The sequence below is a fragment of the Streptomyces sp. NPDC034103 genome (assembly GCF_055575395.1).
In genome coordinates this window covers 114200-169342 of sequence record NZ_JBVISS010000009.1, presented here as the reverse complement: position 1 = coordinate 169342, position 55143 = coordinate 114200, and the positions used below count along the sequence as shown (strand labels likewise).

Sequence of the window (55143 nt, the reverse complement as noted above, 5' to 3'; positions counted from 1 at the left end):
GCGGACGTCGTGGGCGTGGGGCTCGGCTTCGCGTCGTCCGTGGCGGACGCCGAGCCCGAGGACGTCGTGGCGGCCGTGGAAGTCGCGGGCGCGCTCGACGACGACGCCGGCGTCCCCACCGCCTCCCCGGAACCTCCCCCGGATCCGCCCACCGTCTCGTACACCAGCCACCCGAGCAGCGCGCCCGGCACCAGTGCGGCGACCGCGACGGTCAGGGGACGGCGCCGGGAGCGGCGGGGCTGGGGAGGATCGAAGTCCGGGCCTACGTACGACACGACAGCCACCCTAGGGCCTGTCGTCGGTTTCCCGCCTGCCGTGCGACGTCTGGCACGCGCCCTCGCCGCGTTGCCGGACCGCCCACGTGACTCCGCCACGCGGACGGCCCGGCGCCTTGCGATCGCACGCACCAGACGCCGCGCGCCCCGCCCTCCGGGCGAACGACGGGAAACTGACGACAGGACCTGGCGGCGAAGCCGGGGTACAGCAGGGCCACTGCCGCCGAGCGGGTTCCGTTCGAACGGACCTCAGACCCCCGCACCCGTCCGCCGCAGCACCCGCAGCGTGTCCGTGGCGGAGACCTCCGTGAACGCCCCCGACCTCAGCGCCCGCAGATAGACCCGGTATGGGGCCTGCCCGGTGAACTCGTCCTTCGGGTCCGGGTGGACGTCGTGGATGAGCAGCAGCCCGCCCTCCGCCACATGGGGCGCCCAGCCCTCGTAGTCGGCGTTCGCGTGCTCGTCCGTGTGGCCGCCGTCGATGAAGACCAGGCCCAGGGGGGTGCCCCAGACCTTCGCCACCTGCGGGGAGCGCCCGACGAGGGCGACGATGTGGTCCTCCAGGCCGGCGCGGTGCAGCGTCCTGCGGAACGTCGGCAGCGTGTCCATCCGCCCGAGCTCCAGGTCCACCGTCTCGGGGTCGTGGTACTCCCAGCCGGGCTGCTGCTCCTCGCTGCCGCGGTGGTGGTCGACGGTCAGGGCGGTCACCCCGGCCGCGCGGGCCGCGTCGGCGAGGAGGATCGCCGAGCGCCCGCAGTACGTACCGACTTCGAGGAGCGGGAGCCCGAGGCGCCCGGCCTCGACCGCCGCCGCGTACAGGGCGAGCCCCTCGTCCATGGGCATGAACCCCTTCGCGGCCTCGAACGCGGCGAGGATCTCGGGCTGGGGGGCCACGGTCATGGGGTCCCTTTCGGTCGTACGAGGATGTGGGCGCCCCATGGTGCACCACACCCCCCGTCACGTGGAGGACAGGGGGTGCGGTGGCGGCGGGTCAGGCGGTCACCGTCTCGCCTGGCAGGGAGAGGTCCAGGTCGACGGCGGTGTCATCGCCCGCGTGCGAGGCGGCCGAGGCGAGCGGCCCGTGGCCGGAGGCCTTCGCGGCGAGCACGTACGAGCCCTGCGCGGGAACGGCGAGCGCGTATCCGCCGTCCTCGTCGGACAGCGTCGCCCCCGCCTGGCGGCCGCGGCGGTCGATGAGCGTGACCTTGGCGCGCGGCACCGGCGTGCCGGAGGCGTCCAGGACACGGCCGCGGAAGCCGCGCAGTACTTCCTCGGCGCGCTCCAGGTTGGCGTCCTCCTCGCTGCTCGCCCGCAGCTGGGGGGCGCGGTTCGGCTTCGGCAGGAACAGGGCCATCAGCAGGCCGATCGCCACCGCGCCGGTTGCGATGAGGAAGGAGACGCGGAAGCCGTGCATGGTCGGGATCTCGACGCCGTTCACGGTGTCCGCGGTATTGGCCAGCACCATGCCGATGACGGCGCTCGACACCGACGTACCGATGGAACGCATCAGCGTGTTCAGGCCGTTCGCGGCGCCCGTCTCCGAGGCCGGGACCGCGCCGACGATCAGGGCGGGGAGCGAGGAGTAGGCGAGGCCGATGCCGGCGCCGAGGACGACGGCGATGACCAGGCTCTGCCAGGCGGCGCTCATCAGGCCGAGGCCCGCGCCGTAGCCGATCGCGATGATCAGCATGCCGAGGATGAGGGTGGACTTGGGGCCGTACTTCGCGGACAGGCGGGCGTAGACGGGTGCCGTGAACATCATCGTCAGGCCGAGCGGGGCGACCAGCAGGCCCGCCACGACCATCGACTGACCGAGGCCGTAGCCGGTGGCCTTCGGGAGCTGGAGCAGCTGCGGAAGGACCAGCGAGACGACGTAGAAGCTGACCCCGACCATGATCGACGCCAGGTTGGTGAAGAGCACGGCGGGGCGGGCCGTGGTGCGCAGGTCCACGAGGGGGGCCTTGGCGCGCAGCTCGAAGACGCCCCACAGGAGCAGCACGAGGGCCGACGCGGCGAACAGGCCGAGCGTGGTGCCCGAGGTCCAGCCCCAGTCGCTGCCCTTGGTGATGGGCAGCAGGAACAGGACCAGTCCGGTGGAGAGACCGAGCGCGCCGAGCACGTCGAAGGAGCCCTCGGCGCGCATGGGGGATTCCGGTACGACGAGGAGGGTGAGGACGATCGAGAGCACGCCGAGGCCGGCGGCGCCGTAGAAGAGGGCGTGCCAGTCGGCGTGCTGGGCGATCAGGGCGGCCAGAGGCAGGGCGAGACCGCCGCCGACGCCGATCGAGGAGCTCATCAGGGCCATCGACGAGCCGAGCTTCTCGCGGGGCAGCATGTCGCGCATCAGGCCGATGCCGAGCGGGATCGCGCCCATCGCGAAGCCCTGGAGGGTACGGCCGACGATCATCAGGATCAGATCGCTGGTGACCGCGCTGACCAGCGCGCCGACCACCATCACCGCGAGGCTCGCGATCAGCATCCGGCGCTTGCCGTACAGGTCGCCGAGACGGCCCATGATCGGCGTGGCCACGGCGCCCGACAGGAGGGTGGAGGTCAAAACCCAGGTGGCGTTGCTGGGGGCGGTGTCCAGGAGCTGCGGCAGGTCCTTGATGACCGGGACGAGCAGGGTCTGCATCACCGCGACGACGATGCCCGCGAAGGCGAGCACCGGGACGACGGCGCTGCTGCTCGCGCGGGTGGGCTGGTCGGTCGGGGTAGGTCTCATGTGCGTAAGGAACTCGGTGTGCCGGGGCAACTATTCCGATGTTTTGCGCAGCTAACGATTTCTTTATCTTCTCTTGACGTAGACCTCTCCTAGGCCCCTCCTACGCCTCTCCTACGCCCCTCCTACGACCCGGTACGGCCCTCCCGCGCCGGCCGCAGGCGCTTTCGCGGCCCCCGTGCGGCCTCGGTCCTACGCCCATATCCCGATGCCAGGAGCGTCCGGCGGTTGAGAGCATGACATCCATGCCCGCAGCCGCCGAAGTCTCCGCCCCCGCCCGCCGCCGCGCCACGCCGCCCGCCTGGGTGCTCGTCGCGCTCGCGTGCGCCGGGCAGTTCCTCGTCGTGCTCGACGTCTCCGTCGTCAACGTGGCACTGCCCTCGATCCGGGCCGACCTCGGCCTCGACGAGCAGGGCCTGCAATGGGTCGTCAACGCGTACGCGATCGCCTTCGCCGGATTCATGCTGCTCGGCGGGCGGGCCGGTGACCTCTACGGCCGCAAGCGGATGTTCCTGGTCGGGCTCGGCCTGTTCACCCTGGCCTCGCTGGCCGGCGGACTGGCCCAGGACGGCTGGCAGCTGCTGCTCGCACGGGCCGTGCAGGGCCTCGGCGCGGCGGTGCTGGCACCCTCGACGCTGACCATCGTCACCTCCGCCGTCCCCGAAGGACCCGCACGCGCGCGTGCCATCGCCACCTGGACCGCGGTCGGCGGCGGTGGCGGCGCGGCCGGCGGACTCGTCGGCGGCGCGCTGGTCGACGTGTGGTCCTGGCGCTGGACGCTGCTCATCAACGTGCCGGTCGGCGCCCTCCTGCTGCTCGGGTCCCTGCGGTGGCTGACCGAGAGCCGGGCCGGTGACGGGCGCCGCCTCGACCTGCCCGGCGCCGTACTGGTGACAGCGGGGCTGGCCACCCTGGCCTACGGCATCTCCCAGTCCGAGGCCGGGGGCTGGACCTCGCCGGCGACGGTGCTCGCGCTGCTGCTCGGCGCCGTGCTGGTCGCCGCGTTCCTGCTGGTCGAGGCGCGTACGGCGGCGCCGCTGATGCCCCTGGGACTGCTGCGGCTGCGGCCGGTGGCCTCGGCGAACGTGGCCATGTTCCTGTCCGGCTCGGCCATGTTCTGCATGTGGTTCTTCATGACGCTGTACGCCCAGAACGTGCTCGGCTACTCGCCCCTGGAGGCCGGGATCGCGCTGGTGCCGAGCTCCCTCGCCGTGATCCTGGGCTCGAAGGTGGCGCCGCGGCTGATGCGGGCCCTGGACGCGCGGCTGGTGGCGATGCTCGGGACCGGCGTGGCGGCGGCGGGCTTCGGCTGGCAGTCGACGCTGACCGTGGACGGCGGGTACGTGGTGGCGGTCATGTGCCCCGGGATCCTGATGATGCTGGGCGCGGGCCTGGCGACCACACCGCTGGCCGCGCTCGCCACCTCGGGGGCGGCGCCGGGGGAGGCCGGACTGGTGTCGGGCCTGGTCAACACCTCGCGCACGATGGGCGGCTCGCTGGGGCTCGCGGTGATGTCGACCATCGCGGCGGCACGGACGGCGGGAAGCACGAGCCCGGAGGCGCTGACGGAGGGGTACGCCCTGGTGTTCCGGACCGGGACCGGCGTACTGGTCGCCGGGTTGCTGCTGATGCTGGTGTGGCTGCCGCGAGGGGTTACCGCGAAGGCGTAGGCCGTCGGTCTCGGTCCCCGGCAGGAGGAACTTCCACGAAGTCGTCGAACCGAGGCAACGGTCCGGGCGGTCCATGGACTCCTTCAGACATCTAAGAAAGGCTCCCCGGTGGACTGGTTCGTGTGCCGGGCACCGCAGGGGACGGAGTACGAGGGGGCGAGCGTGACGGCGGTGAGCTAGGGCGGAGGGGTGGCGGGCGCCGGGCCGAACGAGGGTGCCTACAGCCACCCCTGGTGCCGGGCCTCCCGCAGTGCTTCCGTGCGGTTGCGGGTGCCGGTCTTGCCGATGGCGGAGGAGAGGTAGTTGCGGACGGTGGACTCGGAGAGGTGCAGGGCGGACGCGATGTCGGCGACCGTCGCGCCGTCCGCCGAGGCGCTCAGTACGTCGCACTCCCGGGCGGTGAGCGGGTTGGGGCCGGCGCTGAGGGCGGCCGCGGCCAGGGCGGGGTCGATGACCGTCTCCCCGATCAGGACCCGGCGGATCGAGGAGGCCAGTTCCTCGACCGGGCCGTCCTTGACCAGGAAGCCCGCGGCACCGGCCTCCATGGCCCGGCGGAGGTAGCCGGGGCGGCCGAAGGTGGTCAGGATCAGCACCCGGCAGTCGGGTGCCTGGTCGCGGAGGTCGGCGGCGGCGTCGAGGCCGCTCCTGCCGGGCAGTTCGATGTCGAGGAGCGCGACGTCCGGACGGTGGATCAGCGCCGCGTCCACGATCGCGTCGCCGGTTCCCACCTGGGCCACGACCTCGATGTCCGCCTCCATCCCCAGCAGCAGCGCGAGCGCGCCCCGCATCATCCCCTGGTCCTCGGCGAGCAGGACCCTGATGGACTTGGCGGGCCGGTGGTCCCGGGGCATCTCGTTCACGGGCCAAGGGTAGGGCGCGGGGACGGGGTGCGCCCGGAGCGGCGCCGGGCTTGGTGCGGGCGGCCCCTGCGGGGTCGGTGCCGTCCCGGTGTCGCGCGGGGACTGCGCAGGTACCTTGCCTCAAGTGATGACAGCCGACGACGTGTTGAGCGTCCTCGCCCTGCTGCGGCGGGCGGACGTGGAGGTCTGGGTCGGGGGTGGCTGGGGGATCGACGCGCTGGTCGGTGAGCGGACCCGGGACCACCGGGACCTGGACCTGATGCACCGGCGGGAGCAGGAGCCCACGGTGGTCGCCGCGCTCGCCGGGGCCGGGTTCGCGGAGAGCCTCGACCAGCGGCCCGTGCGGTTCGTGGTCAGCGCCCCGGACGGGAGGGAGATCGACCTGCACCCGCTCGTGTTCGGCGCGGACGGCTCCGCGGAACAGGCCTCGCCCGACCCGGGGAAGCCCTTCCGCTACCCCGCGTCGGCCTTCACGACCGGCACGATCGGGAGGACACCCGTGCCCTGCCTCTCCGCCGAGCAGCAGGTGTACTTCCACCAGGGCTACGACCCCACGGAACGCGACCGCCACGACATGGCGCAGCTGCGCCGGGTCTTCGGGATCGCGACCCACTTCTGACACGCACACCGCGGCTCGTCCCCGGGGTTGACCGGCTGGCTTCGGCCTCCGGTGGCGGGCTTGGTGTGGCCATCGGGATTGCGGCTCCGTACACGTGGAGGCCCGCGCCCGCCGTCCCGTCGCCGACCCCGGCCGTACCGCGCCAACCCCGGGCCGTCCGCACCAACCCCCCTCGCCGTCCCGTCGCCGCCCCCGCGGCCCCGTCAATGGCCTCCGCCACCCCACCGGCCCACCGCCACCTCGTCCTCCGCCTCCACCTCCGCCGGCAGCTCGGCCGTCACCACGAACCCCCGCCTCGGCCCCGTCCCCGGTCCCGCCTCCAACCGTCCCCCCGCCGCCGCGAGCCGTTCCGCGAGCCCCTTCAGACCCGTGCCCGGCGTCCCCGCCTTACCCGTGACTACCGCACCCGCACCCGCACCCGCATCCGCGCCCGCCGCTCCCGCCTCCTCCCGCGTGCCCGCCCCGCCGGTACACCCCCGTCCGTCGTCCTCGATCCGCAGCCGCACCCCTTCCGCCGTCCGCTCGACGGAGATCTCGCAGTGAGAAGCCCCGCTGTGCCGCACCGCGTTGGTCACCGCCTCCCGTACCACCCAGCTCAGCAGCGTCTCGGTCTGGGCGGTGAGCGGGGGCCCGGAGTGCCGTACGACGGGCTCGATGGCCGCGGCCTCCAGGGCCGAGCACGCCCGCTCCAGCTCGGTGCCGAGGCTGCCGTCGCGGTACCCGGTCACCGCCTCCCGGATCTCCGTCAGCGCCTGGCGGCCGACGGACTCGATGTCGGTGACCTGGGCGAGGGCCGCGTCCATGTCGCGCGGGGCGAGTCGGCGGGCGGCCTCGGACTTCACCACGATCACCGACAGGGTGTGGCCGAGCAGGTCGTGCAGATCGCGGGAGAAGCGCATGCGCTCCTCCTCGACCGCGCGCCGGGCCAGTTCCTCGCGGGCGGCCCGCAGTTCGCGTACCGCCTCGGAGAGGGAGAGGATCGCCGCGGTCACCATCGTGGACAGGAACGTGCCGTAGCCGATGCTCACCGCGTCCCAGCCCTCCCGGACCGCGGAGACGGCCACGGCGAGCCCGGTCAGGCCGAGTCCGACCCGGCCGAGCCACGGCCCCCGGGTCACCGCGCCCGCGGCGAGACCGAGCAGGGGGAAGAAGAACAGCCAGTTGCCGCCGTAGCCGATCGCGAGGCCGCAGGTGACCAGGCCCATCAGGACCAACGCCACCCGGGTCGAGCGGGCCTCGCGCTTCTCCTTCACGAAGGCACGGAAGACCACGTAGATGTAGAGGGAGTTGAAGGTGAGCAGCCCCAGGCCGCCCAGCCAGGGCTGTGCGGTGCCGGCCTGGAAGAGGTGGGAGAAGGCGCCCATGCCCATCAGCAGCCAGGGCAGCAGCGAGAAGCCGGTGGGCGGCGGACCCGGGTCCTCGGTCGCCCTGCCGCCCCGGCGCGCGGTGCGCTGGCCGGCCTCGAACCGCTCGCTGCCCGGCCTCCGGCCCGCCCGTGCCGCCCGCCAGGCCTCAGTGCGGCACGACCACGACCCGTTCCCGTTCCCCTGTGTCATGTCTCCCACGCTACGAACCCGTCCACCTGCGCGGCAGAGGCGCTTGTACGGAAACCGGCGGTACAGATGTCACGGGCTCCTGAGCGCCACCGAGTATCTGACATGCCGTCAGCAGACTTCACAACTGCCGGGAGCTGGGCTATACAGGGGTCGCCGTACTGGAACGCGTTCTAGAACGAGCGCGTAGGCGCGGCCCTGTGAACGACCTCGGTGCGGCCGACGGTGCGGACGGCCGTACCGAGGTCTCCGAACCGCGAGCGAGCCCCGGGAGTCCCATGCCCATCGATGCCGCGAAGGCCGTAGCCGCCGAACCCCGGACCGGCGAGATTTCCTGGAACTCCAAGGACGTGCAGCTCTACCACCTCGGCATCGGAGCGGGCGTCCCGGCGACGGACCCGGACGAACTGCGCTACACCCTCGAGTCACGCCTGCACGTCCTGCCGAGCTTCGCCACCGTCGCCGGCTCCGGCTCACCCGGCGTGATCAGCGGCCTGTCCATGCCCGGCGTCGAGGTCGACCTCGCCAAGGTCCTGCACGGCGGCCAGTCGCTCACCGTCCACCGCCCCCTCCCGGTCGAGGGCACCGCGACCGCCACCGGCCGGATCGCCGCCGTGCACGACAAGGGCAAGGCCGCCGTCCTCGTCATGCGCACCGAAGTCGCCGACGCCGAGGGCCCGTTGTGGACCAACGACGCCCAGATCTTCGTACGCGGGGAAGGCGGGTGGGGCGGCGACCGCGGGCCGTCCGGACGGCTGGAACCGCCCGCGGGGGAGCCCGACCGGGTCGTCGAGCGGCGGCTGCGTGAGGACCAGGCGCTGCTCTACCGCCTCTCCGGCGACTGGAACCCGCTGCACGCCGACCCCGAGTTCGCCAAGGTCGCCGGGTTCGAGCGACCCATCCTGCACGGGCTGTGCACCTATGGCATCGCGCTCAAGGCGGTCGTCGACACGCTGCTGGGCGGCGACGTGACCCGGGTGCGGTCCTACGACACCCGGTTCGCCGGGGTCGTGTACCCGGGGGAGACCCTGCGCATCCGGATGTGGTCCGGCGCGGAGTCCGTCCGGGTCGCCGTGAGCGCCGTCGAGCGGGACGACGCGCCCGTGCTCGCCGACACCGTCGTCCGACACACCTGAGTCCACCGCCGTCGAGGCGCCGTCGAGGGGAGCCGCACCATGCGCGCAGCCGTACTGCACGAGATCGGCCAGGACAAGCTGGAGGTCCTCGACGACGTCGAGGCGGTGGGGTTCGGTCCCGGGCGGGTGAGGATACGGGTACGGGCCGCGGGGCTGTGCCACTCCGACCTGTCCGGGATGAGCGGGGTGCTGCCGCAGCCGGCACCCTTCGTGCCCGGCCACGAGGGCGCGGGCGAGATCCTCGACGTCGGGGAGGGCGTCGGCCATCTCAAGCCCGGCGACCGGGTCGTCGTCTGCTGGCTGCCCGCCTGCGGCGCCTGTCCCGCCTGTAGGCGGGGGCAGACCGAGCTGTGTCTGGCCGGGTTCATGAACGCCGGCACCCCCAACTTCAAGCGCCCCGCCGGAGACGTCTTCGGCATGGCAGGCACCGGCACCTTCACCGAGGAGGTCGTCGTCGACGCCGGCTGCGCGGTACCGATCCCCGACGACGTGCCCTTCGACATCGCCGCGCTGATCGGCTGTGGGGTGACCACCGGGCTCGGCGCCGCCCTCAACACCGCCGACGTGGCCGCCGGTTCGTCGGTCGCCGTCATCGGCTGCGGCGGCGTCGGCATCTCCGCGATCCAGGGCGCCCGGCTCAAGGGCGCGGCGGAGATCGTCGCCGTCGACCCGGTCCCCTCCCGCCGCGAGGCCGCCCTCACGTTCGGTGCCACCAGGGCCGTCTCCCCCGAGGAGCTGGCCGACGCCAAGCAGCAGGTCACCGCGGGCGAGGGCTTCGACTACGTCTTCGAGGTGGTCGGGAAATCGGCCACCGCCCGGGCGGCGTACGACAACACGCGGCGCGGCGGCACCCTGGTCGTCGTCGGCGCGGGCGCCATGGACGACAACCTCCAACTCAACATGTTCGAGCTGTTCTTCGACGAGAAGCGGATCCTGCCGTCCCTGTACGGCGGTGGCGACGTCCTGACCTCCTACGAGCGGACCATCGCCCTGTGGCGGGCCGGGCGGGTGGATCTGGCGAGCCTGATCACCCACCGCGTCCCGCTGGCCGACATCAACGAGGCCCTGGACCAGATGCGGACCGGCACCTCGCTCCGCACCTGCATAGAGATCTGAGGGGAACCGCGGGGATGTCACTGCCACTTGAAGGGCTGTCCGCCGTCGTCACCGGGGCCGGCCGGGGGCTCGGCCGGGCCGAGGCGCTCGAACTCGCCCGGCTGGGCGCCACCGTCGTCGTCAACGACTACGGACAGCCCGGCCGGGACGGCTCCGGCGAGGCCTCCGCCGGCCCCGCCGAGGAGGTCGCCGCCGAGATCCGCGCCGCGGGCGGCAAGGCGCTCGCCCACACCGGGGACGTCGCCGACTTCCGACAGGCCGGGGAACTGGTCGGGTTGGCGATCTCGGAGTGCGGCAAGCTCGACATCCTCGTCAACAACGCGGGCATCCTGCGCGACCGCATGGTCTTCTCGATGACCGAGGGGGAGTGGGACGCCGTCATCCGGGTCCACCTCAAGGGCCACTTCAACACGACCCACTTCGCCGCCGCGCACTGGCGCGCACGCTCCAAGGAGGCGCGAGGGCCGGTGTACGGGCGGATCGTGAACACCTCCTCGGAGGCGTTCCTCGCGGGCTCGGCCGGACAGCCCAACTACGCGGCCGCGAAGGGCGGCATCGTCGGCCTCACCACCTCCACGGCCCTCGCCCTCGCCAAGTACGGCGTCACCGCGAACGCCATCTGCCCGCGCGCCCGCACCCGGATGACCGAGGACGTCTTCGCGGGCCTCGAACCCCCCGACGCAGGGCTCGACCCGCTCGCCCCCGAGCATGTCGCGCCGCTCGTCGGCTACCTCGCCTCACCGGCCGCCGCCCGCGTCAACGGCCAACTGCTCGTCGTCCACGGCGGGATGGTCGCCATCGTCGAACGACCGCGCGTGCAGGCCAAGTTCGACAGCAAGCAGGAGACCTTCACCTACGACGAACTGGACGCGCTGCTCACCCCGCACTACGCGGCCCGGCCGCCGCAGGAGACGTTCGCGGCGGCCGAAGTGCTGGGCCTCAAGCGGGAGTAGACCGGAAACGGACCGCGGCCCCACCCACCCTCCAGGGTGAGCGGGGCCGCGCGTCGTACGTCTCAGGCCCTCGACTCGGTCTCCTCGACCGAGGCCGAGACCGGCTTGCGGTGCCGGCCGCGAGGGGCCGACTCGCCGTCGTGAGCCGAGAGCTGGCCCCGATGCCTGCCGTGGCCGGCAGACTCGTGGACATCGGTGCGCGGCGGCTGGATCGTCCTTGCGTCGCTCATCGTTTGAATTCACCCCGTCAACATGATCTTTAAAACAGCCGGGAGAGTTTAACCGTCCCACCGCGGGGCGAATCCAGGCGGCCACGCCAACCGGCACTACTTCGTTACAAGCCCACCCGACGCCTCTCTCCCGGCCCCCTGACACCCCGTCACCGGGCACCCCCGAGGGCCGTCCTGCGGCGCCGCGGCCGACCTCCGGCGCCTCCACACCGACTGCCCCCGCCACCCCTCACCCGTCGCCCCCAAGCACCCCTGACCACCCACCCCCGACGGTCTCCTCCGACCCGCCCCCGAGCCGGCCCGCCCCCGAGGGCGCCCTGCCGAGTGCCTCCAGCGGTGCCTTCCCCAGCGGTACCGGACGTGCCACGACAGGCCCCGGAGGATCCGGCTGTGACGGCCCGTCCGAGTGCGGCGGCCTCCCCGGCGCCGACTCGTCGACCGTGCGGCCCCGGACCGGATCCCCCGGGCCCGCGCCCCCCGTCCTTCCCCCGCTCCCCGCCGGGACGCCCCCCATTTCCCCCGCAGGGACAGTCCCCGCGCCCCCCGCAGGGACACCCCCCGCTCCCCCCACGGGCGCCGTCAACCCCGCCACCCCGCAGGGCACCTCGTCCGTCGCGTACGGCAGGCGCAGCACCCCGTCCCGCGTCCACAGTCCGGTCCCCGTCAACCACCCCATGGGTGCCGCGAGATGGTGCACCTGGCGTCCGTCCGGCCGCCACACCCCGACCCAGCTGCCCACCGGGCCGTCGATCCGCAGCGCCACCGCACAGCTCTCCGGCATCAGCACCTGCCCGGGCTGCACGGCGAACGGCGTGACCGCGCACTCGGGCATCCGCAGGCTCTCCGGGAAGCGCACCGGCAGCGTGCTGCCGAGGACGCCCCAGCCGAGCCGCTCCTCGCCGGGCGCGTCCGAGCGGATCAGCAGCAGTCCGGAGTCGGGGTCGGCGAGCAGCAGCCGGTCGTCGCTGCCGGCCGCGATCTGCAGGAGCGGCGAGACCTCACCGTCGCGCCCCAGGTCCACCACGATCGCCTTGGTGCACCCACCGACCTCCCGGTCCAGGACCAGCATCCGCCCGGCCTGGTCCAGCCATACCCCGCCCGAGCAGCGCCCCGGGACCTCCGCGAGGTGTTCCGGGCCGAAGGCGCCGCCCGCCACCAGCCACACCGCGCTGGAGCGCCGGCCCACGGCGAGGGCGTACGCCTTCTCGCCTCCCGGCGCGGGCGGCAGCAGCCGCAGCGAGGTGCCCTCCTCCGGGCACTCCACCGCCCCGAGCGGCAGCTCGCCGGTGCCGGGACCGGTCGGGTAGAGCAGCGAGAAGTTGTGCCGTCCGTCCGCGAACCGCCTGATCAGCACCCGTCCGTCGGCCATCGGCTGGACCTCGGTGCCGGGCTCCTCCGGCTGGTTGCCGGGCAGCGGCACCGCGTAGGGCTCGGGGCCGCCCAGGGTCCAGCGCTCCGGGAACCAGGAGTCGCCGTCACGCGTGAGGCGGGCGGCGTATCCGCCGTCCGCGGTGATCGTGCAGCCAGCCTGCGGCGTACCGTCCTCGTCCGCCGCCGTGGGCTCGATCGCACAGGCCGTCATCGTTCGGTCACCTCCGGCCACGAAGCTAGTTTTCGTACGCACAGGCGTGGGACAGGCCGACGCTCGCTTCACACAAAGGGGTGGCCCAGGAACGATTCGCCTGAGGAAACCGGGGCGATTGTGCTGCGCGGGACCCAGGGAGGCCGCGACCGGTACGGGGGCGCAGAACGGCCAGGTAGCCTTCTGTGCGTGCCCCGTCTGTCTGAAGTCATCGCCGCGCTGGAGAACCTGTGGCCCGCCGAGCGGGCCGAGTCCTGGGACGCGGTCGGCACCGTCGTGGGCGACCCCGACCAGGAGGTCTCCCGGGTCCTGTTCGCCGTCGACCCGGTCCAGGAGATCGTCGACGAGGCGGTGAAGCTGGGCGCCGACCTGCTGGTCACCCACCACCCGCTCTATCTGCGCGGGACGACGACGGTCGCGGCGAGCCACTTCAAGGGCCGTGTCGTGCACACCCTCATCAAGAACGACATCGCCCTGCACGTGGCCCACACGAACGCGGACACGGCGGACCCCGGGGTGAGCGACGCGCTCGCGGGCGCGCTGGACCTCCGGGTCGTACGACCGCTCGTCCCGGACCCCTCCGACAAGGAGGGCCGCCGAGGCCTCGGCCGGATCTGCGAGCTGGACCACCCGCTGCCGCTGCGGGACCTCGCCGCACGGGCCGCCGCCCGCCTCCCCGCCACCGCGCAGGGCATCCGGGCGGCCGGCGACCCCGAGGCGCTCATCCGCACGGTCGCCGTCAGCGGCGGCTCCGGCGACAGCCTCTTCGACGTCGTACGCGCCGCCGGTGTCGACGCCTTCCTCACCGCCGACCTGCGCCACCACCCGGCGTCGGAAGCCGTCGCCCACAGTCCTCTCGCGCTGCTCGACGCGGCGCACTGGGCCACCGAATGGCCCTGGTGCGAGCTGGCCGCGAGCCAGCTCGACGAGATCTCCGACCGTCATGGATGGGGCCTGCGGGTCCACGTCTCCACGACGGTCACCGACCCCTGGACCGCCCACGCGGCGTCCACCACCACCGATTCCACGGGAGCCCCCAACTGAACGCCGCGCCCGCCGACCAGATCCGTCTCCTCGACGTCCAGGACCTCGACGTCCGTCTCCAGCAGCTCGCGCACAAGCGCCGGTCGCTGCCCGAGCACGCCGAGATCGAGTCGCTGACCAAGGACCACATCCAGCTGCGCGACCTGCTTGTCGCCGCGCAGACCGAGGAGAGCGACACCGCCCGCGAGCAGATCAAGGCCGAGCAGGACGTGGACCAGGTGCGCCAGCGCGCCGCCCGCGACCAGCAGCGCCTGGACTCCGGGGCCATCGGCTCGCCGAAGGACCTGGAGAACCTCCAGCGCGAGATCGCCTCCCTCGCCCGGCGCCAGGGCGACCTCGAGGACGTCGTCCTGGAGGTCATGGAGCGCCGTGAGTCCGCGCAGGAGCGGGTCGCCGAGCTGACCGAGCGGGTCGGCGCGGTGCAGGGCAAGATCGACGACGCGACCGCCCGCCGGGACGCGGCGTTCGAGGCCATCGACGGCGAGATCGCCACGGTGACCAAGGAGCGCGAGGTCATCGCGGGCACGGTCCCCGCCGACCTGCTCAAGCTGTACGACAAGCTGCGCGGGCAGCAGGGCGGCATCGGCGCGGCGAAGCTGTACCAGCGGACCTGCCAGGGCTGCCGCCAGGAGCTGGCGATCACCGACATCAACGAGATCCGCGCGGCCGCGCCGGACACCGTGGTGCGCTGCGAGAACTGCCGCCGCATCCTGGTGCGCACGGCCGAGTCCGGCCTCTAGGAGCCTGTGTGGTGCGGGAGTTCATCGTCGAGGCCGACGGCGGGTCCCGGGGCAACCCCGGACCCGCGGGCTACGGCTCCGTCGTCATCGACGCGGCGACCGGCGAGACGCTGCTGGAGCGGGCCGAGTACATCGGCGTCGCGACCAACAACGTCGCCGAGTACCGCGGCCTGGTGGCCGGACTGCGCGCCGCGTACGAGCTGGACCCCGCCGCCACCGTCCGCGTCCGCATGGACTCCAAGCTCGTCGTCGAGCAGATGTCGGGCCGCTGGAAGATCAAACACCCGGACATGAAGCCCCTGGCGATGGAGGCGTCCCGGGTCTTCCCGCCGGACCGGGTGACGTACGAGTGGATCCCGCGCGAGGACAACAAGCACGCGGACCGCTTGGCCAACGAGGCGATGGACGCGGGGAAGCGGGGCGAGCGGTGGTCGGCGTCGGCTTCGACGGCGGAGCTGGACGCGCGGGCTTCTGCCTCGGCGGAGCTGGACGCGCGGGTTTTTGCCTCGGCGGAACTGGATGTGGAGGCTTCTTCCTCCCCCCGCTCGACTCGTCGCGGAGCGGCGGAGGGGTTGGGCGGCGGAGCCGCGGGGGCTGGGGTGGCTGAGGGAGCCGGGGCGCCCGGGGACGCGGTCGCGGGGGCCGCGCGGGCGCGTGCGGCGCTGGGTTCCGTCTCCGGCGCGGCTTCTTCCTCCCGCTCGACTCGCCGCGGAGCGGCGGAGGGCTCGGGCGGCGGAGCCGCGAGGGGCGGGGACGGTGTGCGGGCCGCGAGGGCCGGGGACGATGTGCGGGCCGCGAAGGTGGTCGCCAGTCCCGGGTGGGCGCCGGCCGACATGGGGGCGCCCGCGACCTTCGTGCTGCTGCGACACGGGGAGACGCCGCTGACGCCGCAGAAGCGGTTCTCGGGCAGCGGCGGTACCGATCCGTCCCTGTCCGACGTGGGCCGGGAGCAGGCCGAGCGGGCCGCGGTCGCGCTGGCCCGGCGGGGGACGGTCCAGGAGATCCTCGCCTCCCCCCTCGCCCGTACCCGGGAGACCGCCGCCGTCGTCGCCGAGCGGCTCGGGCTCGACGTCACCGTCGAGGACGGGCTCCGCGAGACCGACTTCGGGGCGTGGGAGGGGCTCACCTTCGGCGAGGTGCGCGAGCGGTACCCCGACGACCTGAACCGGTGGCTGTCCGACCCGGACGCCGAACCCACCGGCGGCGGTGAGAGCTTCGCGGCGACGGCCACCCGTATCGCCGCCACCCGCGACAGGCTGACGGCGGCGTACGCGGGCCGTACGGTCCTGCTCGTCACGCATGTCACGCCGATCAAGACCTTCGTACGACTGGCGCTCGGCGCCCCGCCGGAGTCCCTGTTCCGGATGGAGCTGTCGGCCGCGTCGCTGTCCGCCGTCGCCTACTACGCCGACGGCAACGCGAGCGTCCGGCTCTTCAACGACACGTCCCACCTGCGGGCCTGAGCCCGGACGCGGCCCGGGCCAGCTCCGCCACCCGCCCCCAGTCCCGCGCCGCGATCGCGTCCGCCGGCAGCATCCAGGTCCCGCCCACACAACCGACGTTGGGCAGCGCCAGGTACTCCGCCGCGTTCGCGGCACCGATGCCCCCCGTCGGGCAGAACCGCGCCTGCGGCAGCGGCCCGGCCAGCGACCTCAGATACGCCGTCCCGCCCGCGGCCTGCGCCGGGAAGAACTTCATCTCCCGCACCCCGCGCTCCAGCAGCGCCACGACCTCCGAGGCCGTCGACACCCCCGGCAGGAACGGCACCCCGGACGCCCGCATCGCCTCCAGGAGTACGTCCGTCCAGCCCGGACTGACGAGAAAGCGCGCCCCGGCCGCCACCGCCGACGTCACCTGCTCCGGCGTGATCACCGTCCCCGCCCCGACCACCGCCTCCGGCACCCGCTCGGCGATCGCCCGGATCGCCTCGGCCGCGACCGGCGTCCGCAACGTCACCTCGATCGCCGGCAGCCCCCCGGCCACCAGCGCCCGCGCCAACGGCACGGCATCGCGGACGTCCTCGATGACGACGACGGGCACGACGGGAGCCAGATCCAGGACCGAGGCGTACGAGGAGGAGGGCAGCGGCGAGGAGGGCAGCGGCGAGGTCATGGCCTCATCGTGCCCAGGGGTAGCAGTGTGCGCAATCAGCGTTGCGCCGACTGCAACGCGTCAGTGGATCTCGTCCACCAGCACATCCAGCGTCCACGCCTTCCCGGCCCCCTTCGGCGCCTCCACCTCCACCACGTACCCGAGGTCCCTGAGCGCCTCCACCAGCGCGGCCGGGTCCTTCGGAGCGGCCCCGGCCGACAGCAGCGACCGTACGATCCGCCCCTTGGTCGCCTTGTTGAAGTGGCTGACCACCTTCCGCGTCGGCGCGTGCAGCACCCGCACCGACGCCGTCCGCGAAGCCACCTCACCCTTCGGCTTCCAGGCCGCCGCGTACGCCGAGGACCGCAGGTCCAGCACCAGCCCGCCCCCGGCCGCCTCGGGCAGCGCCGCCGCCATCGGCGTACGCCAGTGCGCGCCCAGCGCCCCGATCCCGGGCAACCTCACCCCCATCGAGCAGCGGTACGAGGGGATCTTGTCGGCGATCCCGACGGCCCCCCACAACCCGGAGAAGACCAGCAGCTGACGGCCGGCCCGCCGCTTCGCGGCCGCGTCGAGGGAGGACAGCTCCAGGGCGTCGTACAGGACACCGGTGTAGATCTCCCCGGCGGGCCGCGCCCCCGCGGTCCGCAGTTCCGCGTTCTTGGCGACCTCGCCCCGCAGCCCCTCGCTCAGCCCGAGCACCTCGCACGCCTTGTCCTCGTCACCGGCGCACAGCTCGACGAGCTCGTCCAGCACGGCCGCACGGGCCTGAGTCAGCCCCGGCAGCGACAACGACTCCAGCTTCAGCGGGGCGCCACGACCGGAGGAGGCCTTGCCTTCGGACGGCGGCAGCAGGACAAGCACGGGTGGTTCTCCTTCTGTAGAGCTCCCGGACAGCGTACGGGCCCCCGATGTGCTTACCCTCGCTGTATGCCTCGCCGCCAGATCCGCGTGACCGGCGCCCCCGAAGCCCCCCTGCGGGCCGCCCTCACCGCGCTGCGCACCGAACTCGACGTCTCGGACGCCTATCCGCCGGAGGCGGTGACGGAGGCCGAGCGCCCACCCGTCCTCCCGGCGCACGACGCCACCGACATCCCCCTGTTCACCATCGACCCGCCCACCTCCACCGACCTCGACCAGGCGATGCACCTCGCCCGCAAGGGCACCGGCTACCGCGTCCGGTACGCCATCGCGGACGTCGCCGCCTTCGTCGTCCCCGGATCGGCGCTGGACGCGGAGACCCACCGCCGGGTGATGACGCTGTACTTCCCGGACGAGAAGGTCCCCCTGCACCCGACGCCGCTGAGCGAGGGCGCCGCCAGCCTGCTGCCCGACCAGGTGCGCCCGGCCGCCCTGTGGACGATCGACCTCGACGCCGAGGGCCGCACCTCGGCCGTCGACGTCCGCCGGGCCCTGGTCCGCAGCCGGGCCAAGCGGGACTACGAGAGCGTCCAGAAGGAGATCGACTCGGGGACGGCGGAGGAACCGCTGGCCCTGCTGAAGGAGATCGGCGAGCTGCGGGAACGGCTGGAGGTCGAACGCGGCGGGATCTCGCTGAGGGTCCCCGAGCAGGAGATCGTGGCGCGCGACGGCACCTACGAACTGACCTACCGCGCCGGAGTGCCCGCCGAGGACTGGAACGCCCAGATATCCCTCCTGACCGGCATGGCCGCGGCCGACCTGATGCTCACCTACGGCACCGGCGTCCTGCGCACCCTCCCCGCCGCCCCCGACGGCGCGGTCGGCCGCCTGCGCCGCACCGCCCACGCGCTGCACATCGACTGGCCGCACCACATGTCGTACGCCGCGCTGGTCCGCTCCCTGGACCCGCGCGACCCGCACCACGCGGCCTTCCTCCAGGAGTGCACGACCCTGCTGCGCGGCGCCGGCTACACCGTCTTCCGCGACGGCGTCCTGCCCGACCTCACCACCCACTCGGCGGTCGCGGCGCCGTACGCCCACTGCACAGCCCCGCTGCGCCGCCTCGCCGACCGCTACGCCTCGGAGATCTGCCTGGCGGCGGTCGCGGGAACCGCGGTCCCCGACTGGGTGCTGACCGCCTTCGACGCCCTGCCGCGCGAGATGGCCGAGGGCGGCCGGCGCGCGGGCGCGGCGGAACGGGGCTGCGTGGACATCGTCGAGGCGGCCCTGCTGAAGGACCGGGTGGGGGAGGTGTTCGACGGCTGCGTGGTGGACGTGGAGGAGCGACGGCCCGAGGTCGGCACCGTGCAACTGGAGTCGCCGGCGGTCATCGGCCGGCTCGAGGGCTCCGGGCCGCTGCCCCTGGGCGAGCGACTGCGGGTCCGCCTCACACAGGCAGACCCTGCCCGCCCGTCGAAGGTGCGTTTCGCGCCCGCGTGACCGCGCGGACGAGATCGCCGGGGTCGTCGGCGTGGAAGCGGACGAGGTGGACCGGCCTGCGCCGCCCGAGGAGGGTGAAGTGGTCGACGGGCCGGGCCAGTTCGAGGGTGACGGTGGTCCGCGCGCCCACGGCGAGGTCGAGTTCACCCTCGGCGCGGTGGTGGGTGGTGCGCAACTCCCGGCGTACGGCGGCGATGTGGGGGAGCGGAATCCGCAGATCGACGTGCGCGGCGCGACGGACGCGCAGTTCGCCACCGTCCAGCACATGCGGTCGTACGACGTTCGCCGCGTGCATGCCGACGACGAGGACGACCGTGTAGACGTCGAGCGCGAACACGACCCGGTGCACGGTCGGGAGGTCCCGCAGCAGCACGGCCATCGTCACCGACTCCACGACACACGCGAACGCGAGGCCGAACATCAACGGCCCCTCCCCGCGGGCGTACGGAAAGGCCCGGCCCCGGCCGGTACCCTGCGTCCGTCGAGCCACCCAGAGGACGAGGCTGACGAGCAGCCGCACCTCATGCCGGACGAGGACGGCGGCCGTTCTCACGTGTCCCCCTCTCGGGTGTCCCCGGTGAGGATGCGCAGGGCGTGGCGGATGGCCTCCGCCTGGGCCGGGGCGAAGTCGGCGTAGAGGGCGCGCAGGAAGCTGTGGTCCTGGTCGATGCCGGGTCCCGTGTCGGGGAGCAGCTCGGCGGGGACGAGGGTGGCGAGCGTACGAGCGGCCTCCCCGACCCGGGGGTCGTCCGGCTCGGCGTCGGCGAGGGCGTCGAGCAGCGCGTACGCCTCGTTCGCCCGCGCCACGGCCTGCGGGGACGCCAGCGCGGAGGCGACGGCGGTGACCAGCCGCTCCCGCTCCTCGGGCCCGGCGGCGGTCTCGATCAGCGCGAGCACCTCACGGTCCTTGACGGCCATGGGGGAGTCGGACAGTGGCGCCATGTCCCGGAACAGCGAGGCCAGTTCGGGCGAGGCGGGCCCCTCGGCGGGCAACTCGCCGGCGTCGAGCAGCGCCCGCAGCCGCACCCGCCGCCCACGGACGGCCGCCTCCTGCCGCGCGAGATCCTCGTCCAGCTCCTGGAGGATCTCGGCGAGGTCCTTCCTCGAGTCGTCGGCGAGCACGTCCCGCACCTCGGCCAGCCCCAGCCCCAACTCCGTCAGCCTCCGGATCCGCGCGAGCACGACGGCGTGCCTGAGCGTGTAGTCCCGATACCCGTTCGCGAGCCGCTCGGGCTCCGGCAACAACCCTTGATGGTGGTAATGCCGCACGGTCCGCGTGGTGACGCCGACGGCGACGGCGAGTTCTCCGATCCGCATGCAATCAGTAGAGACGTTGACGTCGCGGCAGGGTCAAGGCAGCGGTCCGGCGTGCCTGACGGTGGCCGGGATGGTGTGCCACGATCGAGGGAAGGTTCCCGATCTCACGGCCAGGTGATCAGCCGATGTCCCAGTCTGGCGAGCGACAGAAGGAGGGGCGCGACATGACTGCCATGGCCCATGAGCCGCTCACGCAGGAAGAGGTCCTGCTGGAGGGCTTTCTCGCCCTGGACACACCGGAGGGTTTCCGGGCCGAGCTGATCGAGGGGGAGATCGTTGTGACACCGCCGCCGGACGGGGATCACGAGGACTGCATCGGGCTGATCGTGAACCAGGTGATCAGGGGGTCCCGGACCGACATGCAGTTCTCGGGGAACAAGGGGCTGAAGCTGAAGAGCGGAGACGGCTGTCCGAAGGACCACGTGATCCCGGACGGCACGTTCGCTCCCACGGAAGTGAGGCTCTACCGTGGCGCCGACTCCTGGATGCCCTGCGACGGCGTCGCCCTGGTCCTGGAGGTGACGTCCACCAAGCCCAAGGCCGACCGTGAGGCCAAGCGCCGCTGCTACGCCCGCGGCGGCATCCCGCTCTACCTGCTGATCGACCGCGAGGCGTCGTCGGTCACGCTGTTCAGTGACCCGGAGAAGGGCGACTACCGGGAGCACTGCACCCGCCCCTTCGGCAAGGCGCTCAGGCTTCCCGAGCCCTTCGCCTTCGACATGGAGACAGCGGACTTTCTCTGAGAGCCGCGGCGTTGCACCCTGAGGCCGGCAGACAGGGGGGCGGCGGCGCGCGGAGCAGCCACGGTGGACCAGGGCGACGCTGGGCCGGTGTGGCCCGCACCTGGACCTGCTGGCGGCCCACTGGTCCTGGGCGGCTCGGCCCTCGCGACAGCGGCCGGTCCGGCGAGGATCGAGGGGCCGGTAACATGGTCACCACGGCAGACGAGCCGGGCGGACGGCCGCGTGGAGTCCCTTGACGGGGGCTTCCCGAGGAACGTCCGGGCTCCACAGGGCAGGGTGGTGGCTAACGGCCACCCGGGGTGACCCGCGGGACAGTGCCACAGAAAACAGACCGCCGGGGACCTCGGTCCTCGGTAAGGGTGAAACGGTGGTGTAAGAGACCACCAGTGCCCAGGGTGACCTGGGCAGCTAGGTAAACCCCACCCGGAGCAAGGTCAAAAGGAGCCGCTTCGGCGACTCTGCGGGAACGTTCGAGGGCTGCCCGCCCGAGTCCCCGGGTAGACCGCACGAGGCCGGTGGCAACGCCGGCCCTAGATGGATGGCCGTCTCCCCGACCGCCGCGAGGCGATCGGGCGACAGAACCCGGCGTACAGCCCGACTCGTCTGCCGCTACCTGCGGCTTTGCCTGGGAAAGGGCCTCTGACCTGCGTCGGAGGCCCTTTTCGATCCCGTCGGCAGGCTCGCGGCTTGATTCGGAGGTTCGCGCATGTGCAGCGAACCGAGTGCGACGGTGGCGGTGGACCTAGCCGCCCACGGCCCACCGAGCTCCCGCAACCACGCCCAACAGCAGAGCGGGAAATATCCACCACCACGGCACGGCCCTCCGCACCGACGGCACCAGCCACAGCGCCGCCGCGGCCCCGGCGGCAGCGATGGTGACGACGCACGACAGCACGATTCCGGCGTACGCGTCGTCGTCCCAGGTGCCGGACGGCGTGACGGTCAGTGCCGTCCAGCAGAAGTACGCGGCGACGAGGGTGAGCAGGACGAGGGGTACAGCGAGGGCCACACGGAGGCAACCGCGGTCGTCGTCCACGTGGGGAGGGGTGGTCATCAGCGCAGTGCGTTCCTTGCCTTGTCCAGATCGTTCGCGAACCCTGCCCGTAGGCCTGGGCGTCGTCGGTCTCCCAGTACGGCCCGCGAGGGGTCATTCGCCCAGCTCGGCACCGGGGCGCGGGATCCCGCGGCTCGGTGGTGCGGGATGTTCTTGAAAGGCCTTGGGGAAACTACCAACCCCACCAAACCCGCCCACGCCGTCAGCGAGTTGGGGCGCCACTCGTTCGAGTGATGGGACCGTAAGCGGGGCGGGCGGGTGGGGTACGGTCGCCGCACACAACCGCAAACAGAGAACGGCCCCCGGCAGGACGGCAATCCCGGCGAGGGCCTGACCAACCAGGAAGATATGAGCTTCCCAATGGCTGACCCGCAGTCTAACGCGGCCCTGCCCGCGTACCCGTCGCCCGAGCACTCGCCGCCCGCGCCTCCGGAACTCCCGCCGGACGCGCCCCGCGCCGGAGTCCTCCACGTACGGCACCGCCACACCGAGCGCTACACCGTCGTCGGCAACCACCTCGCCCAGCACCCCAGCCTCTCCGCCACGGCGATCGGCATCGGCGTCCACATCCAGTCCCTGCCGGATGGAGCCTCGGTCACCATCAAGGCGCTGACCCTGCGCTTCCCCGAGGGCGAGGTGACGATCGGCAGGGCGTTGCGGGAACTGGAGACGGCCGGGTATCTCGTCCGCCGCCGGGTGCCGCTCGGGGGCGGACGTATCGCTACGCGTACGTTCTTTCTCGATCATCCGGGGACGGTCGTGCGGGCCTCCGCGCGGGACAGCGGGTTGGAGGCTGCCGCCCCTGTCCCATCCCGTGCCGCGGATGAGCCCGAGCCGCGTCCTGCTCCGGGACCGGGGGCTGTTCAGGGCTCGGCGGACGGTCCGTGGCCTGACGCGCCGTCGACTTCCGTACGTACGAAGCGTGTTGCCCCCGAACCCGGTGCGGTGCCCGACGGACCGGCGGCCGACCTGCTCGCGCGTCTGCGTCTCGCCGACGCCCGGCTCTTGCTTTCCGAACGGGACGTTCAGCGGCTCGCGCCCGCCGTCGAGGCCTGGCTCGCTCGTTCCGCGACGCCGAACCAGATCACCCGCACGCTCACAGCGGGCCTCCCGTCCGAGACCGTCCCCATCCGCCATCCGGCGAGCCTTCTCGAATACCGCCTGACGACCCTTCTCCCGCCGCCGTTGCCAGCAGGGCCTCCTGGTACGGCGACGGTGACCTCCCCATCGCCACTGGTACCGCTGGTCACCTGCGACGGCTGTGAACGCGCGTTCCGCTCGCGTGACCCGCGCGCTCACTGCCGGGATTGCAGGGAACGCCATGGCCGCCGCAAGTCCGAACCGGTCCACCCGGCTGCCTGAGCCGGTACTGGCGGTGAGCACTTGTGCGGGTGAACTTCGAGGTTCGGCAGGGCCTAGCGAGGGCCCAGTGAGCGTTCCCTGACTCGGGCCAGGTGCCGTTCGAACACCTCCCGCGTGTCCGGCGTCAGCGTGCGCAGGGCGACCAGGGCGGTGATCACGACGTCGCACAGCTCGCTCTGGACGTCGTCCCAGGTGTGGGAGGCACCCTTGCGCGGGTTGTGGTTCATCGCGCCGATCACCGCCTCGGCCACCTCGCCGACCTCCTCCGACAGCTTCAGCATCCGCAGGAGGAGGTCCTGGCGTCCGTCGAGCGGGCGGTGGGAGTCGAGCCACGTCCACAAGTCGTCGATGCCCGACCAGATGTCGGGGTCCGGATCACTCATGGACGCAGCTTGGCACGGTCCGCTCAGTCCTCGGCGGGATCGAGGAGCTTGTCCATCTCCTCGATCTCGGCGGACTGCGCGGTGACGATGTCTTCGGCCATGGCGGTGGCGGGCTTGTACGCGCCCTTCGCCTTCTCCGTCTCGGCCATCTCGACCGCGCCCTCGTGGTGTTCGACCATCAGCGTCAGGAACCGCGCGTCGAAGGCCTCGCCGGACGCCTTCTCCAGCTCGGTCATGGCGGCGCCGTCCATCATGCCGGGCATGCCGGAGTGCGAGCCGTGCGCCGCGTTCGGGACGGTCTCGCCCCAGGACTTCAGCCAGCCGGTCAGCGTCTCGATCTCCGGGTCCTGGGCCTTCTCGATCCGCGCGGCCAGGCTCTTGACCTCGGGGGAGGAGGCCCGGTCGGCGGCGAGTTCCGCCATCTCCAGCGCCTGACGGTGGTGCGGAATCATGCCCTGGGCGAAGGAGACGTCCTGGGCGTTGTGGGTACCGGCAGCGGCGGCGGTGGTGGTCGCCGACGGGGACGCGTGTCCGCCGTCGTGGCCGCTGTCACTGCCACCGCATGCCGCGAGGACGAGTGCGGCGGCCACCGACGCCGTCATGACGGCAGCGCTGCGCGTACGAGTGGTGCTCATGCTTGAACTCCTGCTGGATGACTGGATGAAAAGGGATCCGGACATACCGATGCGCACCCGCGTCGAGTACGGCCGCGGTGCGCCGAGCCGTCTAGATCCGCAGGAGTTGGAGTTCCGCCAGGGACGGGGGTGCGCGGGCGCTGTCGGGGGACGAGCCGACGTACGCGCACAGCGAGTCGTCTCGTACGACGTCGGCGACCGGGTCGGGTACCAGTGCGGGCAGTGCCGGCCTGCCGCTCACCGCAGCCGCCGCGCAGGTCGTGTCGGCGTGTGAGACATGGCTCGTGCCGCAGTGGCCCGCGCCGTCGCAGTCGCCGTGGGTGGCCGACACGGAGACGGCGGCCAGGGGAGCGGGGTGCGGGTGGTCGTCCGCGACGGCGCCACCCGGCGCCAGCGCATGCATGCCCATGAGCCCCGCCAGCAGAGCCGGCACGAGCAGCGCCCGCCACCACCACAGGGGCGGTCGCGCGGGGTGCTGCTCGGGGACGGTCACGGGGGTCATCGTAGGAGAGCGGGCTCCCGATCCACGTGAAGCGCCCCGCCCCTACCCCTCGAACAACGCCTCCTGCTCCTCGCCCACCCCCGCCCGCTCCTGCCGTTCCTTCTCCTGGAGGCGGCGGTTGCGTGCCCCCACGACCACCGCCGTCACCGCGGCTGTGGCCGCCAGGGCGGTGGGTACCATCCAGCCCCGGTCCAGGACGTGGCCGAGGGCGTGGTCGAGGGAGAGGCGGCCGGGGCCCGTGATCGCCAGTCCCGTCGCGGCCAGCCCCAGCGTGGCGGCGTACTCCAAGCCGCCGGACTGGTTGAAGAAGCCGTTGGGGGCGTGCACGGCGGCCGCGCCCGCCATGCCGCCGGCGGCCGCCGCGCCCGCGGCCGGGGTCGCCAGGCCCAGCGCCAGCAGGGTGCCGCCGCCCGCCTCCGCTAGACCCGCCGCGGTGGCGCTCGCTTTGCCGGGGGAGTAGCCGACGGACTCCATGAACTGGCCGGTCCCCTCGATTCCGTGGCCGCCGAACCAGCCGAGCAGCTTCTGCGCGCCGTGCGCGGCCAGTACGCCCCCGGCCCCCAGCCGGAGCAACAGCAGGCCCAGATCACGGCGGTCGTACGACGAAGCGTGTGAGGTCACGATGACTCCCGGGACAGTTGGACAGGAACACCCCCCTCGCGTTTCCACCGTCGCACTCCCGACAGCCGAGGGAGCCACCCGCGCCGCCGTTCGGGTGGCGGGCCCGGGACGGCGGTGTGAGTCTGGCTGGCATGACGATTCAGACCGGCAAACTCAGCGACCCCGCGGTCCGCGCCTTCGTCACCGCCGTCAACGCGCACGACCGCGACGGCTTCATGGCTCTCCTCGCCCCCGGCGCGACCATGTCGGACGACGGCTCCGACCGTGACCTCGACGACTGGGTCGACCGGGAGATCTTCTCCTCCCGCGGTCACCTGGAGGTCGACAACGAGTCCCGCGGCGGCCGCGACCTCATCGCCCGCTACAGCAACGACACCTGGGGCGAGATGCGCACCAAGTGGCACTTCGAGGTGGACGGCGAAAAGATCACCCGCTTCGAGACCGGCCAGGCCTAGCCACGAGATCTGGCTAGCCACGAGACCTGCCCAGCCACGAGACCTGCCTAGCCACAAGACCTCGCGCAGGCCCTTGCCCTGAAGTGCGCTTCAACTCCTAGCGTCCCTCCCATGGACACGAACGCGCAGACACACAGGACGTTGGGCCGCAGCGGCATGGACGTCAGCCCGCTCGGCTTCGGCTGCTGGGCCATCGGCGGCGAGTGGTCCACCCTCGACGGACAGCCCCTCGGCTGGGGCAAGGTCGACGACGACGAGTCCGTACGGGCGATCCGGCGCGCCCTCGACCTCGGCGTGACCTTCTTCGACACCGCCGACGTCTACGGCACCGGGCACAGCGAGCGGGTGCTGGGCCGTGCCCTCGGCAAGCGCCGTGCGGAGGTGGTCGTCGCCACCAAGTGGGGCAACCTCTTCGACGAGCGCACCCGCACGCTCACCGGCCAGGACGCCTCGACGGAGTACCTCCGCGAGGCTCTCACGGCCTCCCTCGCCCGCCTCGGCACCGACTACGTCGACCTGTACCAGTTCCATCTCTCCGACGCCCACCCCGAGCACGGCGCCCGACTGCGCGACGCCTGCGAGGAGTTGGTGCGCGAGGGCCTCATCCGCGCCTACGCCTGGAGCACCGACGACCCGGCCCGCGCCGCGGTGTTCGCCGAGGGGGAGCACTGCGTGGCCGTCCAGCACGCGCTGAACGTCCTTCAGGACGCCCCCGACATGCTGGCCCTGTGCGAGGAGTCGGGCCTCGCGAGCATCAACCGCAGTCCGCTGGCGATGGGTTTGCTGGCCGGCAAGCGCCAAGGCCCCCAGGACACCGGCGACATCCGCAGCACGCCGCCGACCTGGATGCGGGGCTTCACCACCGAAGGAGCCGACGCCGACTGGCTGGCCCGCATCGACGCCCTCCGCTCCCTCCTCACCAGCAACGGCCGCACCCTGGCCCAGGGCGCCCTCGCCTGGATCTGGGCGCGCAGTCCGCGCACGGTGCCCATTCCCGGGTTCCGTTCCGTCGAGCAGGCGGAGCAGAACGCGGGGGCGATGGAGAAAGGGCCGCTCACCGCCGCCCAGTTGACCGAGATCAACGCAATCCTGGAACGCTGAGCGATCCCACCCAGGGGGACCGGCCTGGGGACTGGCCGGTCGTGGACTGCGCGGCAGCCGTGCCGCCCACCGGTGTGTCCCTCGCGGTCGCTCGCGAGGCCCACCCCCATCCGGTGTGACGGGACGGCTGCCGCCTCCCCCCTCGGGTTCGGTCTGCGGGAGCTCACCGCTCCAGATGTGAAGCTCTGATGAAGGAGATGTAGAGCATAAGTCCGTCACCGGCCCGAATGGACCGGATTCGCAGATTCCGGTTGTGCAGATCGCGCCCTCCACCACGCCCTGCATCACGCCCTCCGCCGCGCCCTCCCTCACCCCCCTCACCTCCTCCCTCACCCCCTCCACCACGCCCTCAGCCGCGCCCCACGTACGGCATCGCCGTCGCCAGCACCGTCGCGAACTGCACGTTCGCCGCCAGCGGCAGCTCCGCCATGTGCCGTACCGTGCGCGCCACGTCGGCGACGTCCATCACCGGCTCGGGCGCGACCTCGCCGTTGGCCTGGAGCGCGCCGGTCTGCATGCGCGCGGTCATGTCGGTCGCCGCGTTCCCGATGTCGATCTGCCCCACCGCGATCCCGTACGGCCGCCCGTCCAGCGACAGTGACTTGGTGAGCCCGGTCAGGGCGTGCTTGGTCGCGGTGTAGGCGACGGAGTGCGGGCGGGGCGTATGGGCCGAGATGGACCCGTTGTTGATGATCCGGCCGCCCTGCGGGTCCTGCTCCTTCATCTGCCGGTACGCCGCCTGCGCGCACAGGAACGCCCCGTTGAGGTTGGTGTCCACCACATGCCGCCACGCGTCGTACGGCAGCTCCTCCACGGGCACCCCGCCGGGCCCGAACGTCCCCGCGTTGTTGAACAGCAGGTCGACCCGGCCGAAGCGCTCCACGGCCGCGGCGAAGAGCGCGGCCACCTCGTCGGGCCGTGAGACGTCTGTCCGTACGGCGAGACAGGCGCTCTCGGGCACGAGGGCCGCCGTCTCCTGAAGTGTCTCGGTCCGCCGCCCGGCCAGCGCCACCGACCAGCCCGTGCGCAGCAGTTCCACGGCGACCGCGCGGCCGATCCCGGAGCCCGCTCCGGTCACCACGGCGATCCTCGTCCTTTGGATGTCCATGAGCGCGCAGCGTAAATGAACGTCCGCGATACGGAAGCGCCCGTCCGCCATCCGGGTGCTGTCGCCCCTGCGCGCGTGTGTCGGCGCCGCTTCGCGCCGCTCTCCTCCCTCAACTGTGACGGGAGGAAAAAGAATGACCATCACACCCGGCCGGTCGCAGACGGACCGCCGTGAACTGCGCGCCGCCGCCCGCCATGTCGGCCGTCGGCGCTTTTTGGGCCTGACCGCCGCAGCCGCCGCGCTCGCCTTCGCCGTGGACCTGCCCGCGACCGGTACGGCGGCCGCCGCCGAACTCGACGCGGCCCGCATCACCGACTTCCCCTTCACGCTCGGTGTCGCCTCAGGGGATCCGCAACCCGGCTCGGTCGTCCTGTGGACCCGGCTCGCGCCCGCCCCCTACCAGCCCGACGGCGGACTGCCCGCCGAACGCGTCGCCGTCGACTGGGAGGTGGCCCTGGACGAGACGTTCGCGGCGGTCGTCGCCAAGGGCACGGCCGTCGCCCACCCGGAGTTCCACCACACCGTGCACGTCGAGGTCGAGGGCCTGACCCCCGGCCGCGTCCTCTACTACCGCTTCCGGGCGGGCGGTTGGCTCAGCGAGACCGGCCGTACCCGCACCGCGCCCGCCGCCGGCAGCCCGGTCTCCTCCCTGACCTTGGCCGCCGTCTCCTGCCAGGCCTACCACGACGGCTACTTCACGGCCCACCGCCACCTCGCCCAGGACGACGTCGACCTCGTCCTCCACCTCGGCGACTACCTCTACGAGTACGCCGTCAACGGGGCCGGCGGCGCCCGCAAGTACACCGACCAGGTGCTGCCGCCCGGGTTCAACAAGGAGGCCACCACGCTGGAGGACTACCGGCTGCGCTACGCCCTCTACAAGACCGACCCCGACCTGCGGGCGGCCCACGCCAGGCACCCCTTCGTGGTCACCTTCGACGACCACGAGACCGAGAACAACTACGCCGGCTCCGTCCCCGAGAACGACGTCCCGCCCGAGCAGTTCCTGCTGCGCCGCGCCGCCGCCTACCGTGCCTACTGGGAGAACCAGCCACTGCGCGCGCCCCAGCTGCCCGTCGGGCCCGACATGCAGCTCTACCGACGGCTCCAGTGGGGCCCGCTGGCCCAGTTCGACATCCTCGACACCCGCCAATACCGCTCCGACCAGGCCTACGGCGGGGCCAGGCACGTCCCGGGCCCCGAGTCCGAGGACCCGGCACGGACCATGACCGGCACGGCACAGGAGAGCTGGCTGCTCGGCGGCTGGAACGCGTCGCAGGCGGTGTGGAACGTCGTCGCCCAGCAGGTCTGCTTCTCCCAGCGCCGGCTGGACCTCAACCCCGTCGCCGAGCTCTCCATGGACGCCTGGGACGGTTACCCGGCCTCCCGTCGCCGCATCCTGGACGGCGCCAAGGCGGCCGGGGTCGAGAACCTGATGGTCCTCACCGGCGACGTGCACGTCGGGTACGCCTTCGACATCAAGGACGACTTCGGCGACCCCGCCTCCCGCACCCTCGGCACCGAGATCGTCACCACCTCGGTCGCCAGCGGCAGGGACGGGGCCGAGAAGCCGCCGAACTGGCCCACGTACACGTCCGCCAACCCGCACCTGAAGTTCTACGACGGCCGGCGCGGCTACACCACGGTCACCCTCGACCGGTCCCAGGCACGCGCCGACTTCAAGATGCTGCCCTACGTCACCACTCCCGGGGCGCCGATCACCACGGCCGCCTCCTTCGTCACGGAGGCGGGGAACCCGGGGCTCAAACCGGCGTGACAACCTCCCGGGCGAGCTCTCCCGGGTAGCGGACGCCGACGCGGTCCCGGATCGCGTCCATGGTCCGCATCACCGCGAGCGTGCCGTCCAGCGGCACCAGCGGTGACTCGGTCTCGCCGGCCCGCAGCGCCCGCATCACCTCGACCGCCTCGTGCTTGAGGCTGTTGCGCGGGCCGGCCTCGGCCGTGAACTCCTCCGGTTCACGGCCGTCCCGGTGCAGCACGAACCGCTCCGGGAAGAAGAACCCGGACGGGACGTCGATGCGGCCCAGCGAGCCGGTCACCGACGCGGAGGTCGCCGTACCGCCGATGATCGAGCAGTGCACCGAGGCGAGCGCGCCGCCGTCCCAGGACAGCAGGGCGCCGGTCTGGAGGTCGACGCCCTCCTCGGAGAGGGTCGCGCGGGCCGTGATGTCCGAGGGCTCCCCGAGCAGCAGCTGGGTGAACGACACCGGATACACACCGAGGTCGAGGAGCGCGCCGCCGCCCTGGGCCGGGTCGCGCAGCCGGTGGCTGGGCGGGAAGGGGCCCGCGAGCCCGAAGTCGGCCTGGACGTGGCGCACCTCGCCGATCGCGCCGTCGTCCACCAGCGCCTTGAGCCGGCGGATCAGGGGGTTGCAGTACATCCACATGGCTTCCATCAGGAAGCTCCCGCGCTCCCGTGCCAGGGCGACCAGTTCCTCCGCCTCGCGCGCGTTCAGCGTGAACGCCTTCTCGCACAGCACGTTCCGCCCGGCCTCCAGGCACAGCCCGGCGGCCGTCCGGTGCGCCGCGTGCGGGGTGGCGACGTACACGACATCGATGTCCGCGTCCTCGGCCAGCGCGCCCCAGTCGCCGTACGCCCGCTCGATCCCGAACCGCTCCGCGAACGCCTTCGCGGACTCCTCGCTCCGTGACGCCACCGCCACGACCTCCGCGTCCGGCAGATCCACCAGATCCGCCGTGAACGCCGCCGCTATCCCGCCGGTCGCCAGGATTCCCCAGCGCACCTTCTGTTCCGTCATCCCCGCGCCCGCCCTCACTCGCCCGACACCCGGCACTTCGTACGAGCTGAGAGCATAGGTGGCGGATCCGGAGGAGAGGGAGGGGCACATGCCCGACAGCGGGGCGTCGACACCACAACGGGAACAGGCGGCTGCGGCGGCGCAGCCGCCCACTCGTGCCCCGCGCCGCACGGGCCTGCTCGTGACCTTCGTCCTCGGCGGGCTGACCGCCACGCCGCCGCTGGCGATGGACATGTACCTCCCCGCGCTCCCGCAGGTCACGAACTCCCTGCACGCGCCCGCCGCGACGGTCCAGCTCACCCTCACCGCCTGTCTCCTCGGCATGGCCCTCGGCCAGCTCGTGGTCGGCCCGATGAGCGACCGCTGGGGCCGCCGCCGTCCGCTGCTGGCGGGCCTCGCGGTCTACGTCGTCGCCACCGTCCTGTGCGCGCTGGCGCCCACCGTCGAGACCCTGGTCGCCTTCCGGCTCACCCAGGGACTCGCGGGCGCGGCCGCGATAGTGATCGCCCGGGCCGTCGTACGCGATCTCTACGACGGTGTGGCCATGGCCCGTTTCTTCTCCACGCTGATGCTGATCGGCGGGGTCGCCCCGATCGTCGCGCCGGTCATCGGCGGCCAGATCCTGCGGGTGACGGACTGGCGGGGCGTGTTCGTGGTGCTGACGGTGATCGGTGTGCTGCTGGCCGTGCTGGTGTGGGCCAGGCTGCCCGAGACCCTGCCGGTGGAGCTGCGCCACGGCGGCGGGGTCGGCGTGGCCCTGCGCTCGATGGGCGCGCTCCTTCGCGACCTGCCGTTCACCGGCTTCATGCTCGCGGGCGGCTTCGCCTTCGCCGCGCTGTTCGCGTACATCTCGGCCTCGCCGTTCGTGGTCCAGGAGATCTACGGTGCCTCGCCGCAGACCTTCAGCCTGCTGTTCGCCGTGAACTCGATCGGCCTGGTCGTCGTCGGCCAGATCAACGGCAAGCTGCTGGTCGGGCGGGTCGCCCTGGAGAAGGTGCTGGGCCTCGGGCTGGCGATCGTGATCACCGCGGCGAGCGCGCTGCTGCTGATGGCGCTCGGCGTCTTCGGCGAGGCCGGTCTGGTCCCGGTGGCCGCGGCCCTGTTCGTCCTGATGTCGGCGATGGGCCTCACCCTGCCCAACGCCCAGTCCCTCGCCCTGCTGCGCACCAAGCACTCCGCGGGGTCCGCCTCCGCCCTGCTGGGCACGTCCTCCTTCCTCATCGGGGCCGTCGCCTCCCCGCTGGTCGGCATCGCCGGGGAGGACACCGCCGTGCCGATGGCCGTGGTCCAGGTCGTGTCGGCACTGGTCGCGCTCGCCTGTTTCATGGGACTGTGCCGTCCTTGGAACAGACGTGCGATCGCGGAGGGAGCAGGGAGCTGAGCGCGCCGAGACTGCGCAGCGACACACCGGAACGGGCCGGACTCGACCCCGGGGAGCTGGACCACCTCGTCCAGGAGGTCCACGACCTCACCGTCGGCGAACGCCCCTGGGCCGCGGGCACCGTCGTGGTCGCCGGACGCGGCCCGGTGATCGCCGTCGAGGCGGCGGCGGGCTGGGCGGTCCGCTACGCCTCCTACGACCCCGAGGCCGACGCGGGGGTGGAGCTGCCGCGCGGGAGCCGCGTCCCCATGACCGTGGCCACGCCCTTCGACCTCGCCTCCCTGACCAAGCTGTTCACCGCGGTCGCCGCGATGCAGCAGATCGAACGGGGCACGCTCGGCATCGACGCCCGGGTGGGCGCCTACCTGCCGGACTTCCGGGCCGCGGCCGAGCACGGGGTGACGGTACGGGAGCTGCTGACGCACACCTCCGGGCTGCGGCCGGAACTCCCGCTGTACGACTGCGCGGGTGACGAGGAACGGCTGGAGATGCTGCGGGCGGAGGCCCCCGTCGGCGTGCCCGGCACCTACACGTACTCCGATCTCAACCTGCTCCTGCTCCAGCACGTCCTGGAACGCCTCACCGGCCGGGGTCTGGACGTCCTCGTCCACGACGGCATCACCCGCCCCCTGGGCATGACGGCGACCGCCTTCGGACCGTGCCCCGGAGCGGCGGCGACCGAGCACCAGCGGCGGCCCTGGGCCAAGGCGGACCGCGGGATGCTGCGGGGCGTCGTCCACGACGAGAACGCCTGGGCGCTGGGCGGGGTCGCGGGCCACGCCGGGCTCTTCTCCACCGGCCGGGACCTCGCCGTCTTCTGCCGGGCCCTGCTGGCGGGCGGCGCGTACGGGCCCGCCCGCATCCTCGGCCCCGACTTCGTCGACCTCCTGCTGACCCCGCCCGGCCTGGGCTTCGCCCTGGACCAGCCGTGGTTCATGGGCGAACTGGCGGGACGGGGAGCCGCGGGCCACACCGGCTTCACGGGCACGTCCCTGGTGCTGGACCGGGCGACGGACACGTTCCTGGTGCTGCTGTCGAACGCCGTGCATCCGCGGCGGCGCGGGGCGGACAGCGGACCGCGAGCACGGGCGGCGACGCGGGTGGCGCGGGCGGTACGGGGGGCGTGAGCGCCCTTCTGTCCGGCGGGGCCGCACTTGTCGGCGTCGGTGTCGGTTCCGGCGTCGGTGTGCGATCGGCAGCGGTGGTGGGGGCGGGGAAACGCCGAGGCCCGACCCCGCACCGACGCCCATAGAATCACCGGGTGAACGCCCCCGCCCCCCCGGCCGAGACCCTCCGCCGCACCCTCGCCGACCTCCTCGACGGCCTCCCCCCGAAGCAGGCCGCCCAGGCCGTCGACCGGCTGATCGCCGCCTACCGCGGGGCGACCCCCACCGACGCCCCCATCCTCCGCGACCGCGCGGACGTCGCCGCGTACGCCGCGTACCGGATGCCGGCGACCTTCGAGGCGGTGCGGTCGGCGCTGGAGGCGTTCGCGGCGGCGGTGCCCGACTGGACCCCGGCCGGTCATGTCGACGTCGGCGGTGGCACCGGCGCGGCGACCTGGGCGGTGAGCGCGACCTGGTCCGGCACCCGGCCCGTCACCGTCCTGGACTGGGCCGAGCCCGCGCTGGCCCTCGGCCGGGAGATCGCGGCGGCCAACCCCGACCTGCGGGAGGCGAGCTGGCGGCGATCGAGGATCGGCACGGCGCTGACCCTGGACGCCACGGACCTCGTCACCGTCTCGTACGTCCTCAACGAGCTCACCCCCGCCGACCGCACCGCCCTCGTGGATGCCGCCGCGTCCGCCGGACAGGCGGTGGTGATCGTCGAGGCGGGCACCCCGGCCGGGTACGCCCGGGTGATCGAGGCCCGCGACCGGCTGATCGGCGCCGGCTTCCAGGTCGCCGCGCCCTGCCCGCACAGCGCCGCGTGCCCGATCGTGCCGGGCGAGGACTGGTGCCACTTCTCGGCCCGGGTCAGCCGGTCCTCCCTCCACCGTCAGGTCAAGGGCGGCTCGCTGGCGTACGAGGACGAGAAGTTCAGCTACGTCGCCGCCGCGCGCTTCCCCGTGGCACCGGCCGCCTCCCGCGTGGTCCGGCGCCCCCAGATCCGCAAGGGCCAGGTCCTCCTGGACCTCTGCGAGCCGGAGCAGCGGCTGACCCGCCGGACGGTGACGAAGAAACACGGCGCCCTGTACAAGGCGGCCCGCGACGCGGACTGGGGCGACGAGTGGCCGCCGGCGGATTAGGGAGCGGGGCACACCCGGCGGGGCACACCCGGCGGTGCAGGACCCGGTGTCCCGGTCGGCGCCCGCCGTTCGGGCGAGACGCCCCGTCTCCCCGCCCTGCTACCGTCGCCCCATGGCCAAGCAGTCCGCCCCCGACACCACCCGCCGCAGCGAGAAGTCCCGCCGCGCCATCTACGACGCCGCCCTCGCCCTCGTCGGCGAGGTCGGCTACTCCAAGACCACCATCGAGGGCATCGCCGCCCGCGCCGGCGTCGGCAAGCAGACGATCTACCGCTGGTGGTCGTCGAAGGCGGAGGTGCTGATGGAGGCCTTCCTGGACCTCGCGGAGCGCTCCGCCCAGGAGGCCGGCCAGCAGCCGCACGCCTTCCCCGACACCGGCGACCTGGCCGCCGACCTGAGGACCGTCCTGCGGGCCACCGTCGACGAGCTGCGCGACCCCCGTTTCGAGGTGCCGTCCCGGGCCCTGGCCGCCGAGGGCGTCGTCAACGAACCGCTCGGCCGGGAACTGGTCGCCAAGCTCCTCGAACCCTCGCTCCAGCTCTACGTCGACCGGCTGCGCGCGGCCCAGGCCGCCGGTGACGTCCGCCCGGACATCGACCCGCGCATCGCCCTGGAGCTGTTCGTCTCGCCGCTCGCCCAGCGCTGGCTCCAGCACACCGCGCCCATCGACCACGCCTACACGGACACCCTCGTCGACTACGCGCTCTATGGCCTGGTCCCGCGCTGAAGGCCCTGCCGGAGCGCCCGCCGGGGCACCCGTGCCAGGCGGCCCGGCGTATCCGTGACCACCCCGTCGCAGCCGAGGGCCAGCACCCGGTCCCGCTGCGCCGGCGTCACCACTGTGTGCGCCCACACCCGCCGGACGCCGGAGGCGGCCGCGCGGACCAGGTCGGCGTCGCGCGCCCGGTGGTCGACGTCCAGGACGTCCACAAAGGACCGCCATCGCTCGGGGCGGTCGGTGCGCAGCTGCCGGGCCGACCGCCACAGGCCGGTCACCAGGCCCCTCGCGTGGGCCCGCCGGGCCAGCGACGGATCGTTGGAGTGGACCACCACCGAGCGGCTCAGGCCCCGCGAGCGGATCAGCGCCGCCAGCGGGGTGAGGCTGCGCGGGTCCTTCGCCTCCAGCATCAGCACGACCCGCCCGCCGAACGCGTCCAGCACCCGGGCCACCGTCGGGGGCCCCTCCGAGCGCCAGCTGCCGGGCAGGGACGCCTTCGGGCGCAGCCGCACGCCCCGCCATTCCCGGGCGTCGAGCCGGTGCACCTCGCCGCCCAGGTACGTCGTGCGGTCGAGCAGCGGATCGTGCATCACGACCAGCGTGCCGTCGCGCAGCATGCGGGTGTCGAAGTCGAGCACGTGCGCCGTACCGCGCCCGTAGGCGGCCATCAGTCCCGACATGCTGTTCTCGGGCACCTCGCGGGCGCCGCCGCGATGGGCGACGTAGGTCACACGGGGGAGCGAGTCGACGGTGAGTGGTGCGGGCCCCCACTCCAGCGGCATCGTCGGTCCCGTCAGCGAGACCAGGGAAACGGCCGAAGCCAGGCCCGTCAGCGCGATCCTTGTGACCATGACGACCACGGTAGGACGCCGACGTGCAAATCCCGCCAAAGTGGGCGATGACACCCGATCCCCGTTCCCGGTACGGCCTGTCCCACCTACCCCGGTTGTCGGCTCCGGGCCCCTGGAGCGCAGGATGGTGGGACCATAGGGCATGTTGACGGCACCACAGCGAGGCGAGGGGATAGATGAGCGCGGAGTTCGGCGGCCGGACCGGCCTGCAGGGCAAACTCACCCAGTGGCTGCGCGGACGCCGCCCGAAGGAGGCCGCCGACGAGGGCGGCCGTGAGGCCCTGCTGCTGGCCGCCGTCGAGGCGGGACTGCCCCTCGCGCCCGCCGCGCACCCGGCCCCCGGCTACCGGTGTTCCTGCGACCGGGTCGGCTGTCCCACCCCCGCCCGGCACCCCGTCTCCTTCGCTTGGCAGACGCAGTCCACCACCGACCGCGGTCAGATCGAGCGCTGGGCCCGGCATCAGCCGCAGGCCAACTTCATCACCGCCACCGGCATGGTGCACGACGTCCTGGACCTGCCCCTGGAGGCAGGGCGCGAGGCCCTGGAGCGGCTGCTCGCCTCCGGGATCGAGGTCGGCCCGGTCGCCGAGAGCGACGACGGCCGGCTGATGTTCTTCACCCTCACCCGCGGCACCCCCGAGGACGAGGACGAGTGGTGGCCCTGCGAGCTGGACTGCCACCCCGAGACCATGGACGAGCACCCCGGCCTCCGCTGGCACTGCCGCGGCTCCTATGTCCTCGTACCGCCCGCCCGGCTCCCCGGTGACGGCCCCCGGGTGCACTGGGTGCGCGGCCCGGAGCATCCGCTGCCCGACCCGCTGAGCCTGCTGGAGACCCTCACCGACGCCTGCGCCCGCCACGCCGGCGAGGAGCCCGACCACGCCTCCGCCGCCTGGCCCCTGCGCGGCTGAGGGCCGCCGGCCGGTCCTACTCGCCCTTCGCGGCCGTCAGCCCCTGGATCCGTCCCAGCACGGTCACCTGCCCGCCGCCGGCGCCCCTCGCCGGGTCGAGGGCGACCTCGTTGGAGACGAACTCCATCGTCAGCGACTGCTTGACCTCGCCGGTCGTCAGGGCGTCCACGGCCGCGGTCTGGCCGGGGAGTTGGGTGCCCGCGTAGGCGGTCTGCTTCATGTAGTGCCGGGTGGTGAAGAACACCAGCGCGCCCCCGTCCTCGGTGCGCAGCGCCAGCGGGGCGTAGTCGCCGTTCGTCAGCGGCTCGTCGATGTACTGCGTGACCCGGCCGGGCTTCTTGGCGTCCTTCTGGCGCTGGGTGCGCCACCCGCTGGTGTGCGAGCCGCCGGCGAAGGTCCCGCCCTTGCCGTCCTGTAGGTACGTGGCGTAGTCCTGGCTCAACTGCCGCGGCGCCACGGACAGTTCCGTGGAGTTGGCGGGGACCGCCTCCGCCCAGCCGTCCTTGTCCGTCTTGAACCGCGGTACGTCGTCCGGGGCGACCAGCGTCAGGTACGCCACCTGGAACGGCTCGTCCAGGCGGTCGCGCGTGAACACGAACAGCCAGCGCGCGCTGCCGCCCTTGTTGGCGGCGGTGTCGGCGACGAACCAGCGCGGCCAGCCGGCCTTCTTGGGGATGGTGAACCGCGCGTCGGACAGCTTCAGCGGGGTGTGCGCCGTGTTGCCCTCCGGGCTGTTGACCTTTCCGGCCTTCAGCCGTGCCGCGTCGATGTCGGCGAGGGGCCCGGTGACGTGGTCCGCGTCCAGGGAACTGTCGTACGCCTTGTCGGCGTTGTTGTACGCGGCCGTGAACTCCCGGAGCGCCTCGGCGGCTTCGGCTCTGGTCGTCGCGGGGAGCACCTCGCGCTCCCCGTGGACGACCACGCAGCCGCTCGCCGTCAGTGACAAAGCGGTCACCGAGGCCGCTGCCAGCACCCTCCGGTCAAGCCTGCGGAGCCTTCGAGGGCTGCGATCCCTGCTCATCGGATGCCTTCACCTTCCCCTTCCCGGAGGCGAACCCTACCGGGGCGAGGAACAGGGCGAGCGTCGGGATCAGGTACAGCAGCCACACCGTGACCTGGAGGACCGTCGGGTCGGGCTGGAAGTTGAGGACGCCCTTGAGCAGGGTGCCGTACCAGCTGTCCGGCGGGATGGTCCCGGAGATGTCGAAGGCCTTGTCCGCCAGGCCCGGCACCCAGTCGGCCTCCTGGAGGTCGTGGATGCCGTACGCCAGCACGCCCGCCGCCACCACGACCAGCATGCCGCCGGTCCAGGTGAAGAACTTGGCGAGGTTGATCCGCAGCGCGCCCCGGTAGAACAGCCAGCCCAGCAGGACCGCCGTGGCGATGCCGAGCGCGGCGCCGATCACCGGGCGCGGGGTGCCGTCACCGGCCGCGCGCACCGAGGTCCACACGAACAGCGAGGTCTCCAGGCCCTCCCGGCCGACGGCGAGGAACGCGGTGGCGACCAGCGCGCCGGTGCCCATCTGAAGGGCCGCGTCGAGCTTGCCGTGCAGTTCGGACCTCAGGTGCCGGGCGGTGCGCCGCATCCAGAAGACCATCCAGGTCACCAGGCCGACCGCGATGATCGACAGGGAGCCGCCGAGCGCCTCCTGCGCCTTGAACGTCAGCTCCTGGGAGCCGAATTCGAGCGCGCACCCGAAGCCGAGCGCGAGCGCCACAGCGACGCCGATGCCCGTCCAGATGGGCTTCAGCGCGTCCCTGCGGCCCGTCCTCACCAGATAGGCGATGAGGATGCAGACGACGAGAGAGGCCTCCAGGCCCTCGCGCAGACCGATCAGGTAGTTGGAGAACACGGTCTCTCACGCCTCCTTGGCGAACAGTGTGCTGCCCCACCAGTCGTCCTTGTCACGGACGCCCGGCGGAACGGCGAACACCGCCGAACCCACGTGCTGGATGTACTCGTTGAGCGCGTCCGTGGCCAGGTTGCGCTGGATCTGCACGAACCCCTTGCGCACATCACGCTGGTAGGCGAGGAAGAACAGCCCCGCGTCCAGCCGCCCGAGCCCGTCCGTGCCGTCGGTGAAGGAGTAGCCGCGGCGCAGGATGGTCGCCCCGTGGTTGGCGTGGGGATGCGCGAGGCGGACGTGCGCGTCGGGCTTCATCGCCTTCAGGAACGGCTCGTCGCGCTCCTTGGCCTTGCCGACCGGGGCGCCCTCGCCCTTGTCGCGGCCGAAGATGTCCTCCTGCTCCTGCAGGGAGGTGCGGTCCCAGGTCTCGATGTGCATCCGGATCCGGCGGGCGACGAGGTAGGAGCCGCCGACCATCCAGTCGGGCCCGTCCTGGCCGGAGACCCACACGAACTTCTTCAGCCGGTCCGTCTCGGTCCCCGCGATGTTGCGGGTGCCGTCCTTGAACCCCATGAGGTTGCGCGGGGTCTGCGCCTCGGGGGTCGTGGAGGAGGTCTTGCCGAAGCCGAGCTGCGACCAGCGGATGACGACCTTGCCGAACCCGATCCGGGCCAGGTTGCGGATGGCGTGCACCGCGATCTGGGGATCGTCCGCACAGGCCTGGATGCACAGGTCGCCGCCGCTGCGGTTCTTGTCGAGGGCGTCCCCGGCGAACTGGGGCAGCTCGAACAGGCCCTCCGGCCGGCGGTCGCCCAGCCCGAACTTCTCGAACAGGGACGGCCCGAAGCCGATGGTGAGCGTCAGCCGTGACGGCTTCAGACCCAGCGCCTCACCGGTGTCGTCCGGCGGCGCCTCGGCCAGCCCGCCGAAGGCGCCCTCGCCGACGGCCTGCCCGGCGGTCATCCGCCGCGCTGCCGCCGTCCAGTCCTTCAGCATCTGCACGAACTCGGCGCGGTCCTCGGTCTTCACGTCGAACGCGGCGAAGTGCAGCCGGTCCTGCACCGGCGTGGAGATACCGGCCTGGTGGGCGCCGTGGAACGCGACGGCGCCACCGGCCTCGGCACCGGCCGGGTCCACGTCGTTGCCGGCGTGGGTCATCGCCACCGCCCCGCCGGCCGCGGCGGCACCGAGCGCGAGCCCGGCACCGCCCCAGCCGATCAGCGCACGGCGGGACGGGGACTGAGAGGTCTCGGTCACGGGGTGCCCCCTACTTGACGACGACGGCGGCGGCGAGCTTGGACAGCGGCTCCGCCAGGGCGTTCACGGCGTCCGACAGCTCCTTGCGGTCGGCGTCGCCGACCTTGTCGTACGAGGTGAAGTCGTACGACGTCTTGTTCGCGCGGTACTTGTCCAGCAGCGTGTTCAGCGCGGCGAACTGCTTGTCCAGCTCGGCCGTCAGGGCCGCGTCGTTCTCCTTGGCGACCGGCTTGAGCAGCTCGTAGGACTTCTCGGCGCCCTCGACGTTGGCCTTGAAGTCGACGAGGTCGGTGTGCGAGTAGCGCTCCTCCTCGCCGGTGACCTTGCCGGTGGCGACCTCGTCGAGGAGTTCCTTGGCGCCGTTGGCCATGGAGGTCGGGGTGATCTCCGCCTTGCCGACCCGCTTCTGCCAGTCGGTCAGGTCGGTGATCAGCTGGTCGGCGAGCTCGGAGTCACGGTCGGTGAGCTTCTTGTCCTTCCACAGCGAGCGCTCCAGGCGGTGCCAGCCGGTCCAGTCCTTCTCCGGGTCCTGGCCCTCCACCAGACCGTCCTCGCGGACGTCGACCTTCGGGTCGATGTCCCCGAAGGACTCGGCGACCGGCTCGGTGCGCTCCCAGCCGATGCGGGAGGGGGCGTAGGCCTTCTTCGCGGCTTCGAGGTCGCCGTCCTTGACCGCCTTGGCGAAGGTCTCGGCGAGCGGCAGCGTCTCGTCGGCCTGCGCCTGCGCGTACTGGCGGTAGGCGGCGACGGCCTTGTCCAGGCGCGGGTCGCGCTTGGCCGCGGTGCCGCCGGTGGCCCTGACGTCCTGGCGGATGCCGTCGCCCTTCATGCCGGGCTTGCAGGCGATCCGGTAGTCACCGGCCTTCACCTCGGCGGTGACGGTCTGCTTGGTGCCGGCGCCGATGTTCTCCCGCTCCGTGACGATCCGGTCGTCGGGGAAGAGGAGGTAGACCTCGGTGACCTTGGAGCCCTTGTTCTCGATGGCGAGTTCGATGTGCCCGGCCGGGAACTCCTTCTTCGACACCTCGCACGTGCTGTCGGTGGCGGTCACCCGGATCACTCCGTCACCGCTGCCGGAGCCGCCCTTCTCGGTGCACCCGGTGACGGCGGTCAGGGCCGCCACGGCGGCGGTGGCGGTGACAGCGGAGAGTCTGGCGGCTCGCATGCGGGCTCCCGGGCGATGGCTGAAAAATCACGTGACAGGGCTCACACGGTTCGGTGAGGCTCGCCTAACTTATCTGAGGCTTACCTGCGTGATACCCCATCCATCCGTGATTCACCTCTCATAGACGCTGTAAGAGCACGACCCGATCACGGCGACTCAAAACGGGTCCCAAGCGCAGGTCAAAGGAGATTCAAAGGTTCCACCCCGGATCCGCCGCCGCGCTCGCGGTGCGCCGGTCGGGGCTCGCACGGCGCGGCCGGTGCCGGATGCTTCAATTCCCCTCGTGACTGACTACGACGTGCTGCGCGTCTTCTGCGCGCCGAACGGCGGCTACGGCAACGAACTCGGCGTCGTCCGCGAGGGATCCGTGCTGCCGGACCGCGAGGAGCGGCAGGCGTTCGCCGGAAAGCTCGGGTTCAGCGAGACGGTGTTCGTCGATGATCCGGAGCGGGGCGTCATCGACATCTACACGCCGACCCTGCGCCTGCCCTTCGCCGGTCACCCCTGCGTCGGCACGGCATGGCTGCTGGACGTGCCCGAACTCGTCACGCCGGCCGGTGTCGTGGGCGCCCGCCTCGACGGGGAGTTCAGCTGGATCGAGGCCCGGGCGGAGTGGGCGCCGCCGCGGACGTTGCGGCGGTACCGCACGGCGGCCGAGGTCGACGACCTGGACGTGCCGCCGAAGGGGGAGTGGATCTACGCCTGGGCCTGGGAGGACGAGCCGGCCGGGCGCATTCGCGCGCGGGCGTTCCCGGGGCGCGACGACGGTGTAGAGGAGGACGAGGCGACCGGGGCCGCCGCGCTCCTGCTCACCGAAGAGCTGGGCCGCGCCCTGAACATCACCCAGGGCGCCGGCTCGCAGATCCTCACCTGCCCCCAGCCCGGCGGCTGGGTGGAGATCGGCGGGCGGGTCCTCCTGGAGCGCTGAGCACTCCGGGCGAGGCGTCACGCGCTCAGCGGGAACTCCTCGCCCAGGGCCCGGAAGACCGCGGTGTTCAGCGCGAACGCCTTCTTGCACTCCGCCACGATCCGCTGCTTCTCCAGGTCGTCCGCCCGCACCCCGTCCAGCAGCTCCCGGTAACCCCGCTTGAACGCGGCGGGGTTGGCGACGCCCTCGAAGACGTAGAAGCGCACCCCGTCGCCCTTGCGCTCGAAGCCCCAGGTGCGCTCCGCCTTGTCGCGGATGATCTGGCCGCCGGAGAGGTCGCCGAGGTAGCGCGTGTAGTGGTGGGCGATGTACCCGCCGGGCCACTCGGTGGCGCACTCGCGCACGCGGTCCGCGTAGACCCGCGTGGCGGGGAGCGCGGTCAGTCCCGCTCGCCAGTCAGCGCCCCGCAGATGCTCCAGGTCCCGCTCCAGCGCGCCGAGCCGGTACAGCTCGGGCTGGATGAAGGGTCCGGCCACCGGGTCCGCGGCCAGCCGGTCGGCCCCGCTCTCCAGCGCCTCGTACACGAACCACAGCTGTTCGGTGTAGCGGGCGTACGCGTCCACGCCCAGCCTGCCGCCGAGCAGGTTGCTCATGAAGGACGAGGTCTCCGCCTCCCTGTGCTGCTCGTGCGACGCGGTACGGATGACGGTCGAGAAGGAGTCCATGCAGAACATCCTTTGAGGTTAGGCTTGCCTAAGTCAATAGGTTTGCCGACGCGCTGTCGGTAAAAGCGTACAAGAAAAGACCCACCCCCAGCAGGGGGCGGGTCCAGGCGTGCTACGGCAGCGTCAGGATGTCCGCGCCCGTCTCCGTCACCACCAGCGTGTGCTCGAACTGCGCCGTCCGCTTGCGGTCCTTGGTGACGACCGTCCAGCCGTCGTCCCACATGTCGTACTCGTGCGTGCCCAGCGTCAGCATCGGCTCGATCGTGAAGGTCATGCCGGTCTGGATGACCGTTGTCGCGTGCGGGCTGTCGTAGTGCGGGATGATCAGCCCGGAGTGGAAGGACGAGTTGATGCCGTGGCCCGTGAAGTCGCGGACCACCCCGTAGCCGAAGCGCTTGGCGTACGACTCGATGACCCGGCCGATGATGTTGATCTGGCGGCCCGGCCTGACCGCCTTGATCGCGCGGTTCAGGGACTCCCGGGTCCGTTCCACGAGCAGCCGGCTCTCGTCGTCGACGTCTCCCACCAGATACGTCGCGTTGTTGTCGCCGTGCACCCCGCCGATGTACGCCGTCACGTCCAGGTTGACGATGTCGCCGTCGTTCAGGACCGTCGAGTCCGGGATGCCGTGGCAGATCACCTCGTTGACGCTGGTGCACAGCGACTTGGGGAAGCCGCGGTAGCCGAGCGTCGATGGGTAGGCGCCGTGGTCGCACATGTACTCGTGCGCCACCTTGTCCAGCTCGTCGGTCGTGACGCCCGGGGCGATCAGCTTGGCCGCCTCGGCCATCGCCCGCGCCGCGATACGCCCGGCGACCCGCATCGCCTCGATCGTCTCGGGCGTCTGCACCTCCGGACCGGTGTACGGCCGGGGCGCGGGCTTGCCCACGTACTCGGGGCGGCGGATGTTTCCGGGCACGGAACGGGTGGGGGACAGCTCCCCTGGGACGAGCAGCGACTGGCCAGACATGCCAGCGAGTCTAACGAGCCCCCGTGGGGGAACATGTCGTAGGCGAGAGGAGCTGGTCATGGCCCTGTTCAAGAAGCGCACGGTCGGCAAACCCGGCGAGTGGTACTACTGCCTGGAGCACAAGAAGGTCGAGGAGGGGCCGGACTGCCCCGGCAAGGACCGGTTCGGGCCCTACACCTCCCGGCAGGAGGCCCAGCACGCGATGGAGACCGCCCGCGAGCGCAACCTCCAGTGGGAGAACGACCCCAAGTGGCACGACGCCCCCGCGGGCGGCGCCGCCGACGACTGATCCGGTCAGGTCTGCGCCTCGGCGGGTGCGGCGGCGGCCCTGCGCTGCTCCCGCACCCGCGCCGCGTGCTCGTCCGTCCGGGCGTCGTAGGTCATCAGCTTCGGCAGGCACAGGGCCAGCAGTCCGACCGCACCCGCGCACAGCAGGCCGCCCGACCACACCGAGGCCCGCACGCCCCACCACGCGGCGAAACCGCCCGACCGGACCTGGCCGAGCGTCGGGCCGACCGAGTAGGACAGCAGCTCGATGCCGGCGAGCCGGCCGCGCAGCTCGTCCGGGATCGTCTGGTTCCACATCACCCCGCGGAAGATCCCGCTGACCATGTCGCAGCCGCCGGCCACGGTCAGGCACAGCAGCACCAGCCACACGTTGCCCACGACACCGGCCGCCGCGATCGCCACGCCCCACAGCGCGGCCGACAGCACGACCATCCGGCCGTGCCGGTGGATCCGCGCCGTCCAACCGCTCGTCACGCTCACCAGCAGCGCGCCCAGCGGGATGGTGGCGTACATCAGGCCCAGTGACCACTCGGCGTCCAGCTCGTCCGCCAGGAACGGCAGCAGGGCCAGCGGCATCGCCAGGAACATCGCGGCGAGGTCGACGGCGTAGGTGCCCAGCAGTTCCTTGCGGCTCCAGGCGTACCGGGCGCCCTCCGCGATCGCCTTCAGCGACGGCTTCGCCGCCTCGTGCGCGGCGGGGGAGGAGGCGATCGGGATGATCAGCACGACCGAGATCACGAAGGTGGCCAGGTCCGCCGCGTAGGCCCAGCCGAGCCCGGCGTACGCCACCACCACACCCGCCACCGCCGGGCCCGCGACCCCGCCGACCGTCCAGCGGAAGGTGTTCAGCGAGGCCGCCGCCGGCAGGTGCTCATGGGCCACGATCCGCGGCCACAGCGAGTCCAGCGCCGGCCGCTGGACCGACACCAGCGCCGAGGACAGGGCGGCGACCACGTACAGCGGCCAGATCGCCGGCTCCGGCATCAGCGCGTTGACCAGCAGGGCCGCGCTGAGCAGACCCTGGCCGGCCTCCGTCCAGATGATCAGACCCCGCTTGTCCAGGGCGTCGGCGAGCGCGCCGCCGTACAGGCCGAAGACGATCAGCGGGACCAGCTCCACCGCGCCGATCGCGCCCACCGCCGCCGCCGAGTCCGTCAGCTCCTTGATCTGCACCGGCAGCGCGACGAACGTCAGGAAGCTGCCGAAGTTCGAGATCAGCCCCGACACCCACAGCCGCCGGAAGTCCGCCGACGCCCGCCACGGGGTGAGATCGGGCAGGACGGAGCGCAACCGGGAGGTCGGCTTCGCGGGAGAGGTGTCGTCGTCGGTCACGAACGGTCATGCTCGGGCGGAACGGCCCCCGGGGGCAACCGAGTTTCGCGCGAGCTACCAGCGCGCCGGTGGCGGGGCCGTCAGCTGGTCCGTCAGACGGGACAGGCGGTCCAGGAAACGGCGCCGGGCCCTCGGCGTCGGCAGGGCGTTCTCACCGGCCGCCGCGCTCACCAGGTGCTGCACGGTGTCCAGGTCGAGGTCCGTGTCCGCCGGTACCGCGAGCGACTCGTGCGCCATCGCCGCCAGCTCCCCCTCGCCGGAGCCCAGCGCCAGCACCGTCGCACCGGCCTGGCGGGCGTCGTGCACCCGCTCCAGGAGCCCCGCACCCGGGCCCTCCGGCGACACGACCAGCAGTGTCTCGCCCCGCCGCACCGCCGCCAACCGCCCCGGACCGACCGCCAGATGAGCCGGGTCCGAAGGGCGCGCGCCATGGCGTACGAGCGTGGGGGCCAGCTCCGGGGTGCCCGACCAGGCCGCCTCGTCCACCAAGTGGGCCGCCAGATGCCAGGGTTCGTACGTCGGCGTGCCCACCAGCAGCAGCCCGCCCCCGTGCGAGACCACCGAACCCCGCAGCACGCCCGCGAACCTCCGGGTCGCCCCCAACCACTCGGTCCCGGCGAGCACTTCGCGCAGCAACGCGACACGTACGGCGTCCATGCGGCCGCATCCTGCCGCAACCGGCCTCTCGCGACCCGCGGTTCACCACCGATTCGCCCGAACCGGGCACGGGAGCGGCCGACCGCCCGGAGAGGGATACCCTCTCGAACTCCGCCCGGCGGGTGCCCGTGGCGCGGGCCCACCTGACCGGACGGGCCGCGCGCGGCGCACGTACAGTCGCCCCATGACCTCTACCGACAGTGCTGCACAGGCCCCCGCGAAGGCCCCCGCGAAGGACCCCTGGGACCTGCCCGACGTCTCCGGGCTCGTCGTCGGCGTGCTCGGCGGGACCGGGCCCCAGGGCAAGGGCCTCGCCTACCGGCTCGCCAAGGCCGGCCAGAAGGTGATCATCGGCTCGCGCGCCGCGGACCGCGCCCGGGCCGCCGCCGACGAGCTCGGCCACGGCGTCGAGGGCGCCGACAACGCCGAGACCGCGCGCCGCAGCGACATCGTGATCGTCGCCGTCCCCTGGGAGGGCCACGGCCAGACCCTGGAGTCCCTGCGCGAGGACCTGGCCGGCAAGCTCGTCGTCGACTGCGTCAACCCGCTCGGCTTCGACAAGAAGGGCGCCTACGCGCTCAAGCCGGAGGAGGGCAGCGCGGCGGAGCAGGCCGCGGCCCTGCTGCCGGACTCACGGGTCGCCGCCGCCTTCCACCACCTGTCGGCGGTGCTGCTGATGGACCGCGAGATCGAGGAGATCGACACCGACGTCATGGTCCTCGGCGAGGAGCGCGCCGACGTCGAGATCGTCCAGGCCCTCGCCGGCCGGATCCCCGGCATGCGCGGCATCTTCGCGGGACGTCTGCGCAACGCCCACCAGGTCGAGTCCCTGGTCGCCAACCTGATCTCGGTCAACCGCCGGTACAAGGCGCACGCGGGCCTGCGCGTCACCGACGTCTGAGCCGATGGGGGACACTGGACGGCGACGTCACCAGTGTCCCCCCGACAGGAGAGCCGCCCCCATGCCCCGCCTCGCCGTCTACGCCCTGATCGTCTGCCTGCTCGCCGTGGCGGCGGCGGTCGTGTCCTTCGCCCAGGGCAGCCTGCTGGGGATCGTGTGGGTGCTGCTCGCGGGGCTGTCCAGCAACATGTGCTGGTACTACCTCAAGCGCGGCCGGGCCGAGCGGCCTGTCAGCCGTTGACCGAGCAGAAGTCGCTGGTCTGCCAGAACCGGTAAAGATCTTGGCCGCAGTAGGTCTCGAAGTCGCTGATGCCGAGCGAGGCCAGGAGGGAGTCGACCACGTCGAAGAAGACGTTGTTGACCGCCGGCACCCACAGCAGCGCGAACACGAACAGCAGGCCGAACGGCGCGAACGGCTCCACCTGCCGCTTGACGTTGTACGACAGCCACGGCTCGATGACGCCGTAGCCGTCCAGGCCCGGCACCGGCAGGAAGTTCAGGATCGCCGCCGTCACCTGGAGCAGGGCGAGGAAGGCCAGCGCGAACCGGAAGTCCGCCGGCACCCCGTCCAGCGCGTCCAGCCAGAACGGGGCGGTGCACACGACCGCGAACAGCACGTTCGTCAGCGGCCCGGCCGCCGAGATCAGGCTGTGCCGCCACCGCCCCCGGATCCGTCCACGCTCGATGAAGACCGCACCGCCCGGCAGGCCGATCCCGCCCATGATCACGAAGAGGACGGGGAGGACGATGCTCAGCAGGGCGTGGGTGTACTTGAGCGGGTTGAGGGTGAGGTAGCCCTTCGCGCCCACGGTGATGTCACCGCTGTGCAGGGCGGTCCGCGCGTGCGCGTACTCGTGCAGACACAGCGAGACGATCCACGCGGCCGTCACGAACAGGAAGACGGCCACCCCGGGTTGCTCCGCGAACCCGGTCCACGTGGCCCAGCCGGTGACCGCCGTCACGGCGAGGATCCCCACGAAGACGGGGCTGATCCGCCGATCGCTGTTACGGGCGGCTGTGGTGGTCATGGGGCTCCCCCGACTCTCGTACACGCTGTGGGACTGCCCGACCGTACCGGGCGTACGGCGAAAACGTCTCGCGGTGGGTCATCGGTTCCGGGGAGGGTGGGGGCATGGGGCTCTGGCAGGTGTTTCACGAGGACCGGCGGACGCGGTGGCGCGGTACGCCGTTCCCGGTGGGCGAGGAGGTGAGCCGGCCGCTTCCGGAACAGGACGGCGGCCCGGCCGCGCCGCCTCGGACGTCCGACACGGTGCGGGGGCGCCCCATGTGATCCGCCAGCCCCCGGACCCGCTCCCTGTGACCGCCCCCGAACCCACCAGAGACAATGGACCCCGTGCGCTATCGCATCCTCGGCACCACCCAGGCACTCCGTCCCGACGGCACCGCGCTCCCCGTCGGCGGCGCCCGGCTGCGCGCGCTGCTGACCGTGCTCGCGCTGCGGCCCGGCCGTACGGTCACCCCGAGCCTGCTCGTCGTCGAGGTGTGGGGCGGTGACCCGCCCGCGGACGCGCCGGGCGCGTTGCAGGCGTTGGTCGGGCGGCTGAGGCGGGCCCTCGGGGCGGACGCGGTCGCCTCCGTGGACGGCGGTTACCGGCTCACCGCCGCGCCCGACGACATCGACCTGCACCAATTCGACCGGCTGACCGGCGAGGGCACGCGCGCCCTCGCCGACGGCGACCCCGCCAAGGCGGCCGGTGTCCTCGACGACGCCCTCGCCCTGTGGCGCGGCCCTGCCCTCGCCGACCTCCCCGACCGCAGCGCCGAGGCGGCCCGCTGGGACACCCGGCGCCTGGACGCGCTGCGCGCCCGGCACACCGCCGCCCTCGCCCTCGGCCACGCCGAGGCGTCCCTGCCCGAACTGACCGCCCTGTGTGACACCCACCCCCTCGACGAACCCCTCCAGGCCCTCCGGCTGCGCGCCCTGCGCGACTCGGGCCGCACCGCACAGGCGCTGGCCGCCTACGAGGACGTACGGCAGGTCCTCGCCGACCGGCTGGGCGCCGACCCGGGCCACGAACTCAGGTCACTGCACGGGGAGTTGCTGCGTCCCGAGGGGCCGGGGCGGGGAGCGGGCGGGCCCGCGAACGGGCGGTGGCAGGGGGCCGACGGGGCGGGCCGGGCCGGGCGGTGGGCTGAGGTAGCGGGGGACCGGGGCCAGGGGGTCGGGCCGGGGGCGACGGGGGCGACGGGAGGGTCAGGGGCGACCGGGGGGCCGGAGGCGGCTGGAGGGCCGGAGGCGGCTGGAGGGTCGGAGACGGCTGGAGGGTCGCGGACGGCCTGGGGGTCGGGGACGGCTGGGGGGCCGGAGGCGACCGGGGGGTCGGAGACGGCTGGAGGGTCGGGGGCGACCTGGAGGCCGGAGGCGGCTGGAGGGTCAGGGACGACCTGGGGGCCAGGGGCGACCGGAGGGCAGGAGGCGACGGGAGGGGCGGGCGCGACCCGGGGGCCGGAGGCGGCCGGAGGGTCGGAGGCGGCCCGGTGGCCGGACAGTGCGCTGGGTTTCGCCGTCCCCTCGGACGCGTCGCGCCACGGCCCGGACGGCATCGCCCCACGTGGCCCCTCCGCCACCACCGCCGCACCTCCCGCCCTCGGCAACCTCCGGGCGCGCCTCACCTCCTTCGTCGGGCGGGAGAGCGACATCGCGGCCATCCGGGGTGACCTCGCGGCGGCCCGGCTCGTCACGCTGCTCGGACCCGGTGGCGCGGGCAAGACACGGCTGTCGCAGGAGGCGGCCGAGACGGTGCGCCACACGGTCCGCGACGGGGTGTGGCTGGCCGAACTGGCGCCCGTGGACGACCCGGAGGGCGTGCCGGACGCCGTGCTCACGGCTGTCGGTGCCCGCGAGACCGTGCTGTACGGCGCGGGCGCGGAGGCGATGCGGGCCGGCAACGAGCGGCACGCCGACCCGGTGGAGCGGCTCGCGGAACACTGCGGGAAGCGGCGGATGCTGCTGATCCTCGACAACTGCGAACATGTCGTCGAGGGCGCCGCACGCCTCGCGGCGGAGCTGCTGGCGCGCTGTCCGCAGCTGACGGTACTGGCCACCAGCCGTGAACCCCTCGGTGTGCCGGGGGAGTTGCTGCGGCCGGTCGAACCGCTGCCCGAGCCGGTCGCGCTGCGCCTGCTCGCCGACCGCGGGGCCGCCGCCCGGCCCGGGTTCCGGGTCGACGCCGACCAGGAGAGCGCCGAGGCCTGCGCCGAGATCTGCCGCCGCCTCGACGGCCTGCCCCTCGCCATCGAGCTGGCCGCCGCCCGGCTGCGCATGCTGACGCCACGACAGATCGCCGACCGGCTCGACGACCGCTTCCGGCTGCTCACCTCCGGCAGCCGTACCGTGCTGCCCCGCCAGCAGACCCTGCGCGCGGTCGTCGACTGGTCCTGGGAGCTGCTCGACGAGGACGAACGCGACGTCCTGCGGCGGCTGTCGGTGTTCGCCGGCGGCTGCGACCTCGCCGCCGCCGAGGCCGTCTGCGGCCCCGTCGCGCTGGAGGCGCTCGGCTCGCTCGTCGACAAGTCCCTGGTCGTCGCCGCCCCTTCGGGCGAGGGCGGCCAGATGCGCTACCGGCTCCTGGAGACCGTCGCCGAGTACGCGGGCGAACGGCTCGACGAGACCGGCCTGCGCGGCGAGGCGGAGCGCGCGCACCTGACCTACTACCGCGAACTGGCCCGCGCCACCGACCCGTTGCTGCGCGGCCCCCACCAGTCCCTCGCCATCGAACGGCTGGAGCGCGAGTACGAGAACCTGCGCACCGCCCTGCGGCACGCCATCGCCGAGCGCGACGAGCAGGAGGCGCTCAGCCTGGGGCTGTCGCTGGGCTGGTACTGGCAGATGCGGGACGTACGCATCGAGGCCCGCGGCTGGTACGCCGAGATCATGGCCCTCGGCCCCGACCCCTTCACCGCGCCGGTGCGCCGCGCCCTGCCGGTCCACGAGCGCTGCACCGACCTGCCGCCCCCGCTGACCGGCGAGCTCCTCGTCGAGGCCCGGCGCGGTGTCCACCTCGCCCATCTGGCCTGCATGGACACCGAGTTGGAGGCCTGGGACACCCCGCAGGCGAAAGACAAGCTGCGCGTCATCGCCGAGACCTACGAACCCGGCCTCCCGCAGGTCTGCCGCGTCCCCGGCCTGCTCTGGTTCTACGCCGTGATGCTGTCCGGGGGAGTGCACCGGCTGCCCGGCATCCTCGACGCCGCCATCCGCACCTGCCGAGCGACACCCGGCATGGAGTGGGAGCTCGCGGGCGCCCTCCAGTTGCGGGCCAACCTCCTCGCCAACCGCGCCGACTGGGCGGGTGACGCCGCCCGCGACGCCGACGAGTCGCTGGCGCTCTTCGAGCGCCTCGGCGACGCCTGGGGCACCGCCGAGGCGCTGTCCGCGCGCGGCGAGGCCCGGGAGCGCGCCGGCGAGTACCTGGCGGCCGCCGCCGACTACGAGGCGGCGATGGAGCGGGCCGAGCGGCTCGGCGCCCGCGCCCAGAGGGCGGTGCTCGGCGCCCGGCTCGGCAGCGCCCTCATGGAGGCGGGCGAGGCCGAGCGGGCCGAGCGGCTCCTGCGCGAGGTGATCGAGCGGCGGGACGGCGCGGGCAACGAGGCCATGCCGGCCGCCCGGATGTTCCTCGCCGGGCATCTCGCCCTGAGCGGGCGGGTGGCGGAGGCGCGCGAGCAATTGAGGCTGCTGCGCGAGGAGTTCACCATCTCCCACTTCGTCGTCTTCGACGCGTTCATCCTCGGCTCGGAGGCCTGGGTGGAGGCGGTCGGTGGCCGCTACGACGTCTGCCTGGACAAGGCCCGCCAAGCCCTGGAGCGGGCCGACGACCCGCTGTCCGAGGCCATCGCCCCGTACATGCGCCCGCTGTACCTGACGGTCGCGGCGATCGCCCTGGCCGCCCGCGACGACGACGGCGGGGCCGCCCGTGACGCGGCGCGCCTGCTGGGGGCCGCGCGCGCGATGCTGCCGCCCTCCCATGTGGCCACCTCCATCGAACGTGAGGCGTACACCCGGGCCGCGCGGTTCGCGCGGTCCGCGCTCGGCGACGCGGCATTCGAGGCGGCGTACGCGGAGGGCGGCGGCCTCTCGCCCTCGGAGGCCACCGCCCTGGTCTGACGACGCGGAACCGACGCCGGCCGTCAGCTCTTCGTCTTGAACTTGTGGATCGCGACCGGTGCCATCACGGCGGTGATCGCCACCGACCAGCCGAGCGTCACCCACAGGTCGTGGGCGACCGGGCCGCCCACCATCAGCCCGCGCGCCGCGTCCGCGAGTGTGGACAGCGGGTTGTAGTCGGTGAACGCCTGGAGCCAGCCCGGCATCGACGTCGTCGGCGCGAAGATCGAGGAGCCGAACTGGAGCGGGAACAGCACCAGGAAGCCCATCGCCTGCACGGACTGCGCGCTCTTCATGATCACGCCGAGGGTGAGGAACACCCACATGATCGAGGAGGCGAACGCCGTGGACAGTGCCACGGTGGCCAGCAGACCGCCCCAGTTGGTGATGTCGAAGCCGACGGCGACGGAGACCAGCATCAGCACGGTGGTCGCGAACAGCATCCGCATGAGCTCCACGGAGATCTTCGCGAAGAGCACCGAGCCGCGCCCGATCGGCAGCGAGCGGAAGCGGTCCATGACACCGGAGTTGAAGTCCTGGCTGAACCCGGTGCCGACGCCCTGCGACAGCGTCATGCTCATCATCGCGATCATGCCCGGGATGACGTACTGCACGTACTGGTCCTGCCCGCCGCCCAGCGCCTGCCCGATCGAGCCGCCGAAGACGAACACGAACAGCAGGGTGAAGATGACCGGCATCAGCAGCGCGTCGGCCATCGACTCCGGGTCCTGACGGATCCAGAGCAGGTTGCGGCGGATCAGGGCGCCGGTGTGCCGCAGATGCCCCCGCAGCGAGATATGGGCGTCGTCGGCGATGGCGGGGACGGGGGTGGTGGTGGCGCTCATACGGCGACCTCCTCGCGGTCGTCGGCGGGCACGGCGTCCTGCGGGGCGCTCGCGCGGTGGCCGGTGAGGGACAGGAACACCTCGTCCAGGCTGGGGAGTTCGGTGGTGATGGCGGAGAGCGTGACCCCGCGCGCGGTGACCGCGCCGACCACGGCGGTCAGCTGCTCGTCGCTGAGGATCGGCACCAGCAGGGACCCGGCGTCGAGGTCCAGGGTGGTGGTGGCGAGGCCGGTGATGCCGAGCCCGTCGAGGTGGGAGGCGAGCGGCCGCAGCTGCAGCGGGTCGACGGGGCGTACCCGCAGGGTCCGGCCCCCGACCTTGGCCTTCAGCTCCTCGATGCGGCCGCCGGCGATGACCTGGCCGCGGTCGACGACCGTCAGCTCGTCGGCGAGCTGCTCGGCCTCCTCCATGTACTGGGTGGTCAGCAGGACGGTGACGCCGTCCCCGACCATCCGCTTGACCTCGTCCCACACCTCGTTGCGGGTGCGGGGGTCGAGCCCGGTGGTGGGCTCGTCGAGGTAGAGCACGGCCGGGCGGCCCATCATGGAGGCGGCGAGGTCGAGCCGGCGCCGCATACCGCCGGAGTAGGTGCTCGCCGGGCGCTTGGCGGCGTCGGTGAGCGAGAAGCGCTCCAGCAGCTCGTCGGCGCGGGTCCGGGCCTCCTTGCGGGGCAGGTCGAGGAGGCGCCCGATCATGTACAGGTTCTCCCACCCGGGGAGCTTCTCGTCCACGGAGGCGTACTGCCCGGTGAGTCCGATGACCCGCCTGAGCTGCCGGGGCTGCCGTACGACGTCGTACCCGGCGACCGTGGCCTGTCCGGAGTCGGGCGTGAGCAGGGTGGACAGGATGCGGACGAGGGTGGTCTTGCCGGCACCGTTGGGCCCGAGGACACCCATGACGGTGCCCTCCCGCACCTCCAGGTCCACGCCGTCGAGTGCCTTGGTCTCGCCGTAGTGCTTCACCAGCCCCCGCACGGTCACGGCGATGTCGGCGCCGCTGGGCTTGTTGTCGATTCGCGTCATGGGCAGGACGGTGTCAGGCCCCACTGACAAACGACCGACAGGCGGCTGACAGCGCCGACATACGACCGACAGCAGCGGTTTCCCTCACCGACGACGGCCGCCACCATCAAGTGAAGGACCACGACGGCGGCAACCACATCCGCGAGGGCGGGGCGCCGGTTCAGGCGCACCAACGGCAGCGGCCCGCCGACGGGGGAAGATCGGCGGGCCGCCGTGGTACCGCAGTGGCTCTAGTGGACGCTGTGCTCCTCGAGCGGGAACGTCCCGCCCACCACGTCCTCCGCGAACGCCTTCGCCGCGTTGCCCATGACCTCCCGGAGGTTCGCGTACTGCTTCACGAACTTCGGGACCCGCCCCCCGGTCAGACCCAGCATGTCGGTCCAGACCAGGACCTGCGCGTCCGTCTCCGCGCCCGCGCCGATACCGACCGTCGGGATGTGCAGGGTGCGGGTGACCTCGGCCGCCAGCTCCGCGGGGACCAGCTCCAGGACGACCGCGAAGGCGCCCGCGTCCTGCACGGCCTTGGCGTCGCGCAGCAGCTGCGCGGCTGCCTCCTCGCCGCGGCCCTGGACGCGGTAGCCCATGGCGTTGACGGACTGCGGGGTGAGGCCGATGTGGGCCATCACGGGGATGCCGGCCTCGACCAGGAGGCGGATCTGCTCGTGGGAACGCTCGCCGCCCTCGAGCTTGACCGCGCCGACCCCGGCGTCCTTGATCAGCCGGGTGGCCGAACGCAGTGCCTGGACCGGGCCCTCCTGGTACGAACCGAAGGGGAGGTCACCGACGATCAGGGCGCGGGAGGTGCCCCGCACGACGGCCGCGGCCAGCATCGTCATCTGGTCGAGGGTGACGGGCACCGTCGACTCGTAGCCGAGGTGACAGTTGCCCGCGGAGTCGCCGACGAGCATGACCGGGATGCCGGCCTCGTCGAAGACGGACGCGGTCATCGCGTCGTAGGCGGTGAGCATGGGCCACTTCTCGCCCCGCTCCTTGGCGAGGGCGATGTCGCGAACGGTGAT

Annotated in this window: 54 protein-coding genes and 1 other RNA gene (2 of these 55 only partly in view); 25 read left to right on the top strand and 30 right to left on the bottom strand. The window is 72.7% G+C overall.

Annotation, left to right across the window (positions count from 1 at the left end; translation table 11 throughout):
* From ACZ56U_RS21410 to ACZ56U_RS21400, 3 genes are all read right to left on the bottom strand, one after another.
* Window positions 1–275: the start of an N-acetylmuramoyl-L-alanine amidase gene (locus ACZ56U_RS21410; protein WP_469085584.1), read on the bottom strand. It extends 688 nt beyond the left edge of the window; only the first 275 of its 963 coding nucleotides appear in the window; it begins with the start codon at window positions 273–275; the stop codon falls past the left edge of the window.
* Between the two features lie 249 nt (window positions 276–524).
* Window positions 525–1175 (bottom strand): class I SAM-dependent methyltransferase, encoded by a 651-nt coding sequence (locus ACZ56U_RS21405; RefSeq protein WP_469085583.1) that lies wholly within the window; start codon window positions 1173–1175, stop codon window positions 525–527.
* 91 nt (window positions 1176–1266) lie between these two features.
* Window positions 1267–3000 carry an MFS transporter gene (locus ACZ56U_RS21400; RefSeq protein WP_469085582.1) on the bottom strand — a complete coding sequence of 578 codons (1734 nt, stop codon included), beginning with the start codon at window positions 2998–3000 and terminating at the stop codon, window positions 1267–1269.
* A 233-nt stretch (window positions 3001–3233) separates the two neighbouring features.
* Between ACZ56U_RS21400 and ACZ56U_RS21395 the strand changes: the two genes are divergently transcribed.
* Window positions 3234–4667, top strand: a complete 1434-nt coding sequence (locus tag ACZ56U_RS21395; RefSeq protein WP_469085581.1) for an MFS transporter — start codon at window positions 3234–3236, stop codon at window positions 4665–4667.
* A gap of 218 nt (window positions 4668–4885) precedes the next feature.
* Here ACZ56U_RS21395 and ACZ56U_RS21390 read toward each other — a convergent pair whose 3' ends face one another.
* Complete coding sequence (locus ACZ56U_RS21390) at window positions 4886–5518, bottom strand: response regulator (RefSeq protein WP_469085831.1); 633 nt, start codon at window positions 5516–5518, stop codon at window positions 4886–4888.
* Between the two features lie 136 nt (window positions 5519–5654).
* On the opposite strand from ACZ56U_RS21390, the gene ACZ56U_RS21385 reads away from it, so the two are divergent.
* On the top strand, window positions 5655–6146 hold the full coding sequence (locus ACZ56U_RS21385) for a nucleotidyltransferase domain-containing protein (protein WP_469085580.1): 492 nt from the start codon (window positions 5655–5657) through the stop codon (window positions 6144–6146).
* A 203-nt stretch (window positions 6147–6349) separates the two neighbouring features.
* Here ACZ56U_RS21385 and ACZ56U_RS21380 read toward each other — a convergent pair whose 3' ends face one another.
* Window positions 6350–7702 carry a sensor histidine kinase gene (locus tag ACZ56U_RS21380; RefSeq protein WP_469085579.1) on the bottom strand — a complete coding sequence of 451 codons (1353 nt, stop codon included), beginning with the start codon at window positions 7700–7702 and terminating at the stop codon, window positions 6350–6352.
* Between the two features lie 275 nt (window positions 7703–7977).
* Between ACZ56U_RS21380 and ACZ56U_RS21375 the strand changes: the two genes are divergently transcribed.
* From ACZ56U_RS21375 to ACZ56U_RS21365, 3 genes are read left to right on the top strand one after another with little or no spacing between them, the layout of a single operon-like run.
* Window positions 7978–8835: a MaoC/PaaZ C-terminal domain-containing protein gene (locus tag ACZ56U_RS21375; protein WP_469085578.1), complete on the top strand. Its 858-nt coding sequence runs from the start codon at window positions 7978–7980 to the stop codon at window positions 8833–8835.
* Window positions 8836–8874: 39 nt separating this feature from the next.
* On the top strand, window positions 8875–9951 hold the full coding sequence (locus ACZ56U_RS21370) for a Zn-dependent alcohol dehydrogenase (protein WP_469085577.1): 1077 nt from the start codon (window positions 8875–8877) through the stop codon (window positions 9949–9951).
* A 14-nt stretch (window positions 9952–9965) separates the two neighbouring features.
* On the top strand, window positions 9966–10904 hold the full coding sequence (locus ACZ56U_RS21365; protein ID WP_469085576.1) for a 3-oxoacyl-ACP reductase: 939 nt from the start codon (window positions 9966–9968) through the stop codon (window positions 10902–10904).
* Window positions 10905–11363: 459 nt separating this feature from the next.
* On the opposite strand, the gene ACZ56U_RS21360 is transcribed toward ACZ56U_RS21365, so the two are convergent.
* Entirely contained in the window at window positions 11364–12716 is a 1353-nt protein-coding gene (locus tag ACZ56U_RS21360) for a hypothetical protein (RefSeq protein ID WP_469085575.1), read from the bottom strand.
* A 189-nt stretch (window positions 12717–12905) separates the two neighbouring features.
* On the opposite strand from ACZ56U_RS21360, the gene ACZ56U_RS21355 reads away from it, so the two are divergent.
* Genes ACZ56U_RS21355 through ACZ56U_RS21345 form a run of 3 tightly spaced genes read left to right on the top strand, consistent with a single transcriptional unit; the run spans window position 12906 to window position 15963 of the window.
* Entirely contained in the window at window positions 12906–13760 is an 855-nt protein-coding gene (locus ACZ56U_RS21355; RefSeq protein WP_469085574.1) for a Nif3-like dinuclear metal center hexameric protein, read from the top strand.
* Window positions 13757–14500 carry a zinc ribbon domain-containing protein gene (locus ACZ56U_RS21350; protein ID WP_469085830.1) on the top strand — a complete coding sequence of 248 codons (744 nt, stop codon included), beginning with the start codon at window positions 13757–13759 and terminating at the stop codon, window positions 14498–14500. The genes ACZ56U_RS21355 and ACZ56U_RS21350 overlap by 4 nt, the downstream gene beginning before the upstream one ends.
* 11 nt (window positions 14501–14511) lie before the next feature.
* Window positions 14512–15963: a bifunctional RNase H/acid phosphatase gene (locus ACZ56U_RS21345; protein WP_469085573.1), complete on the top strand. Its 1452-nt coding sequence runs from the start codon at window positions 14512–14514 to the stop codon at window positions 15961–15963.
* Here ACZ56U_RS21345 and eda read toward each other — a convergent pair.
* Both eda and yaaA read right to left on the bottom strand, forming a co-directional pair.
* Window positions 15935–16612 carry a bifunctional 4-hydroxy-2-oxoglutarate aldolase/2-dehydro-3-deoxy-phosphogluconate aldolase gene (eda, locus tag ACZ56U_RS21340; protein WP_469085572.1) on the bottom strand — a complete coding sequence of 226 codons (678 nt, stop codon included), beginning with the start codon at window positions 16610–16612 and terminating at the stop codon, window positions 15935–15937. The two genes, ACZ56U_RS21345 and eda, sit on opposite strands and share 29 nt — an antisense overlap.
* A 60-nt stretch (window positions 16613–16672) precedes the next feature.
* On the bottom strand, window positions 16673–17455 hold the full coding sequence (gene yaaA / locus ACZ56U_RS21335) for a peroxide stress protein YaaA (protein ID WP_469085571.1): 783 nt from the start codon (window positions 17453–17455) through the stop codon (window positions 16673–16675).
* Between the two features lie 66 nt (window positions 17456–17521).
* On the opposite strand from yaaA, the gene ACZ56U_RS21330 reads away from it, so the two are divergent.
* On the top strand, window positions 17522–18952 hold the full coding sequence (locus ACZ56U_RS21330) for an RNB domain-containing ribonuclease (protein WP_469085570.1): 1431 nt from the start codon (window positions 17522–17524) through the stop codon (window positions 18950–18952).
* On the opposite strand, the gene ACZ56U_RS21325 is transcribed toward ACZ56U_RS21330, so the two are convergent.
* The gene (locus tag ACZ56U_RS21325) at window positions 18900–19505 is read right to left on the bottom strand and encodes a hypothetical protein (protein ID WP_469085569.1); all 606 of its coding nucleotides are present in this window, start codon (window positions 19503–19505) and stop codon (window positions 18900–18902) included. The genes ACZ56U_RS21330 and ACZ56U_RS21325 overlap by 53 nt on opposite strands.
* Window positions 19502–20269 (bottom strand): MerR family transcriptional regulator, encoded by a 768-nt coding sequence (locus tag ACZ56U_RS21320; RefSeq protein WP_469085568.1) that lies wholly within the window; start codon window positions 20267–20269, stop codon window positions 19502–19504. Before ACZ56U_RS21320 ends, ACZ56U_RS21325 begins: the two co-directional genes overlap by 4 nt.
* A 164-nt stretch (window positions 20270–20433) precedes the next feature.
* On the opposite strand from ACZ56U_RS21320, the gene ACZ56U_RS21315 reads away from it, so the two are divergent.
* Together ACZ56U_RS21315 and rnpB are read left to right on the top strand one after the other, a co-directional pair.
* Window positions 20434–21012 carry a Uma2 family endonuclease gene (locus ACZ56U_RS21315; protein WP_469085567.1) on the top strand — a complete coding sequence of 193 codons (579 nt, stop codon included), beginning with the start codon at window positions 20434–20436 and terminating at the stop codon, window positions 21010–21012.
* A 202-nt stretch (window positions 21013–21214) separates the two neighbouring features.
* Window positions 21215–21618, top strand: an RNA gene (gene rnpB, locus ACZ56U_RS21310) — RNase P RNA component class A.
* Window positions 21619–21754: 136 nt separating this feature from the next.
* Here rnpB and ACZ56U_RS21305 read toward each other — a convergent pair.
* Window positions 21755–22066: a hypothetical protein gene (locus ACZ56U_RS21305; protein ID WP_469085566.1), complete on the bottom strand. Its 312-nt coding sequence runs from the start codon at window positions 22064–22066 to the stop codon at window positions 21755–21757.
* 258 nt (window positions 22067–22324) lie between these two features.
* On the opposite strand from ACZ56U_RS21305, the gene ACZ56U_RS21300 reads away from it, so the two are divergent.
* On the top strand, window positions 22325–23428 hold the full coding sequence (locus tag ACZ56U_RS21300) for a hypothetical protein (RefSeq protein ID WP_469085565.1): 1104 nt from the start codon (window positions 22325–22327) through the stop codon (window positions 23426–23428).
* Window positions 23429–23481: 53 nt separating this feature from the next.
* Here ACZ56U_RS21300 and ACZ56U_RS21295 read toward each other — a convergent pair whose 3' ends face one another.
* The 4 genes from ACZ56U_RS21295 to ACZ56U_RS21280 all read right to left on the bottom strand — a co-directional run bounded on the left by ACZ56U_RS21295 (window position 23482) and on the right by ACZ56U_RS21280 (window position 25569).
* Window positions 23482–23811 (bottom strand): MazG-like family protein, encoded by a 330-nt coding sequence (locus ACZ56U_RS21295; protein ID WP_469085564.1) that lies wholly within the window; start codon window positions 23809–23811, stop codon window positions 23482–23484.
* 23 nt (window positions 23812–23834) lie between these two features.
* On the bottom strand, window positions 23835–24446 hold the full coding sequence (locus tag ACZ56U_RS21290) for a DUF305 domain-containing protein (RefSeq protein ID WP_469085563.1): 612 nt from the start codon (window positions 24444–24446) through the stop codon (window positions 23835–23837).
* Window positions 24447–24537: 91 nt separating this feature from the next.
* Window positions 24538–24948, bottom strand: coding sequence for a DUF6153 family protein (locus tag ACZ56U_RS21285; protein WP_469085562.1), 411 nt, complete (start codon window positions 24946–24948; stop codon window positions 24538–24540).
* Between the two features lie 42 nt (window positions 24949–24990).
* Complete coding sequence (locus ACZ56U_RS21280) at window positions 24991–25569, bottom strand: DoxX family protein (RefSeq protein ID WP_469085561.1); 579 nt, start codon at window positions 25567–25569, stop codon at window positions 24991–24993.
* Window positions 25570–25700: 131 nt separating this feature from the next.
* On the opposite strand from ACZ56U_RS21280, the gene ACZ56U_RS21275 reads away from it, so the two are divergent.
* Entirely contained in the window at window positions 25701–26024 is a 324-nt protein-coding gene (locus ACZ56U_RS21275; RefSeq protein WP_469085560.1) for a nuclear transport factor 2 family protein, read from the top strand.
* Between the two features lie 111 nt (window positions 26025–26135).
* Window positions 26136–27125, top strand: coding sequence for an aldo/keto reductase (locus ACZ56U_RS21270; protein WP_469085559.1), 990 nt, complete (start codon window positions 26136–26138; stop codon window positions 27123–27125).
* Between the two features lie 349 nt (window positions 27126–27474).
* On the opposite strand, the gene ACZ56U_RS21265 is transcribed toward ACZ56U_RS21270, so the two are convergent.
* Window positions 27475–28233: an SDR family oxidoreductase gene (locus tag ACZ56U_RS21265; protein ID WP_469085558.1), complete on the bottom strand. Its 759-nt coding sequence runs from the start codon at window positions 28231–28233 to the stop codon at window positions 27475–27477.
* Between the two features lie 133 nt (window positions 28234–28366).
* Here ACZ56U_RS21265 and ACZ56U_RS21260 point away from each other — a divergent pair, with 133 nt between their 5' ends.
* Window positions 28367–30010, top strand: a complete 1644-nt coding sequence (locus tag ACZ56U_RS21260; protein ID WP_469085557.1) for an alkaline phosphatase D family protein — start codon at window positions 28367–28369, stop codon at window positions 30008–30010.
* Here the strand turns inward: ACZ56U_RS21260 and ACZ56U_RS21255 are convergent.
* Window positions 29997–31013, bottom strand: coding sequence for a Gfo/Idh/MocA family protein (locus ACZ56U_RS21255; protein WP_469085556.1), 1017 nt, complete (start codon window positions 31011–31013; stop codon window positions 29997–29999). The genes ACZ56U_RS21260 and ACZ56U_RS21255 overlap by 14 nt on opposite strands.
* An 88-nt stretch (window positions 31014–31101) precedes the next feature.
* Between ACZ56U_RS21255 and ACZ56U_RS21250 the strand changes: the two genes are divergently transcribed.
* The 4 genes from ACZ56U_RS21250 (at window position 31102) to ACZ56U_RS21235 (ending at window position 35369) form a co-directional block, all read left to right on the top strand.
* Complete coding sequence (locus ACZ56U_RS21250; protein WP_469085555.1) at window positions 31102–32394, top strand: multidrug effflux MFS transporter; 1293 nt, start codon at window positions 31102–31104, stop codon at window positions 32392–32394.
* A complete protein-coding gene (locus ACZ56U_RS21245; RefSeq protein WP_469085554.1) occupies window positions 32346–33521 on the top strand; it encodes a serine hydrolase domain-containing protein in 1176 nt (391 codons plus the stop codon). Before ACZ56U_RS21250 ends, ACZ56U_RS21245 begins: the two co-directional genes overlap by 49 nt.
* A 134-nt stretch (window positions 33522–33655) precedes the next feature.
* Complete coding sequence (locus ACZ56U_RS21240; protein WP_469085553.1) at window positions 33656–34642, top strand: small ribosomal subunit Rsm22 family protein; 987 nt, start codon at window positions 33656–33658, stop codon at window positions 34640–34642.
* Between the two features lie 112 nt (window positions 34643–34754).
* Window positions 34755–35369: a TetR/AcrR family transcriptional regulator gene (locus tag ACZ56U_RS21235; protein ID WP_469085552.1), complete on the top strand. Its 615-nt coding sequence runs from the start codon at window positions 34755–34757 to the stop codon at window positions 35367–35369.
* Here the strand turns inward: ACZ56U_RS21235 and ACZ56U_RS21230 are convergent.
* Complete coding sequence (locus ACZ56U_RS21230) at window positions 35348–36211, bottom strand: glycerophosphodiester phosphodiesterase (RefSeq protein ID WP_469085551.1); 864 nt, start codon at window positions 36209–36211, stop codon at window positions 35348–35350. The genes ACZ56U_RS21235 and ACZ56U_RS21230 overlap by 22 nt on opposite strands.
* Before the next feature lie 176 nt (window positions 36212–36387).
* On the opposite strand from ACZ56U_RS21230, the gene ACZ56U_RS21225 reads away from it, so the two are divergent.
* Window positions 36388–37122 carry a bifunctional DNA primase/polymerase gene (locus ACZ56U_RS21225; RefSeq protein ID WP_469085550.1) on the top strand — a complete coding sequence of 245 codons (735 nt, stop codon included), beginning with the start codon at window positions 36388–36390 and terminating at the stop codon, window positions 37120–37122.
* Window positions 37123–37138: 16 nt separating this feature from the next.
* Here the strand turns inward: ACZ56U_RS21225 and ACZ56U_RS21220 are convergent, their stop codons facing one another.
* From ACZ56U_RS21220 to efeO, 4 genes are read right to left on the bottom strand one after another with little or no spacing between them, the layout of a single operon-like run.
* Entirely contained in the window at window positions 37139–38143 is a 1005-nt protein-coding gene (locus ACZ56U_RS21220) for an SCO2278 family lipoprotein (RefSeq protein ID WP_469085549.1), read from the bottom strand.
* On the bottom strand, window positions 38103–38975 hold the full coding sequence (efeU, locus tag ACZ56U_RS21215) for an iron uptake transporter permease EfeU (RefSeq protein ID WP_469085548.1): 873 nt from the start codon (window positions 38973–38975) through the stop codon (window positions 38103–38105). The genes ACZ56U_RS21220 and efeU overlap by 41 nt, the downstream gene beginning before the upstream one ends.
* Window positions 38976–38981: 6 nt before the next feature.
* The gene (gene efeB, locus ACZ56U_RS21210) at window positions 38982–40226 is read right to left on the bottom strand and encodes an iron uptake transporter deferrochelatase/peroxidase subunit (RefSeq protein WP_469085547.1); all 1245 of its coding nucleotides are present in this window, start codon (window positions 40224–40226) and stop codon (window positions 38982–38984) included.
* A 10-nt stretch (window positions 40227–40236) separates the two neighbouring features.
* Window positions 40237–41391 (bottom strand): iron uptake system protein EfeO, encoded by a 1155-nt coding sequence (gene efeO, locus ACZ56U_RS21205; RefSeq protein ID WP_469085546.1) that lies wholly within the window; start codon window positions 41389–41391, stop codon window positions 40237–40239.
* 283 nt (window positions 41392–41674) lie between these two features.
* On the opposite strand from efeO, the gene ACZ56U_RS21200 reads away from it, so the two are divergent.
* Window positions 41675–42319, top strand: coding sequence for a PhzF family phenazine biosynthesis protein (locus tag ACZ56U_RS21200; RefSeq protein ID WP_469085545.1), 645 nt, complete (start codon window positions 41675–41677; stop codon window positions 42317–42319).
* Between the two features lie 17 nt (window positions 42320–42336).
* Here the strand turns inward: ACZ56U_RS21200 and ACZ56U_RS21195 are convergent, their stop codons facing one another.
* Window positions 42337–42984, bottom strand: a complete 648-nt coding sequence (locus tag ACZ56U_RS21195) for a biliverdin-producing heme oxygenase (RefSeq protein WP_469085544.1) — start codon at window positions 42982–42984, stop codon at window positions 42337–42339.
* A 112-nt stretch (window positions 42985–43096) separates the two neighbouring features.
* Window positions 43097–43954 (bottom strand): type I methionyl aminopeptidase, encoded by an 858-nt coding sequence (gene map, locus ACZ56U_RS21190; RefSeq protein ID WP_469085543.1) that lies wholly within the window; start codon window positions 43952–43954, stop codon window positions 43097–43099.
* Between the two features lie 58 nt (window positions 43955–44012).
* On the opposite strand from map, the gene ACZ56U_RS21185 reads away from it, so the two are divergent.
* Complete coding sequence (locus ACZ56U_RS21185; RefSeq protein WP_391229649.1) at window positions 44013–44243, top strand: hypothetical protein; 231 nt, start codon at window positions 44013–44015, stop codon at window positions 44241–44243.
* Window positions 44244–44248: 5 nt separating this feature from the next.
* Here ACZ56U_RS21185 and ACZ56U_RS21180 read toward each other — a convergent pair whose 3' ends face one another.
* On the bottom strand, window positions 44249–45574 hold the full coding sequence (locus ACZ56U_RS21180) for an MFS transporter (RefSeq protein ID WP_469085542.1): 1326 nt from the start codon (window positions 45572–45574) through the stop codon (window positions 44249–44251).
* A gap of 54 nt (window positions 45575–45628) precedes the next feature.
* Complete coding sequence (locus ACZ56U_RS21175; RefSeq protein WP_469085541.1) at window positions 45629–46231, bottom strand: hypothetical protein; 603 nt, start codon at window positions 46229–46231, stop codon at window positions 45629–45631.
* Window positions 46232–46415: 184 nt separating this feature from the next.
* On the opposite strand from ACZ56U_RS21175, the gene npdG reads away from it, so the two are divergent.
* Together npdG and ACZ56U_RS21165 are read left to right on the top strand one after the other, a co-directional pair.
* Window positions 46416–47132: an NADPH-dependent F420 reductase gene (gene npdG / locus ACZ56U_RS21170; RefSeq protein WP_469085540.1), complete on the top strand. Its 717-nt coding sequence runs from the start codon at window positions 46416–46418 to the stop codon at window positions 47130–47132.
* Between the two features lie 61 nt (window positions 47133–47193).
* Complete coding sequence (locus tag ACZ56U_RS21165) at window positions 47194–47373, top strand: hypothetical protein (protein ID WP_469085539.1); 180 nt, start codon at window positions 47194–47196, stop codon at window positions 47371–47373.
* Here the strand turns inward: ACZ56U_RS21165 and ACZ56U_RS21160 are convergent.
* Entirely contained in the window at window positions 47363–48160 is a 798-nt protein-coding gene (locus ACZ56U_RS21160; protein WP_391229659.1) for a site-2 protease family protein, read from the bottom strand. The genes ACZ56U_RS21165 and ACZ56U_RS21160 overlap by 11 nt on opposite strands.
* 317 nt (window positions 48161–48477) lie before the next feature.
* Here ACZ56U_RS21160 and ACZ56U_RS21155 point away from each other — a divergent pair, with 317 nt between their 5' ends.
* Window positions 48478–52257: an AfsR/SARP family transcriptional regulator gene (locus ACZ56U_RS21155; protein ID WP_469085538.1), complete on the top strand. Its 3780-nt coding sequence runs from the start codon at window positions 48478–48480 to the stop codon at window positions 52255–52257.
* 23 nt (window positions 52258–52280) lie between these two features.
* Here the strand turns inward: ACZ56U_RS21155 and ACZ56U_RS21150 are convergent, their stop codons facing one another.
* The 3 genes from ACZ56U_RS21150 to panB all read right to left on the bottom strand — a co-directional run.
* On the bottom strand, window positions 52281–53102 hold the full coding sequence (locus tag ACZ56U_RS21150) for an ABC transporter permease (protein ID WP_469085537.1): 822 nt from the start codon (window positions 53100–53102) through the stop codon (window positions 52281–52283).
* Window positions 53099–54124 carry an ATP-binding cassette domain-containing protein gene (locus tag ACZ56U_RS21145; protein ID WP_469085536.1) on the bottom strand — a complete coding sequence of 342 codons (1026 nt, stop codon included), beginning with the start codon at window positions 54122–54124 and terminating at the stop codon, window positions 53099–53101. Before ACZ56U_RS21145 ends, ACZ56U_RS21150 begins: the two co-directional genes overlap by 4 nt.
* Window positions 54125–54354: 230 nt before the next feature.
* Window positions 54355–55143: the 3' portion of a 3-methyl-2-oxobutanoate hydroxymethyltransferase gene (gene panB, locus ACZ56U_RS21140; protein ID WP_391229667.1), read on the bottom strand. Its footprint extends 78 nt past the window's final position; the window shows 789 of its 867 coding nt (coding positions 79–867); its start codon lies off the right edge, out of view — the gene reads right to left on this strand; the stop codon is at window positions 54355–54357.

Bases quoted from the DNA above. Each gene is read 5' to 3' on its own strand.
- ACZ56U_RS21315 (WP_469085567.1), top strand. From the start codon at position 20,434: ATGACTGCCATGGCCCATGAGCCGCTCACGCAGGAAGAGGTCCTGCTG.
- ACZ56U_RS21285 (WP_469085562.1), bottom strand. From the start codon at position 24,948: ATGACCCCCGTGACCGTCCCCGAGCAGCACCCCGCGCGACCGCCCCTG.
- ACZ56U_RS21250 (WP_469085555.1), top strand. From the start codon at position 31,102: ATGCCCGACAGCGGGGCGTCGACACCACAACGGGAACAGGCGGCTGCG.
- ACZ56U_RS21255 (WP_469085556.1), bottom strand. From the start codon at position 31,013: ATGACGGAACAGAAGGTGCGCTGGGGAATCCTGGCGACCGGCGGGATA.
- ACZ56U_RS21155 (WP_469085538.1), top strand. From the start codon at position 48,478: ATGGACCCCGTGCGCTATCGCATCCTCGGCACCACCCAGGCACTCCGT.
- ACZ56U_RS21405 (WP_469085583.1), bottom strand. From the start codon at position 1,175: ATGACCGTGGCCCCCCAGCCCGAGATCCTCGCCGCGTTCGAGGCCGCG.
- ACZ56U_RS21305 (WP_469085566.1), bottom strand. From the start codon at position 22,066: ATGACCACCCCTCCCCACGTGGACGACGACCGCGGTTGCCTCCGTGTG.
- ACZ56U_RS21385 (WP_469085580.1), top strand. From the start codon at position 5,655: ATGACAGCCGACGACGTGTTGAGCGTCCTCGCCCTGCTGCGGCGGGCG.
- ACZ56U_RS21370 (WP_469085577.1), top strand. From the start codon at position 8,875: ATGCGCGCAGCCGTACTGCACGAGATCGGCCAGGACAAGCTGGAGGTC.
- ACZ56U_RS21165 (WP_469085539.1), top strand. From the start codon at position 47,194: ATGCCCCGCCTCGCCGTCTACGCCCTGATCGTCTGCCTGCTCGCCGTG.
- ACZ56U_RS21365 (WP_469085576.1), top strand. From the start codon at position 9,966: ATGTCACTGCCACTTGAAGGGCTGTCCGCCGTCGTCACCGGGGCCGGC.
- ACZ56U_RS21270 (WP_469085559.1), top strand. From the start codon at position 26,136: ATGGACACGAACGCGCAGACACACAGGACGTTGGGCCGCAGCGGCATG.
- ACZ56U_RS21290 (WP_469085563.1), bottom strand. From the start codon at position 24,446: ATGAGCACCACTCGTACGCGCAGCGCTGCCGTCATGACGGCGTCGGTG.
- ACZ56U_RS21275 (WP_469085560.1), top strand. From the start codon at position 25,701: ATGACGATTCAGACCGGCAAACTCAGCGACCCCGCGGTCCGCGCCTTC.
- ACZ56U_RS21395 (WP_469085581.1), top strand. From the start codon at position 3,234: ATGACATCCATGCCCGCAGCCGCCGAAGTCTCCGCCCCCGCCCGCCGC.
- ACZ56U_RS21225 (WP_469085550.1), top strand. From the start codon at position 36,388: ATGAGCGCGGAGTTCGGCGGCCGGACCGGCCTGCAGGGCAAACTCACC.
- ACZ56U_RS21145 (WP_469085536.1), bottom strand. From the start codon at position 54,124: ATGACGCGAATCGACAACAAGCCCAGCGGCGCCGACATCGCCGTGACC.
- ACZ56U_RS21400 (WP_469085582.1), bottom strand. From the start codon at position 3,000: ATGAGACCTACCCCGACCGACCAGCCCACCCGCGCGAGCAGCAGCGCC.
- ACZ56U_RS21330 (WP_469085570.1), top strand. From the start codon at position 17,522: ATGCCTCGCCGCCAGATCCGCGTGACCGGCGCCCCCGAAGCCCCCCTG.
- eda (WP_469085572.1), bottom strand. From the start codon at position 16,612: ATGACCTCGCCGCTGCCCTCCTCGCCGCTGCCCTCCTCCTCGTACGCC.
- ACZ56U_RS21260 (WP_469085557.1), top strand. From the start codon at position 28,367: ATGACCATCACACCCGGCCGGTCGCAGACGGACCGCCGTGAACTGCGC.
- ACZ56U_RS21375 (WP_469085578.1), top strand. From the start codon at position 7,978: ATGCCCATCGATGCCGCGAAGGCCGTAGCCGCCGAACCCCGGACCGGC.
- ACZ56U_RS21360 (WP_469085575.1), bottom strand. From the start codon at position 12,716: ATGACGGCCTGTGCGATCGAGCCCACGGCGGCGGACGAGGACGGTACG.
- ACZ56U_RS21160 (WP_391229659.1), bottom strand. From the start codon at position 48,160: ATGACCACCACAGCCGCCCGTAACAGCGATCGGCGGATCAGCCCCGTC.
- npdG (WP_469085540.1), top strand. From the start codon at position 46,416: ATGACCTCTACCGACAGTGCTGCACAGGCCCCCGCGAAGGCCCCCGCG.
- ACZ56U_RS21230 (WP_469085551.1), bottom strand. From the start codon at position 36,211: ATGGTCACAAGGATCGCGCTGACGGGCCTGGCTTCGGCCGTTTCCCTG.
- ACZ56U_RS21175 (WP_469085541.1), bottom strand. From the start codon at position 46,231: ATGGACGCCGTACGTGTCGCGTTGCTGCGCGAAGTGCTCGCCGGGACC.
- ACZ56U_RS21265 (WP_469085558.1), bottom strand. From the start codon at position 28,233: ATGGACATCCAAAGGACGAGGATCGCCGTGGTGACCGGAGCGGGCTCC.
- ACZ56U_RS21195 (WP_469085544.1), bottom strand. From the start codon at position 42,984: ATGGACTCCTTCTCGACCGTCATCCGTACCGCGTCGCACGAGCAGCAC.
- ACZ56U_RS21320 (WP_469085568.1), bottom strand. From the start codon at position 20,269: ATGCGGATCGGAGAACTCGCCGTCGCCGTCGGCGTCACCACGCGGACC.
- map (WP_469085543.1), bottom strand. From the start codon at position 43,954: ATGTCTGGCCAGTCGCTGCTCGTCCCAGGGGAGCTGTCCCCCACCCGT.
- ACZ56U_RS21235 (WP_469085552.1), top strand. From the start codon at position 34,755: ATGGCCAAGCAGTCCGCCCCCGACACCACCCGCCGCAGCGAGAAGTCC.
- ACZ56U_RS21390 (WP_469085831.1), bottom strand. From the start codon at position 5,518: ATGCCCCGGGACCACCGGCCCGCCAAGTCCATCAGGGTCCTGCTCGCC.
- ACZ56U_RS21185 (WP_391229649.1), top strand. From the start codon at position 44,013: ATGGCCCTGTTCAAGAAGCGCACGGTCGGCAAACCCGGCGAGTGGTAC.
- ACZ56U_RS21220 (WP_469085549.1), bottom strand. From the start codon at position 38,143: ATGAGCAGGGATCGCAGCCCTCGAAGGCTCCGCAGGCTTGACCGGAGG.
- efeO (WP_469085546.1), bottom strand. From the start codon at position 41,391: ATGCGAGCCGCCAGACTCTCCGCTGTCACCGCCACCGCCGCCGTGGCG.
- ACZ56U_RS21380 (WP_469085579.1), bottom strand. From the start codon at position 7,702: ATGACACAGGGGAACGGGAACGGGTCGTGGTCGTGCCGCACTGAGGCC.
- ACZ56U_RS21150 (WP_469085537.1), bottom strand. From the start codon at position 53,102: ATGAGCGCCACCACCACCCCCGTCCCCGCCATCGCCGACGACGCCCAT.
- ACZ56U_RS21295 (WP_469085564.1), bottom strand. From the start codon at position 23,811: ATGAGTGATCCGGACCCCGACATCTGGTCGGGCATCGACGACTTGTGG.